The following is a 57,671-nucleotide window of genomic DNA, read 5'->3' as shown; positions in this document are numbered from 1 at the left end:
AATGTCGACCGCAAATCCCATTTCGATCAGCACCGGCTCGGCGAGCTTGACCAGCCGCCACGTCTTGGACGTCTCGCCGGGGCAGGTATGCTCGCTGCGCGCCGAGCCGTTGATGATGAGGATGCGCGGCTGCCCGGCGGCATCGTCGTGGCGCCGCTGCGCTTCGAGAATGGCCTCGCGTGCGGCGAGCCAGTCCACCGCGATTTCGTACTCGGGATCGGCGAAGCCCGCGCCTGCCTTGCGGGTCAGCGGGGCCTTGCGCGAATGGCTATAGGCGTCCCATGCCGCCGCGACGATGGCGTCGAGCTCGCGCTGAAGCGGCTGGAAGACCGGATCGACGAAGCGGCCGCGATAGCGCCTCTCGAATTCCTCGCGCGGCAATTTGACGGGCGGCATTTCCTTGCGAATGTCCGGCGCCGCCATGGATCGATCCTTTCGCGCGATGATTGCTGCCGTCTCAACGTTGTAGCGGGAGCGCCGGTTCCGGGGCCCGCCGGCGCATCTATTCCGGACGCCACATGTCGAATAGTTCCGCGGCGCTGACCAACTCGATCTGCTCGTTGAACCGCGTCCGATACATAGTCATCAGCGCATCATGGCCAATGTCCGAGGAACTGCACAGCGCATCTTGTACGATGACGACGCGGAAGCCGAGATCGACCGCGCCGAGCACCGTGGAGAGTACGCAGACGTCCGTCTCGGCGCCTGACACCACTACGGTACCGACATGCCGCTCGACGAGCAGATGACCGAGCCGCGATCCGAAGAACGCCGAATAGGCCGGCTTGTCGACGACCAGAGCCGGCGGAGAATATCGTGCTAGTGCCGGCACGATATCGAGTGCGGCGGGTGCGAGGTCGCCGCGCGTCGCGCGCTTCCATTTGGTGAAATAGGCCTGCCACTGGCCGCGACGATCTTGCGGCCGCTCGGGCGTGATGAAGCGCGTGAATACCGTCCGCTCCGGATATCGCGCGGCAATCTCCGAGATCACCGGCAATACCTTCTCCATCCATGGCGTTTCCCACACGCCGCCCTTTGCGAAGATGTTTTGCATATCGATGCATAGATGCGCGGCGTCGCGAATTCCTTCCATGGGTGGCCTCTCGCCTCATTGAGAAGGCTAATTCGGAGAATGGGGACTGGTTTCAACAGCCGGACGGAGAACGTCCGGTCTTGCCGGGTGAAGCCGCGACCGAGAAGCGGCGATGCCGAGGGTGAACGGAACTCCCGCCTTTGCGCCACGTTGCATTGCTTATTGATGGCGCCTGGACGGAGAGGCCATGGCTTACTTTTCGAGAGGACAGGACGCGATCGAGCGGAGCGGCAAGATCCTGGCGGATGTCGTATCCGCCTTGCTCCTGTTGGCCTTTGCAATTGCGTTCTTCGGCTGGCTAGGCGGCGCGGTTGCGTTTCTCATCCTTGAAGGAGGGCTGCTGGCGGTCGAATACGTCTTGCCCGGCGACGACGGCGACGCGGCCGGCGTGGTGAGGTAAGCTACTCCTCCGCCTGAATCCATTCCGCGGCCCCGCGCCACAGCGTGTCGCGATGCTCGGGCCGGAAAAATCCCATATGCCCGATCTTGCTCACGCCGGTATCTGCAGGGCTCACTGTGATGATCTCGGGCGCGGTCGAGGTGAATCCCGAACACAACAATTCGACTGCCGGCCGTGTCGCCCAGGGATCGTCGGACATGCAGAGTGCGCGTAGCGCGCCCTTGTAGTTCGGGAAATTCTGCACGGCTTCGAGCCTGGCATCATCAAACAGATAGCGCGGGCTCATCACCCAGCGGACCCATTGCAGGAATGCATCCTTTGGCAGATCCATGCCGAGGCCGGCTTTGCCGGGCATGTAGCCGAGGGCGCGGGTTAAGGGGACGCCGATGAAATTCAGCAGGACATAGACGCGGTAGCGCTCCGGCGCCGTCATCAGTTTCCAGTAACCGGCTTGCGCGGCGATCAAGAGGGCGCGCGAAATTTCCGAATTGTTCGGCAACAGGCCGAGCGCCTGGCCGCCGAACGAATGCCCGACATAGGCGAAGGGCAGCGCCTTGTAACGCTCGCGCATCCAGGCGACCGCCGCGGTGATATCCTGGGCTGCCCAGTCCGACATCGAGACCTTGAAGCCGACCAGCGATTTCGGCCTGATCGAGCCGGTCAGCGCCTGCTGCCTCGAGTCGCCGGTGCCGCGATAATCGTAGGTCAGAACCGCGCAGCCGCGGTGAGCGAGGTAGCCGGCAAAACCCCGGTAGAGCTTGCGGGGAACGGCGGTTGCCGAATTGACCAGGACCGCATGGCGCTTGGCCCCGCGGGGCAGAAACAGCGTCGCGGCAAGGGGGTATCCATCTGTCGCGGGCACCGTAATATCGTCGCTAAATATGTCGTCCAGCCCCGGCTCGGCCACCGTGTTCTCCTGCCAGCTTTGCGAGCGGCCATAGCAAATGCGAATTCGGATTTCGCCGCAAGAGCTTGTCAGGACTACCGGAAATCTAACTGGCGGTCGGCCCGCGGCCTGTGTATAACCCGGCCTTCGTAACGTTCGATAAGTTGCGGTTTTTGCTCAGGAGTTAACGTCATGTCCGAGCGGTGGACGCCCGACAGCTGGCGCACCAGGCCGGTGCTGCAGGTCCCCGATTATCCCGATGCCAAGGCATTGGCCGACGTCGAGGCGCAGCTTGCTACGTTTCCGCCGCTGGTGTTCGCTGGCGAGGCCCGCAACCTGAAGAAGGCGCTGGCCCGCGTGGCGGCCGGCGAGGCCTTCCTGCTGCAGGGCGGCGATTGCGCCGAGAGCTTTGCCGAGCACGGCGCCAACAACATCCGCGACTTCTTCCGTGTGCTGCTGCAGATGGCCGTGGTTCTGACCTATGCCGGCGCGCTGCCGGTGGTGAAGGTCGGCCGCATCGCCGGGCAGTTCGCAAAGCCGCGCTCGTCGAACACCGAAAAAGTCAATGGCGTCGAGCTGCCGAGCTACCGCGGCGACATCATCAACGACATCGCCTTCACCCCGGAAGCGCGTATCCCCGATCCGCAGCGCCAGTTAATGGCGTACCGGCAGTCGGCGGCGACGCTGAACCTGCTCCGCGCATTCGCGACCGGCGGCTTTGCCAATCTCGGCAGCGTGCACCAGTGGATGCTGAGCTTCCTCAAGGATTCCCCGCAGTCACGCCGCTACAAGGAACTGGCGGATCGAATTTCCGACGCGCTGAATTTCATGCGCGCCTGTGGGCTCGACCTCGAAAGCCACCCCGAACTGCGCGCCACCGATTTCTACACCAGCCATGAGGCGCTGCTGCTCGGCTACGAGCAGGCGATGACGCGGGTCGATTCCACGACCGGCGACTGGTACGCGACGTCGGGCCACATGATCTGGATCGGCGACCGCACCCGCCAGCTCGACCACGGCCATGTCGAATATTTCCGCGGCATCAAGAACCCGATCGGCTTGAAATGCGGTCCCTCGCTGAAGCCGGATGAGTTGCTCAAGCTGATCGACATCCTCAATCCCGAGAACGAGCCGGGACGGCTGACGCTGATCAACCGCTTCGGCTCCGACAAAGTCGGCGATCATCTCGCGCCGCTGATCCGCGCCGTGCAGCGGGAAGGGCGGGTCGTGGTCTGGTCGTGCGATCCGATGCACGGCAACACCATTACCTCGACATCAGGCTACAAGACCCGTCCGTTCGACCGGGTGCTGTCGGAGGTGAAGTCGTTCTTCGCGATCCACGCCGCCGAAGGCACCCATGCCGGCGGCGTGCATCTGGAGATGACCGGGCAGGACGTCACCGAATGCATCGGCGGCGCGCGGGCCATCACCGACGAGGACCTCAACGACCGCTACCACACGGTCTGCGATCCCCGCCTCAACGCCGAACAATCAATCGATCTGGCTTTCCTGATTGCCGAACTGCTGAAGCAGGAACGCGCCGGTAAAGCTCAGCCGATGCCGGCCGCAGCGGGACTTTGATTTGCTGCGACTCTGGCGGGCCACCATCAACACGCGTAACGGGCTCGTCTTTGCGATCCGTTCGGAGCAGGCCGTCCGCGAGGAACTTTTCGCGCTGGTCCTGTCGGTGCCGCTGGCCTGGCTGATCGGCACGACCACCATGCGCCGCGTGGAACTGGTTGCGGCCGTCGCTTTTGTCCTGGTGGTCGAGTTGCTCAACACCGCGATCGAAAAGCTTGCCGACCGCCTGACCACCGATCACGATCTGAAGATCGGTCAGGTCAAGGATATGGGGTCGGCGGCGGTCGGCGTGGCGCTGTTGATGGCCGGCCTGTTCTGGCTGTTCGCCCTCGCCGAACGCATAGGCGCCATTTAGATATGCGGTTCTGATTGGCATCAGAACCGCATATCTAAGTTTTGTTTTGACGCGTCTTCACGCGAACCGGTGTCCACCCACGGATCAAGTCCGAGGGCATGCTTCGCTCGAAAACGCTATCAAGGCGGCAATTGCAGTTTGCTCTTGTGCAAGGCACCATCGCTCCCATGACCGACACTTTTACGATCACGCTGGCGCAGTTGAACCCGACGGTCGGCGACGTGCCAGCTAACGCCGCCAAGGCCCGCGCCGCGCGTGACAAGGCCGCGGCCGATGGCGCCGATCTCCTGCTGTTGCCCGAATTGTTCATCTGCGGCTATCCACCGGAAGATCTGGTGCTGAAGCCGGCCTTCCAGGCCGCCTGTCGCGCCGCGGTCGAAGAGTTGGCGCGCGAGACTGCTCGCGGTGGTCCGGCTGTTCTGATCGGCACGCCCTGGGTCGAGGACGGCAAGCTTTATAACGCCTGCGCGCTGCTCGATCAGGGCCGCATCGCCGCGTTGCGCTTCAAGGCGAACCTGCCGAACTACGGCGTGTTCGACGAAAAGCGCCTGTTCGCGCGCGGTCCGGCCGCGGGTCCGGTGACCGTGCGCGGCATCCGGGTCGGTGTTCCCATCTGCGAGGATATCTGGCTCGAAGAGTCCGAGGAATACGAGAACGTCGTCGAATGCCTCGCCGAGACCGGCGCGGAAATCCTTCTCGTGCCGAACGGTTCGCCCTACGCACGCGACAAGAACGACCTCCGGCTGTCGATCGCAGTTGCCCGCGTCACCGAGAGCGGGCTGCCGCTGGTCTATCTCAATCAGATCGGCGGGCAAGACGAACTGGTGTTCGACGGGGCGTCGTTTGCGCTGAACGCTGATCTGTCGGTGGCGGCGCAACTGCCCGCTTTCGAGGAAAACATCACCACGCTGCGCTGGACCAAGAGCGCCGACGGCTGGCGCTGCTCGGGCCCCGTAGTGCCCCTGCTCGAGGGCGACAAGGGCGATTACGCCGCCTGCGTGCTGGGCCTGCGCGACTACGTCCGCAAGAACGGCTTTCCGGGCGTCTTGCTCGGCATCTCCGGCGGCATCGATTCCGCGCTGTGCGCGGCCATTGCCGTTGATGCGCTCGGCGCCGATCAGGTCCGCGGCGTAATGCTGCCGTTCCGCTTCACCGCGCAGGTGTCGCTGGACGACGCTGCAAAACTCGCGAAGGCGCTCGGCATCCGTTACGAGGTGCTGCCGATTGCGGACGCTGTGAACGGCTTCGAGAAAATCCTCTCCGGCCCGTTCGCGGGGCTGCCGCGCGATATCACCGAAGAGAATTTGCAGGCGCGCACCCGCGGCACGCTCTTGATGGCGATTTCCAACAAGACTGGCGCGATGGTAGTGACCACAGGCAACAAGTCGGAAATGTCGGTTGGTTACGCCACGATCTATGGCGACATGAATGGCGGCTTCAATCCGATCAAGGACATCTACAAGACCGAAGTGTTCCGGCTATCGAGTCTGCGCAACGAGTGGAAGCCGGATGGCGTGCTCGGGCCGTCAGGCGAGGTGATCCCGGTCAACATCATTACCCGGCCGCCGACGGCGGAGCTGCGCGAGAACCAGACCGACCAGGATTCGCTGCCGCCGTACGAGATGCTGGACGGGATTCTGGAACGTCTGGTCGAGCGCGAGGAGCCGTTGGCCACGATTATCGCGGCCGGTTTCCCGGCTGAAATGGTGACGCGGATCGATCGCCTGCTCAACGTCGCCGAATACAAGCGGCGGCAGGCCGCGCCGGGCGTCAAGGTGACGGAAAAGAACTTTGGCCGCGATCGCCGCTATCCCATCACCAACCGCTTCCGCGACAATGGCAAGGCGCTGCCCGCACCCGACGAAAAACTGGTTGCCCGCGCCGGCCGCGCCTCGGCGGATGCGTTCGAGGGGTAGGGCGTTTTCTCTACTGCTTCGGCGGGATGAAGGTCGGACCGACGGTGCGGATCGGCTTGTCCTTGTCGTTGGTCGTAGCGGTCGCATCAGCCGGAGCCGTCGCCGGTGCAGGCGCGGCGGCGGTGGTGCCTGCGGGCGCGGCGCCCTTCTTGGGCGGCGGCGCGCCTTTCGACTGCCCGCGCTGCTGCATCCGCTTCGCACTTTCCTCGGTGACGATGATGTCGCCCTGCTGTTCGACCGCCGCCTTGTCGTCGACGGATTTCAGCGCTTCGGACCAGGTCTGGCCCGCGGGCTTGCAGGAGCAGGATGCGTTGAACTCGGTGCGGAATTTGAATGCGTTCGGCAGCGAAGAATAAGGCTGGCCGTTGATCGAGACCGCCTGGTTGATGTCTTCGCCGGGATTGCGATAGGCGAACAGGGTCGCCTCCGCCGCCGGGCACAGTGCCTTGCAGGTCCTCTCATCGTCCTGGAAGCGAGCCTGCACGGTCGCGAATGAGACCGGGAAATAGGCGCCATCGCAGCTGCGGACGCAGACGGTGCGGAAGGTGCCGGATGGCGCGGCGAGATCGGCGCTCGGCGGCGGCAGCGTCTGGTTGTTGCCGAACAGGCTGTCGATGAAGTTGCCTGGGCCGCGCGCGGCCGCGGCATATTGCGGACCGCAATTGTTCTGCGCGAGCGCCACCAGCACCGAGCGGCGCTGGTTTTCGCGCTCGGCGCCGCCAATGCCGCCGCTGCGCAGCCGCTCTAGGCTGGTGGTGATCTGGTCGAGATTGGCGCGCATCTGCTGGATCTGGTTGTTCACCGGGCCGCACTGGGCGGAACGGCCGTTGAACAGCGAGAAGAAGCCCGAGCTTTCGCAGTCCATGCGCCTGGCCTGCAGCGTGATCCGGTCGAGCTCGGCCTGCTGCTTGGCCTGGGCTTCCTGGTAACGGCGGATCTGTTCATCTTTGGCCGGGTCGCCGGTGCCGGCGCCACGGTCGATCGTCGCCAATTGTCCTTCGAGCCGGATGCAGATCGGATTGGCCTGCGCGCCCTGTTGTGGCGGGGCGTCCTGGTTCATCTGCGCCATGGCGTCTTCGTTCGTCTGCGCCAAAGCGGGTGCCCTCGGGGCGGAGATGCCGAGCAGGATGGCGCAGGTCAAAATTCGAAGGGAGAGGGGAGCGTTGCGAATTTCCAGCATATCCGGCCATTGAGAGCTGATCCGCGCGGCTCAAAAAGCCTGATGGCGCGGCCAAGGCGGCGTTCTGCGGCCAAGGCCGCATCCAATAGCTGCTTCTCGGGGCAGCGTCACGTCGTTTCCGGGGCGCGGGTGTGGCAAACCGGCCCTTGAAATTACGGAATTAATGGCTCTAGCGCTCGCAGGTAATGGCGACGTATTCGCGGCACGCCGGGCCTGAACACTTGTCGCCGCCGCCGATCGGAACCGCGCTGGTGATTTCGTCGGGCTCGACGCGACGATAGGCGGTCGCCTGCGCAAATTCCCGTGACTGACAATAGGCGCGGGCGGCGTGGGCGCCACATTTGTCGCCCCTGGCGAGGCACTCGTCCACGCCGTAACCGTCGGCCTGGTTGGCCACGATGAAGACGCGGCTGTCAGCGGATGCGGCCGAGGCGGCGAGCAGGAAGGCACAGGCAATGAGTGCGGAGGAAAGTCGCATGGGTAGCACCGGCAGCGGGAAGGGACCGCCCTCAGAAATAGGCCCAAAGCGTTAATAATGATTAACCATGAGGGCCGAGGGCGGCAGCGAATGGCGGGGGTTCGGCGGCCTGATCGGCCGCAAATCGGGCACAAGCAAGGCCTTGACGGCGTGCTTGCGATACCGCAATGGTGGAACCATGAACGGTCTCCTCGCCATCTGCGCCATTTGCCGCGAGATTATTAGCTAGCGATTCGCTGGCTGAGGCCGTCTTTTCTCAAAAATGAGATCACTGGACGCCCGGCCGCAAGGGATGGGTCCATGGAACTGCGTCTGTACGATACCTTGACGAAGGAAAAGCGGCCGTTCGTGCCGCTCGATGCCGACAACGTCCGCATGTATGCCTGCGGACCGACGGTCTACGACTTTGCCCACATCGGCAATGGTCGCGCGGCAATCGTGTTCGACGTGCTGTTTCGCGTGCTGCGCCACCGCTATGGCGCCGATCACGTGACCTATGTCCGCAACATCACCGACGTCGACGACAAGATCAACGTCCGCGCCGCGCGCGACTATCCCGGCGTGCCGCTGAACGAGGCGATCCGCAAGGTCACAGAAGAGACGTATCAGCAGTATCAGGACGACGTCACCGCGCTCGGCTGCTTGGCCCCGACGGTGCAGCCGCGCGCGACTGAACACATCCCGGAGATGCGGGCGATCATCGAAAAGCTGGTCGCCGGCGGCTTTGCCTATGTCGCCGAAGATCATGTGCTGTTCTCGCCCCAGGCGATGAACGAAGCCAACTCCGTGATGCCGCGCTACGGCGCGCTGTCGAAACGCTCGCTTGACGAAATGATCGCCGGCGCCCGCGTCGATGTTGCTCCCTATAAGCGCGACAACACCGACTTCGTGCTGTGGAAGCCGTCGAAGCCGGGCGAGCCGTCCTGGCCGTCGCCATCGGGCATCAAGGTCGAGGGACGCCCCGGCTGGCATATCGAATGCTCGGCGATGGCCTGGAAGCACCTCGGCGAGAAGTTCGACATCCATGGCGGCGGCATCGACCTGGTGTTTCCGCACCATGAGAATGAGCTCGCGCAGACCTGCTGCGCGTTCCATTCCGACCGCATGGCGAATGTCTGGATGCACAATGGCTTCCTGCAGCTCGAGAGCGAGAAGATGTCGAAGTCGCTCGGCAATTTCTTCACGATCCGCGAATTGCTGGCCGATTGGCCGGGCGAGGTGCTGCGTCTGAGCATGCTCAAGACGCATTACCGCTCGCCACTCGACTGGACCGCGAAGGGTGTGGAAGAGAGCGCTAAGACGCTCGACGACTGGTACGCGATCGCAGCCGACGCCGTGGCCACCGAGCCGTCGCCGGCCATGATCGAGGCGCTCTATGACGACCTCAACACGGCGCTGGCGATGGCTGTCCTGCACAGCCTGCGCAACGCGGCGGCGTCCGGCGGCGCGCGGGAACGCGGCGAGTTTGCGGCGTCGCTTCGCTTGCTCGGCTTCCTCTCGATGAGCGCTGCGGAGTGGAAGGGGCGGAAGCAGCAGGCGAGCGGCATCGATCCGCAACAGGTCGACCGCCTGATTGCGGATCGCGCGGCGGCGCGCGCACGAAAAGACTTCAAGGAATCCGATCGCATTCGCGATGAGCTCGCCACGATGGGCGTTGCCATCAAGGACGGCAAGGACAAGGACGGAAAACCTGTAACCACTTGGGAGATCGCGTGATGGACGAACCTGATACCCCGTTTCCCAAACACTGGCGCTATTACATCTTCATCAAGTGGGCGCTGATCGTTGCCGCGGTCATACTGGCTCTGCGACTGTTCGGAGTGATTTGACGCGATGGGACAGGCATTGCCCAAACCCGGCTTGCGGCCGTTTTTGCCGGCGGACGTTCCGATGCTGGCGGCGATCTTCGTTGCCGCCATCGAGGGGCTGACCGGCGACGACTACAACGAAGCGCAACAGGAAGCCTGGGCTCAGGCGGCCGAGGACGAAGCGGCGTTCGGCAACAAGCTCGCCGGGCAATTGACGCTGATCGCGACCATCCAGAACGCGCCGGTCGGCTTCGCCTCGCTGAAGGGTGCCGACCATATCGACATGCTGTACGTCCATCCGAGTGTGGCAGGGCAGGGCGTTGCGTCGATGCTGGTCGACGCGCTGGAGAAACTGGCGGGCGCCCGGGGCGCGAAAACCCTGACGGTCGATGCCAGCGATACTGCGGAGCCGTTGTTCAGGAAGCGCGGCTACACCGCCAAGCAGCGCAACACCGTCTCGCTCAACGGCGAATGGCTGGCCAATACCACGATGCAGAAGACGCTGGCCGATAGTGCCGTGCCGGGAGCGCCAACATGAGCCGCGAACGCCTCTATCTGTTCGATACCACGCTGCGTGATGGCGCGCAGACCAACGGCGTCGATTTCACTCTGCACGACAAGCAGATCATCGCGCAGATGCTGGACGAGCTCGGTATCGACTACGTCGAGGGCGGCTATCCCGGCGCCAATCCAACCGACACCGAGTTCTTCGCCGAAAAGCCAAAACTCGAACACGCAAAATTCACCGCGTTCGGCATGACGCGCCGTCCGGGCCGTTCGGCCTCGAACGATCCGGGACTGGTGACGCTCATCGAAGCCAAGGCCGATGCGATCTGCTTCGTCGCAAAATCCAGCGCTTATCAGGTGCGGGTGGCGCTCGAGACCACCAACGAGGAAAACCTCGCCTCGATCTGCGACAGCGTCGCCGCCGCCAAGGCCGCGGGGCGCGAGGTGATGGTCGACTGCGAGCACTTCTTCGACGGTTACAAGGAGAATGCCGATTTCGCGCTCGCCTGCGCCAAGGCGGCCTATGATTCCGGGGCTCGCTGGGTGGTGCTGTGTGATACCAATGGCGGCACCATGCCACACGAGATCGAGACCATCGTGGGCGCTGTCACCAAGCACATCCCGGGCAGCCATGTCGGCATCCACGCCCATAACGACACCGAGCAGGCGGTGGCCAATTCGTTGGCTGCGGTGCGCGCCGGCGCCCGCCAGATACAGGGCACGCTGAACGGGCTCGGCGAACGCTGCGGCAATGCCAATCTCTGTTCATTGATCCCGACGCTGCGGCTGAAGAACGAGTTTTCCGACGCGTTCGAGATCGGCGTCACCGCGGAGAAAATGGCGACGCTGATGAAGGTGTCGCGGACGCTAGACGACATGCTCAACCGCGCGCCAAACCGCCATGCGCCTTACGTCGGCGAAAGCGCGTTTGTGACCAAGACCGGCATTCATGCCTCCGCCGTCCTGAAGGATCCGCAGACCTACGAACACGTCTCGCCTGAATCCGTCGGCAATCACCGCAAGGTGCTGGTGTCGGACCAGGCCGGCCGCTCCAACGTCATGGCCGAACTCGACCGCGCCGGTATCCCGTACGAGAAAGGCGATCCAAAACTGGCGCGTCTGGTCGAGGAATTGAAGGAGCGGGAAGCGGCAGGCTTTGCCTATGAGTCCGCCAACGCCTCCTTCGACCTCCTGGCACGGCGTACGCTCGGTCGGGTGCCGGAATATTTCAAGGTCGAGCAGTTCGACGTCAATGTCGAGCAGCGCTACAATGCCAACGGCCAGCGCATCACGGTAGCGCTTGCGGTGGTGAAGGTCGATGTCGCCGGCGAGCGGCTGATCTCGGCAGCCGAAGGCAACGGCCCGGTGAATGCGCTCGACGTGGCGCTGCGCAAGGACCTCGGCAAATACCAGAAATACATCGAAGGCCTGAAGCTGATCGATTACCGCGTGCGTATCCTCAATGGCGGCACGGAAGCGGTGACGCGGGTCCTGATCGAGAGCGAGGACGAGAACGGCGAAAGCTGGACCACGATCGGCGTCTCGCCCAATATCATCGATGCTTCGTTCCAGGCGCTGATGGATTCGGTGGTCTACAAGCTGGTGAAATCAGGCGCACCGGTGTGAGGGATGTAAGGCGGTGCCGCACACGCCGTCATTGCGAGGAGCGAAGCGACGAAGCAATCCATAGTGCAGCGGTGGTGCGATGGATTGCTTCGCTTCGCTCGCAATGACGAGAAGAGAGCAGGGGCCATTCCATGATCGATCACGTCTCCGTCGGCGTCGCCGACGTCGAACGCTCCGCGCGCTTCTATGAAGCCACCCTCGCAGCCCTCGGCCTCTCGCGCCTCGTCACCCGTCCCGCCACGATCGGCTTCGGCAAAACCTACCCCGAATTCTGGATCAATCTGCGCGTCGGCATGACGCCGGTGCCGCCCGAGAGTGGCACGCATATCTGTCTTCGCGCGAAAACAACTGATGACGTCGACGCGTTTCACGCCGCCGCGCTCAGCGCCGGCGGCCGCTCCGACGGCGCACCGGGCATTCGCTCCCACGATCGCGTAAAATATTACGCGGCCTTCGTCATCGATCCCGATGGCAACCGCATCGAGGCCGTGACGTTTCCGAGTGAGTGAAGCCGTGGTGGCCTAAAGCCTCCGCGCCACCTCCGGCGCCATCTGCTTGGCGCCTTCGGGCGCCCGCGCGGCGGCGGCGCGCAGGCGCGGCACGACGTCCTCGACCCGTTCGGCCTTGAGGATATCGACGTCAAGCGACGGACGGATGAACTCGGTGGCGCGCATATGCGCCAGCAGGGCGATCAGCGGCTCCCAGAATCCATCGATGTTGGCGAGCAGCACCGGTTTGGAATGGCGGCCAAGCTGCTGCCATGTCATCTGCTCGACCAGTTCCTCCAGCGTTCCGATGCCGCCGGGCAGCGCCACGAAGGCGTCCGAGCGTTCGAACATCAGCCGCTTGCGTTCGTGCATGTCGGGCGTGACGATCATTTCTTGAACGCGTGACAGCGCGTGCTCGCGGGACTTCAGAAAATCCGGGATGATGCCGGTGACCAGGCCCCCGTGATCCAGCGTGGATTTGGCGACCGCGCCCATCAGGCCAACGGAGCCGCCGCCATAGACGAGCCGGATTTTGTTCTCGGCAAAACTCTTTCCCAAAGCGTGGGCGGCTTCGACAAAACGGGGGCTGGAGCCGGCGCCGGAGCCGCAATAGACACAGACAGTTTTGATTTGATCCATAGAGACCATGTGGCACTGCACCCAGGAAAGCTCAAGTCTGGTTGACTTCGCTGATGCAGCAGAAATAGGCCCGAAATCAAACCAAACGGGGGAAAGATTTATCTTTCAAGGCTGTACGGGAGAGTTAAACGCTTTATATGACGGACAGATGCAGATCATCAGAGACCATTTGACGGCCGGTGCGCCATCTCGCGTTGGGCGCGACAGTGATGGCTGATCCTGATTCGCGCACCGAGACCGCCCAACTGCCGGCCGACAACACGCCCGAAACGGCGACCCTGATCGGGACGCTGGTTCACCTGTGGCCCTATATCTGGCCCGGCGACCGCGCCGACCTGAAAATGCGCGTGGTCTGGTCGATGGTGCTGTTGCTCGCCGCGAAGCTCGCGACGCTGACGGTGCCGTTCACCTTCAAATGGGCGATCGATGCGCTCAACGGCATGGGCACGGCTCCGGTCGAAGCGTCGAACTGGATGCTGTGGCTGATTGCCTCGCCTCTGCTGATGACGGCGAGCTACGGCGCGGTGCGCGTGCTGATGGCGGTGCTGACGCAGTTTCGCGACGGCATCTTCGCCCGCGTCGCCATGCATGCAGTGCGCAAGCTCGCCTACATCACCTTCGTTCACATGCACGAATTGTCGCTGCGCTTTCATCTGGAGCGCAAGACCGGCGGCCTGACGCGGGTCCTGGAGCGCGGCCGCACCGGCATCGAGGTGATCGTGCGGATGGTGATCCTGCAGCTCATCCCGACGATCGTCGAAGTGTCGCTCCTGATGGCAGTGCTGCTGTGGCAGTTCGACTGGCGCTATGTGCTGGTCACCGCGATCACGGTCGTGATCTACATGTACTACACCTATATCGCGACCGAATGGCGGATCGAAATCCGCCGCAAGATGAACGATTCCGACACCGAAGCGAACACCAAGGCGATCGACTCGCTGCTCAACTACGAGACAGTGAAATATTTCAGCGCCGAGCAGCGCGAGGCCGAGCGCTACGATCGTTCGATGGAGCGCTACGAGCACAACAGCGTCAAGACCTACACCTCTCTGGCGGTGCTCAATACCGGGCAGGCGGTCATCTTCACCATCGGCCTCACTGCGACCATGCTGATGTGCGCGATCGGCGTGCGCAACGGCACCAACACGGTCGGCGATTTCGTCATGGTCAACGCCATGATGATCCAGCTCTACCAGCCGCTGAACTTCATGGGCATGGTCTATCGCGAGATCAAGCAGGCGATCATCGACATCGAGAAGATGTTCAACGTGCTGTCGCGCAATCCGGAGATCAAGGATATCGAGGGCGCCGCGCCGCTCGTGGTCAGCGCCGGGAATGTGCGTTTCGAGGACGTGCGCTTTGCCTATGATCCGGAGCGGCCGATCCTCAAAGGCCTCAGCTTCGAGGTCCCTGCCGGCAAGACGGTTGCGATCGTCGGTCCCTCCGGCGCCGGCAAGTCGACGATTTCGCGGTTGCTGTTCCGCCTCTACGACATCTCCAGCGGCAAAATCCTAATCGACGGCCAGGATATCAGGAACGTCACGCAGGCGAGCTTGCGCGCCTCGATCGGCATGGTGCCGCAGGATACCGTGCTGTTCAACGACACCATCCGCTACAATATCCGCTACGGCCGCTGGGACGCCGGCGATGGCGAGGTGGAAGAGGCGGCGCAACTGGCGCAGATCGACAGCTTCATCCGCAACTCGCCCAAGGGCTACGAAACCCAGGTCGGCGAACGCGGCCTGAAATTGTCGGGCGGCGAGAAGCAGCGCGTGGCGATCGCACGCACGGTCTTGAAGGCGCCACCGATCCTGGTGCTCGACGAGGCGACGTCGGCGCTCGACAGCCACACCGAGCACGAAATCCAGGAAGCGCTGGAGCGCGTCTCACGCGGCCGCACCTCGCTGGTGATTGCCCACCGGCTCTCCACCATCGTCGGCGCCGATGAAATTATCGTGCTGGATCAAGGGCGCATCGCCGAGCGCGGCACCCACGTCAGCCTTTTGGCTGCCGGCGGGCTTTATGCCAGCATGTGGAACAGGCAGCGCGAAGCCGAGGCGGCGCGCGAAAAACTCGCGCAGATCGACGATGGCAACGAAGCGCCGAACCGCGCCCCGCCGCCGGTCGACGACCCGCTCAATGAGCCGGCCGGCGATCAGCCCAAATCCAAAGATCCCTTGGCAACCGCCGCGGAATAATCCAAATACGGCGCTACTTCCAAAGGCAGCGAAGTCGGCCAGATAACAGCGAGCCCTAATGTCGATTGCGAATTCCATCCGCGCGCAGATCCCGCCTGTTCATCCCGAGGGCTATCCCTTCATCGGCGGCTTTGCGCTGGTCAGCCTGATCCTGTTCTGGATCTGGACCCCGCTCGGCTGGATCGGCACCGTCCTGACCGTCTGGTGCGCACTGTTCTTCCGCGATCCCGTCCGCGTGACGCCGGTGCGCGATGGCATCGTAGTGTCGCCAGCCGATGGCCGCGTTTCGATGGTTGCCCAGGTGCTGCCGCCGGCCGAACTCGGCCTCGGCGACCGGCCCCTGCCGCGCATTTCGATCTTCATGAGCGTGTTCAATTGCCACGTGAACCGCAGCCCGGTGGCGGGCCGCATCGACCGTATCGCCTACCGGCCCGGCACCTTCATCAATGCCGAGCTCGACAAGGCCAGCGAAGACAACGAGCGCAACTCGCTGGTGATCTCGACCACGAACGGCCGGATCGGCGTGGTCCAGATCGCCGGGCTAGTGGCGCGGCGGATTGTCTCATTCGTGCGGGAAGGCCAGTCGATCGGCGCCGGCGAGCGGTTCGGCCTGATTCGTTTCGGCTCGCGTCTGGACGTCTATCTGCCCGAAGGCACGAGATCGCTGGTTTCAGAGGGCCAAACGGCAATTGCCGGCGAGACGATCTTGGCCGATTTCGGCTCGACCGAGCAGGGCCGGACTTTTCGCGCCGATTAACCAGCTTCGGCCGCCTAAATGGCCAGGCGGCCGCCAATGGCAAACCGGGCCAGCGCTTGCTATAATCGCTGGCATGCTGATCCCGGACCCCAAAAACCCTGAATTGCGCCGCCGCCGGTTTCGCCCGATCCCGGTGCGGATGCTGGTGCCCAACGTCATCACCTTGCTCGCGATCTGCGCCGGGCTGACGGCGATCCGCCTGTCGATCGAAGGGCGGATGGAGCTCGCCGTCGCCGCGATCGTATTCGCGGCGGTGCTCGACGGGGTCGACGGCCGCATCGCGCGCATGATCAAGGGCCAGTCGAAATTCGGCGCCGAGCTCGACAGCCTGGCGGATTTCGTCAATTTCGGCGTCGCGCCCGGGCTGATGCTGTATTTCTGGCAGCTTCAGGAGCTGAACAACGGCGGCTGGATCGCGGCGATGGTGTTTGCGATCGCGGGTGGCTTGCGGCTTGCGCGCTTCAACGCCAGTATCGACGATCCGAACAAGCCTGCTTTTGCGGCGAACTATTTCACCGGCGTGCCAGCGCCGGCCGGCGCGATCCTTGCGATGCTGCCGTTCTATCTGGCGTTTCTCGGCGTCCCCAAGCCGCCGGCAACGCTGACCGCCGCCTATACGCTGGTGATCGCGTTCCTGATGGTGTCGCGGCTGCCGGTATTTTCCGGCAAGACGGTGAAGATGCGCGTGCCGCCGGAAATGGTGCTGCCGGTCTTCGTCTCCGTCGTGTTCTTCGTCGCGCTTCTGATCGGCTATCCCTGGCACATCCTGTCGATCGGATCGGTGCTCTACCTCGTGAGCCTGCCCTGGGGCTGGAAATCCTATCGCGACCACGAGCGCAACGCCGCCCTTGCCGCACAGCCGGCTCCGACGGCTGAAGCTACGCAATCATCTCCGGCAACATTCTCGCCGACTCCTGGCGACACCGAGGACGAACGGCCGGCGCGGCTGAACTGAGCGGCCTCGCCACTCTCCGATATAGCTGCCATGAGCCGCCGCCGAGTTGGGTTCTCCTGCAATCTCGGCTATAGGGCTTAGCGTCATACGGCCTCAAAGAGCCGGGCCGAAAATCAGGAGAGAACGCCGTGAACAAAGCCGTTACCGCCCCGCTGCCTGCTTCCGTCCTCCAGGCGCTGGCGCGCTACGACACCCCGACGATCTGCAATGCGATGGAGATCGTGGCACCGGAGCGGCGCCTGATCGGCTACACCACCAAGCCGCTGGTCTGCCCGTTTCCCGACCTGCCGCCGATGGTCGGCTACGCCCGCACGGTGACGATCCGCTCGGTGCTCAAATCCACGCTTCCCGCCGACGAGCAGGCGAAGCGCCGCATCGCCTATTACGAATATGTCGGCACCGGCTTCGGCCCACGCATCACCGTGATCCAGGATATCGACGGCGCCGATGTCGGCTACGGCGCGTTCTGGGGCGAGGTGCAGAGCAACGTGCACAAGGCGCTCGGCTGCCTCGGCGTTATCACCGACGGCTCGATCCGTGACATCCCACAATGGGCGCCGGGCTTCCAGGCCTTGGCCGGTTCGATCGGACCGTCGCATGCCTGGGTCCATGCCGAACATTGGGGCGGCGAGGTGCGCGTCGCCGGCATGACGGTGCATTCCGACGATCTGATCCATGCCGACCAGCACGGCGCGATCGTGATCCCCATCGACATCGCGGCGAAGATTCCGGAGGCCGCCGAACTCTGCGGCCGGCGCGAAACGCCGATCCTGGAGATCGCGCGCAGCCCGGACTTCACGCTGGAAAAGCTGAAAGAGGCGCTGAAGCGCTCGGCGGAGATTCACTAACGAAAAGTCCGATCTAACAAACGGGGGGAGCGCTATGAGACGGTTCTGGGTGGCACTGTCATTATCGTTCCTTCTCGGCGTCGCAGCCGTGCAGGCACAAACCTATCCCTCGCGGCCGATCACGCTGGTTGTGCCGTTCCCGCCGGGCGGATCGACCGATACTGCCGCGCGGATCATGGGCGAGCGGATGCGGGCAACGCTCGGGCAGTCGGTCGTGATCGAAAACGTCGGCGGCGGCGGCAGCATTGGCGTCGGCCGTGTGGCCCGCGCGGCGCCTGACGGCTACACCTTCGACATCGGCCAGTGGGACACCCACGTCGGCAGCATCATCTACAAGCTCGACTACGATCTCGAAAAGGACTTTGAGCCGATCGCGCTGGTCTCGAACAATCCGCAGCTCATGGTCGCCAAGAAAGACCTGCCGGCGAATACTCTGGCCGAGCTCGTGGCGTGGATGAAGGAAAACCCCGGCAAGATCAATTTTCGTCAACCAGAATGCGGCGGCGAACGTCACCGGCGTTTTGTTCGAGAACCTTACCAAGCAGAAGGTGCAGTTCATTCCCTATCGCGGCGCCGGGCCTGCCATGACCGACCTCGTCTCGGGCACGGTCGATTTGCTGGTGGTGCAAGGCGCGGTGGCGCTGCCGCAAATCCGCGCCGGCAAGATCAAGGCGCTCGCCAACCTCTCGCCTACACGCTCGGCCTCGATGCCGGACATTCCGACCGCCGACGAGAGCGGCGTGCCTGGTCTCTATATGTCCGGCTGGTTCGGCTTTTGGGCGCCGAAGGGCACGCCGAAAGAGATCATCGGCAAGCTCAACGCGGCGACAACCGAGGCGCTGGCCGATCCTGCGATCCAGAAGCGCTTTGCTGAACTCGGCCTCGACGTCGCGCCGCGCGCGCAGCAGACGCCGGAAGGGCTGGCCGCCTTCCAGAAGGCCGAGATCGAAAAATGGTGGCCGATCATCAAGTCAGCCGGCATTGGCATCCAGGCGCAGTAAGCGCCAGTCGCCATGGTTAGCGAATCCTTGAGATCGCGCGGGCCGCGGACCCGCAATTTTACGATCCCTGTTCGAGTTTAACCTTTACGGCTCTTTAATTGCGCCGACGTAGGGTTCCTCTGCGTCAGCTCCGGATGGAGCGCGCGACCGGTCAGGATGGCCGGTAGTTCGCGTACGCGTTGGAGTTCAGAATGGATATCACCACGCTCGTTGGCCTGGTAGCCGGCATCATCGTACTGTCGACGCTAATCCTGATGGGTGGTGATTTCCGGATGTTCTACGACATCCACGCCGTCATCATCATCTTCGGCGGCTCGTTCGCCGCGACCATGATCCGCTTCCCGCTGAGCGCGATCCTGCACGGCATGCCGCTGGGTGCAAAATTCGCCTTCACCATGAGCCGGCTCGCGGCGCGCGACCTGGTCGACGAACTGGCGCGCATCGCCGAAATCGCCCGCAAGCAGGGCCCGGTCGGGCTGGAAAAGGTCGAGACCGACGAGCCGTTCCTCGCCAAGGGCATTCGCTACGTAGCCGACGGCTACGACCTCGAATTCATCCGCGACAACATGGAGCGCGACCGCGACAATTTTCTGATGCACCTGAACGAGGGCTCGAAGATATATCGGGCGATCGGCGACTGCGCGCCGGCGTTCGGCATGATCGGCACGCTGCTCGGTATGGTGCAGATGTTCTCGAACATGTCGGACCCCTCGAAGCTCGGTCCATTCATGGCCGTGGCCTTGCTGGCAACGCTTTATGGTGCCGTCGTCGCGAACCTGATCTGCCTGCCGATCGCCGACAAACTGCATGGCAAACTGATAGACGAGGAAACCAACCGCACGCTGATCATCGACGGCATCCTGATGATCCGCGACTCCAAAAGCCCGGCGCTGGTTCGTGAGATGCTGCTGGCGTACCTGCCTGAAAAGCATCGCCACGAGGAAGGCGAACTGGTCCCGGCCTGATCGGCTGATAGCATCCAGGCGCGGGCATAAAATATGGCCAAGAAAAAACGCGAAGAGGCGCATGGCGGTCACGGCTGGTTCGTGACGTTCGCCGATTTGATGGCGTTGTTGCTGTCGTTCTTCGTGATGCTGGTCGCGTTCTCCAGCCAGGACCAGCAGAAGCTCAAGATCGTCGCCGGCTCGATGCGCGAAGCGTTCGGGGTGCAGACCGAGTCGCGGCATTCGGGAATCGTTGAATCCGATGGCCTGCCGACGCGGCCGAAGCTGAAGAATGTCGCGCATATTTCGCCCGAGGAAGCCTCCAATACCCCGACGCCCGACGAGAAGGACCGTCAGCGCGAAATCGGCGCCCGCCTGAAAGTCGATCGCGAATTCGCGCTCGCCGCGGCCTCGTTGCGCCAGGCGCTGCAGGACATGCCGGAACTGACCGAAATCTCCAAGAACATCATGTTCGAGGAAACCAACGAGGGGCTCAATCTGGAAATCGTCGACCAGGATGGTCGCTCGATGTTCGCTGACGGCTCCAAGGTCCCGTACGACCGCACCCGCCGGCTGATCCAGAAACTGGCGGTGCCGCTGAAGGCGACACCGCTGCGGCTCAACATTGTCGGCCACACCTCTGCCGGCTTTCTGCCATCACGCGGCGAATATGGTGCCTTCGATCTGTCGGCGGACCGTGCCAACGCCGTGCGCCAGATCCTCGAACGCGAAGGGCTGCCCGCATCCCACATCTATGCCGTCGGCGGCAAGGCCGACAGCCAGCCGCTGTTTCCCGACGATCCGACACTGCCGGCAAACCGTCGCGTTACCATCACGTTGATGCGCGAAAATCCACCGCTTCCGCCTAACCTGAAGCCGTAATACGGTTCGACTACCATAATACCAGTCTAGCGCTGTGGCTACTTTGCGCCAGTCGCGGATCGCGCGTGGTGTTATGGTTGCGCGATGATTGACAGGCAACGCGGAAGCGCCGATAGCCGCCCGGATCAATTCAACGACGAGAACGTTCCTTCTCCATCATGACTGTCAGCGTCACATCTAATGGAGCCCATGAGGGGCAGGCCACCTCCGGCTTTTGGGCCCTGACGCTGGGCAGTATCGGTGTGGTGTTCGGCGATATCGGCACTTCGCCGCTGTATGCGTTCCGCGAGGCCGCGACCCACGCGGCCGAAGGCCAGCCGGTATCACGCATCATTGTACTCGGCGTGCTCTCGCTAATCCTGTGGTCGCTGTTGATCGTGGTGACAGCCAAATACGTGCTGCTGCTGTTGCGCGCCGACAACAATGGGGAGGGCGGTACGCTCTCGCTGATGGCGCTTGGGCAACGGGCGCTGGGCCGGCGAAGCTGGCCGCTATTGGCGCTCGGCGTGGTCGGAGCGTCGATGTTCATCGGCGATTCCATGATCACGCCGGCGATTTCGGTTTTGTCGGCGGTCGAAGGTCTCAAGCTGGTCACGCCTGCGCTCGAACATTATGTGGTGCCGCTGACGATCTTCATTCTGGTCGTGCTGTTCTCGGTGCAGAGCAGCGGTACCGCGCGCGTCGCCTCGCTTTTCGGGCCGGTCATGGTGGTCTGGTTTGCGACGCTGACGATTTTGGGCCTGATCCACATCAGCGACGATCCCACGGTGCTCTACGCGATCAATCCCTGGTACGCGATCCAGTTCATGCTGTCCCATGGCGTCATCGGCCTGGTGACGATGGGCCTGGTGTTTCTGGCGGTGACCGGCGGCGAGGCGCTTTACGCCGACCTCGGGCATTTCGGGCGCAAGCCGATTCAGACCGGCTGGTTTTATTTCGTGCTGCCGGCGCTCCTGATCAATTATTTCGGGCAGGGCGCGCTGGTGTTGTCAGATCCTTCGGCGGTCACGAGCTCGTTCTACCGGATGGTGCCTGAGATCCTGGTGTTGCCGCTCGTGGCGTTGGCGACCGCAGCAACCGTGATCGCGAGCCAGGCGGTGATAACAGGCGCGTTTTCCTTGATCCGCCAGGCGGTGCAACTCGGTCTCTTGCCGCGGTTCGAGGTGCGTTACACTTCGGAGACGCATGCCGGTCAGATTTATCTGCCGCGCGTCAACCGGCTGCTGCTGATCGGGGTCGTGCTGCTGGTGCTGTTGTTCCGCACCTCGAGTGGCCTCGCTTCCGCCTATGGCATTGCCGTATCAACGACCATGGTCGTCGACGGCATCATGGGCTTTGTCGTGATCTGGAAATTGTGGAACTGGCGCGCGGCGACGGCGGCGGCCGTGATTTTGCCGCTCGTCGTCGTCGACATGAGCTTCTTTGCCGCAAACCTCCTGAAGCTGCTCGATGGCGCCTGGGTGCCGCTGCTGTTCGGCGTTGCGGTGGCGGTGATGATCTGGACCTGGCGCCGCGGCGCCGCGATTCTGACCGCCAAGACGCGGCGCATCGAGGTGCCCTTGATGGACCTGATCAAGAGTCTGGAAAAGCGTCCGCCCCACATTGTCAAGGGCACGGCGGTGTTTCTGACCTCGGATCCGAGCTTCGTGCCGACCGCGCTGATGCACAATCTCAAGCACAACAAGGTGCTGCACGAACACAATGTGATCCTGACCATCGAAACCGCACAAACGCCGCGGGTCGATGTTTCAGAACGCGTCAAGATGGAAACCATCAGCGAGAAGTTTTCGACCGTCCGGCTGCGGTTCGGCTTCATGGAATCGCCGAACGTCCCCAAGGCGCTGGTGATCGCACGCAAGCTCGGCTGGCAGTTCGACATCATGGCGACGTCGTTCTTCGTGTCGCGGCGGTCGCTCAAGCCCTCGGCGCAGTCGGGCATGCCGCTCTGGCAGGATCATATGTTCATCGCGATGAGCCGGTCGGCGAATGACGCGACCGACTATTTCCAGATCCCGACGGGACGGGTGGTCGAGGTTGGTACGCAGGTAACCATCTGAATTTCCAGAAAGAATTGTTCGTGGAACCTGCCGCCATCCATGCGGGTGGCGCATACCGGAGGCCTGGATTCCGGCTAACCGGTCTGCTCGTCCCGGGAGTATAGGGCTGCGCTTCTGCATTTGTGCAGTGCGGTAGAGAACCGAGGCCCCGTCTTCATGTCAGTCCAGTTTGCGATCCCCGCGGCGGAAACGCCCGCGGCCAATGGTCATGGCGAAGCGCATTCCACTGCCACCTTCAAGGCGCTGATGCTCGGCAGTATCGGTGTCGTCTACGGCGACATCGGCACCAGCCCCCTATACGCGCTGCGCGAGGCGGTGGTTGCCGCCAGCGAGGCCTCGACCGCTGTTACGCCGCAGGCCGTCCTCGGCGTGCTCTCGCTGATCCTGTGGGCGCTTGTCGTGGTGGTGACGCTGAAATACGTCGTCATTCTCTTGCGCGCCGACAACAATGGCGAGGGCGGAACGCTGGCGCTGATGGCGCTGGCGCAGCGCGCGGTCGGCAAGGGCGGTGGCGCGATCGTGCTGCTCGGCATCATGTCGGGCGCGTTGTTCTACGGCGATGCGGTCCTGACGCCAGCATTGTCGGTGCTGTCGGCGATCGAGGGCATCAAGCTCGTCACGGTGACCTTCGAACACTATGTCGTGCCGCTGACGCTGGTCATCCTGGTGGTGCTGTTTGCCGTCCAGTCCCACGGCACCGCGCGCGTCGCCGCGTTCTTCGGACCGATCATGTGCGTCTGGTTCGCCGTGATCGCGATTGCCGCTGTGCCGCAGATCATGCGCCACCCCGAAGTGCTGCAGGCGTTCAACCCGCTCTACGCGGTGTCCTTCATGCTCCATCACGGCATGATCGGCTTCGTGACGCTGGGTGCGGTGTTCCTCGCCGTCACCGGTGCCGAAGCGCTCTATGCCGACCTCGGCCACTTCGGCAAGCGGCCGATCCAGACCGCATGGCTTTTCATCGTGCTGCCCTCGCTTGCGATCAACTATCTAGGGCAGGGTGCGCTGCTGATTGCCGATCCCAAAGCTATCGAGAATCCCTTCTTCCTGATGTTCCCGGACTGGGCGCTGATCCCGATGGTAGCGCTTGCGACAGCGGCGACCGTGATCGCGAGCCAGGCCGTGATCACCGGCGCCTATTCGTTGACGCGCACGGCGATCCAGCTCGGGCTGCTGCCGCGGTTCGAAATTCGTCATACTTCGGAAGCGCATTCCGGCCAGATCTATATTCCGCGCATCAACCTGCTGCTTTTCCTGGCGGTGATGCTGCTGGTAGTCCTGTTCCGCTCGTCGAGCGGGCTGGCATCGGCCTACGGAATTTCCGTGACCGGGACCATGGTGGTGACGGCCATGATGGGCTTTGTCGTGATCTGGCGGGTCTGGAGATGGTCGCCGATCGCGGCCGCAGCCCTGATCGCGCCATTCCTGTTTCTCGACATCACCTTCCTCGCCGCGAATTTGTTGAAGGTGTTCGAGGGCGGCTGGGTGCCGCTCGCGCTCGGCGGCATCGTGATGCTCCTGATGTACACGTGGCGTCGCGGCAGCCGGCTGTTGTTCGAAAAATCGCGCAAGCTGGAATTCCCCCTGGCCGAACTGGTCGCGATGCTGGAGAAGCGTCCGCCGCAGCGCGTCCCCGGCACGGCCGTGTTCCTGACCTCCGACCCCGAATGCGCGCCGACGGCGCTGATGCACAGCTTGAAGCACTACAAGGTGCTGCACGAGAAGAACGTCATCCTCACCATCCAGACCGCCCCGACGCCGCGGATCGACGATGCCGAGCGGGTGCGGATGGAGCAGCTCAGCGAGACTTTCTCCCGCGTGACGCTGCGGTTCGGCTTCATGGAAACGCCCAACGTGCCGAAGGCGCTGGCGATTGCCCGCAAGCTCGGCTGGCAGTTCGACATCATGTCGACGTCGTTCTTCCTGTCCCGCCGCGCGCTCAAACCCGCCGTCCATTCCGGCATGCCACGCTGGCAGGATTTGCTGTTCATCCGCCTCAGCCGCGCCGCCAACGATGCCACCGACTATTTCCAGATCCCGACGGGGCGGGTGGTCGAAGTGGGAACACAGGTCACGATCTAGGGCGAGGAAGACAACGCAATCCAACACGTACCGCAGGATCGAACTCGGCGTCAGAACTCGGGCGCTTCCTCACGCGCGGTTCGCGCCTGATGACGCGCGTGCTGCCAGACAGCCAGGGCGACCGAGAGCGTCGCACAGAGCAGCAACCCGCCGGAAATCGGCCGCGTGAAGAACAGCATCGGGTTATCGTCCGTCATAATTGCCCGAATGAGGTTGATCTCGATCTGATCGCCGAGGATGAGGCCGAGGATCAGCGGAGCCAGCGGAAATCCGGCCTTCACCAGCGCATAGCCGAACACACCGAAGATGAGCAGCACATACACGCTCTGCATCGTGTTGTTGAGCGCGTAAGCACCGATCACGCAAAGTACCAGCACGACAGGCGCAAGCACCGCGAGCCTCACACGGGTGATCTGAAGCATGAATAGCGCGCCTGCGGCCAGGATCAGGACCATCAGCGGGTGTGCCAAAATGTACGCGGCGTAGATGCCGTAGGCGAGGGCGGGTTGCTGGGAGACGAACAGCGGTCCCGACTGGATGCCATGGATCGTCATGGCGCCAAGCATGACGGCGGTGACGGCATCGCCCGGGATGCCGAACGCCATAATGGTCACCAGCGAGCCGCCGACATTGGCATTGTTGGAAGACTCGGAGGCGATGATACCTTCGGGGACGCCTGTGCCGAAACGCTCGGGGTGGCGCGAGAACTTCTTCGCCTGGTCGTAGGCCAGCATATTGGCGGCGCTGCCGCCGATCGCAGGCAGCACGCCGATCAGGATGCCGACGACCGCCGACCACAAGAGCAGGAACGGACGTCCGAGGATTTCGCCGATCAACTTGAGGTGGGAAACCCGCAGACTCGGCTGCGCCACCAGAACGGGCTCGGGCGTCTTTGGCGCTCCCACCTTCTCGATGTCGGACATGATCTGGGAGAATGCAAAAATCCCGATCAGCACCGGCAGGAACGCGAAGCCGCCGCTGATGAATTCGGACCCAAAGGTGAAACGCGGCACGCTGCCGATCGGGTCGGTGCCGATGACGGTGATCAGGAGGCCGATGGCGGTCGACAGCAGGCCCTTGATGAACGAGGACTCGGCCAGGCCCGCTACCATTGCCATTGCCAACACGAACAGCGAGAAATACTCCCACGGTCCGAACTCAAGTGCGATGGCCGCCAGCGGCCCGGTCACCAGGATCAGGAACAAGCCGCCGAGCAGCCCGCCGAAGAACGACGACCAAACGCCGAGCCAGATCGCCCGGCCCGGCGCACCACTCCGCGCCATTGGAAAGCCGTCGAAGGTCGTGGCGATTGCCGAGGGCGTGCCCGGAATTCCCAGTAGACAGGCGGTGACCAGGCCGCCAGCGGAGCCGCCGACATAGACGCCCGTCATCGCGGCCAGCCCCTGCAAGGGATCGAGACCATAGGTGAACGGCAGGATGACGATGATCGTCATCGTGATGGTGACGCCCGGCAGCGCGCCGCCGATAACGCCAACCAGCGTGCCGGCGAACAGCGGAACGAGATAATTCCACTGCAGTACCGTCAGCAGCCCATGTCCCAAAAGCTCGAACATGGCCTTACCAGTCTGTCCAACTGCCGCGAGGGAACAGCACCGAGAGATACCGCTCGAAGACCAGGTACGTCACCGCCGACGTGCCAATCGCGACGGCGGCGAGGACCGCCCATTGGCGCCAGGTCCTCGGTCTTTCGAGCGTCGCTTGCAGCGCGGCGACGAACAGGACGGTGGCGATGCGATAGCCGAGCAGCGGCAGAAGCACCAAATAGAGCGCGACAATGATGAAGGAGAGCGCGACCAGGCCATAGGCCCGTTGCGGCTGCGCCGGAGCAGGGACATCGGCCGGCTCAGAGCGCCGAGCGAGCAGGTCCTGCGCGACCAGCGCTGCGCTGGTGACGGCCATGAAGATCAGGACGATGCGCGGATAGAAGCCGGGACCGACCGGCACCAGCGGTAGCTGCGGCAGCCCAAACGATTGCACAAGCAGGACCAGACTGACCGCGAGGAAAATCAGTCCGGCAAAGCTATCGCGGCCAAGTCTCATTTCTTGGCGAGACCGAGGTCGGTCATGATCACCTTGCTCTCGCGGTCGAGCTTGTCGAGGAATGGACCGTAGTCGGCGGCGCTGAGATAGGAGACGCGCGTGCCCTGCTTCTTCATCGCGTCCGCGAACTCCGCCTCCTTGGCGGCTTTTCCGCAGGCCTCGTCCAGCTTGGCACGCACCGCGGCCGGCGTGCCCTTCGGCACCAGCAGGCCGCGCAAAACCGCGTAGACGATGTCCATGCCGAGCTCCTTCAGCGTCGGCACGTCAGGGGCTTCGGGATCGCGCTTCTCGGCAGCAATGGCAAGAAACTTCAACTGCCCTGCATCGACCTTGCCCTTCTGCGTCAGGTTCGAATCCGTCAAATCGACATGGCCGCCGAGAATGGCGTTCATGCGCGGCGCAAGGCCTTCATAGGAGACGTACTTGAACTTGACGCCGGCCGCCTTTTCGATGAGCGCCGGGAAGATGTGGCTGGTCGATCCGAGGGTAGCCCCGACGGTGATCTGGCCCGGACGCTTCTTGGCGTCCTCGGCAAGCTCGGCCCAGGTCTTCCAGGGCGTCTTGGGGCTCGCTGTCAGGACCGATGGCGTCGCAGAGAGCAGGCAGATCGGCTCAAAGTCGCTGTATTTGACGTCTGTGACGCCGGCATAGTGCACAAGGTGGATGTAGTCGTGCACCGCATAAAGCGTATAGCCGTCCGGCGGCGAGCCTTTGGCTTCGCGCGCCCCGACGGTGCCGGAGGCGCCGACGACGTTGGCGATTACGATTGGCTGACCGATGTGCTTTTGCAGCAGCGGCGCAAATGGACGGAAGATGTTGTCCGTATCGCCGCCTGCCGCCCACGGCACGATCATCTTGATCGGGCGCTCAGGATAGTTTTGAGCTGCGGCCGGCATGGCCATCGCGGCCAACGCTGCTGTCACCGCCAAAATACGGAGCACGGTCCTCATGACGCTTCTCCCTATCGCTGTTGATTTTTTTCAATCATAGCAAGGCGCCAGGACTTCGCAAACAATGATGCGAGAAGGATGGTCCGGCAGCGTGTGCGGGCGCCGCCAATCCAGGTTTGGGCTGAGTCCACTGTGCCCTTTGAGGCGCTTCGCGGCGGCTGTCTGGCCCGTTGCGATGGCAACGACCTGCGCGGGGGATGTCCGCCTGTAGGTCATTTCCATGTTTGGAAACGACTTCCGCTACCGGTTTGCGCGTTTGTCTGAGATCAATTCGTCAATCCCAGCACCATTCCGCAGGACAATGGACAACGCCGTCATGACATCACCTAGCCTAGGGTGCCCTTGACAGGTTAGCGGCACGATAGTCCGGCCTCTATTTCGGTCCAAAAACCGCAATGCATCGGAGAGCTTGCATGCGCCCCGTGGTGTGTCGCATGGAGCAGCAGCACAATCGTGACCGCCGCCAATGCAACGGAAGCGACGAAGACACGTAGCATTGTATGCGTAATTCCCGGAAGAGCGCCGAGACGAGGAAGCCCCCGGAGAGATTATCTCCGGGGGCTTTTGGACCGTTGGACTGGGTACATCCGCCAATCCCAACGATACTCGCTCTCGGAATCTCGCCACCTGATCATGTGCAGGATGTGGCAGCGATGCGTCATCAGCGTGACCTTATTCCGCCAGAAAACTGCGGGCGGACAGCTCGCGTTTGTGCCAATCAGCGGTCATCATGAGCGGAGGATAGCAATTTTCTCCAAGTTCGCACGCGGCCATGACTCTGGGATCAGTAAGGAAGAAAGCTGCGCTGGGAGCAATTCGATGCACCTGAGGAGCTGAGTCATGAACGGATCCGCGAAATCCTTTTTGGATGCCCTGCAAGCCGAAGGACCGGCCGCCGATCGAGCCGAAAAAATGACTCTCTACGGCCAGTTTGTCGGAGGCTGGGAGTCCGATATCGTCAGCTATGAGGAGGATAGCACCAAACACAGTGGACGGGGCGAGATTCACTTCGGCTGGGTGTTAGAGGGCCGCGCGATCCAGGACGTTTGGATGATCCCGCGCCGCGCCGAGCGCCGTCCTGAGATGCCGGCGATGCCGGTCGCGGGCAACTGGTACGGAACGACACTGCGAGTCTACGATCCGGGCGTCGATGCCTGGCATATTTTCTGGAGTGATCCGGCAACGCAGGTTTACACGCGCCAGATTGGACGGGCACGCGGCGCCGACATCGTTCAGGAGGGGAAACTGCCAACGGGCGCTATGCTTCGCTGGAGCTTCACCGAGATCACGGCCAATTCGTTTCATTGGCTCGGCGAACATTCGGCGGACGACGGCACGAACTGGCGACTCCAGGTCGAGGTCTTTGCGCGCCGCGTCAGCTCTGCTTGAGGCCGTCAAGGGGCTACGCCGCGCATAGAGAAAATACGAACCAGCAACCGAGACAAAAATCGAACTTTCCTACACTGTTGCGCTTAACAGGTGGGCGGCTATGGGAAAGGCCAGTTCATCATTGCTCGTGAATTTACCCAAGGCGTTCCTGACGTCAGTGATTAGAGCTGCGCGCGCCGCATCGTCTGCCTGTGATACCGGACCAGCTAACGGCGAGCCCGCAACGTAACTCAACACAAATCGCTCGACCGAAGGAAAGCGCACGGTCCCACTCCGCTGTTGAATTGCAACGTCGTGAAAATCTGCGGCACGAACGAGAGCTTCCAATTCGGCGGCATTGGACAACCCAAATGGCGCACGCATGATAGCTGCTGCCGCTTGACTAACGTGTCGCTGCAACGCGTCAGCCAGCACAGCAAATCCAGGACTTTCGTGTATGCCGCGCCACACCATCAGTGCGAGTCTTCCTTCGGTACCAAGAACTCTACGCATTTCTGCTAGGGCCGCGGGCCGGTCGGCGAAGAATTGCAGGCCCAGCTGGCAATAGACGACGTTGAATGAAGCATCTGGGAATGGCAGCTTGTCAGCACTCGCCTCTTGCCACTGGAGTTGTCCGCCGGACCGCGAGTCAGGCGATACCACTGATCTAGCGACGCTCAACATTCCAGGATTGAGATCGATCCCAACCACGGTACCACTTGGACCGACGCGCGTTGCGGCGATGCGCGCCACAACACCAGTGCCGCACGCGACATCGAGAACACGCTCGCTAGGCCGAGGTTGAGCTAGCTCAACAAGTATCGGAGCCCACACCCCAAACACAGCCGGCACCAGCTCACGCTCGTATACCTCAGGCGCGCTGCCCGCGATCTGCCACTGTCCTTGCTGGCTCATTTCATGCCTCCTACCTGCAAGACATGTTGACCGTAACCACACTTTCCAAGGTACGTTGGCGGTGAGGATACCATAACTCGATGCTATGAAGTCAGCTATGGGGACTCGGACCTGGCCACGTCTAAGTCAGGTCCGTTCATTCAACACTGCGGACATGAAGCAACTACTCCGGGCATGCCCGAAAAGTGCCACTCCGGACTCATGCACTGCAGGATGTTAGCGTCCTTTACTCGATCATCTCGTCGACGATGGGGAGCACCGTTTGGGGGCAGCAGTTGAATCCGGGTTGCGATTACTTCTTGCGCGGATCGTCTGCTGGATTGACGTAATCGATGCCCCCAGGCCCGACAAACTGAACTTGGAGAATACCCTCCTCATTTCCGGTCCAGGCGTAGTGAGGGTGCTTTGCCGGATATACCCACAAAGAGCCCGGTTTTAACAGCTCGCCTTTCTTCTCAAACGTTTCGCCGTGACTACTCCCGACGTTGCCGCTTATGACGGTCACGACCTCGGAATAAGGGTGAGTGTGCGGCGGCATCTGAAAATTAGGAGGAAATTTGATGCGCATCACAACGACGTCCCCCGCTTTCATTGGGTCGCCCACTAGCGTTGCGAGCTGGACACCTTTGGGAAAGGCGGGGTTCTCCTTCCACACAAGGGCATCAGTGGTGACCCGCGCTGGCCTATCTTGCGCCATCGCCGGGAGAGAGAACGCGATCAAGCTCGCTGTCATCAAGAACTTTCTCATGTGAGCCTCCTCCACTGTGATGTAATTTTCGCTCGTTGCGATAGCTCTAATACCTTGCCGCGGCGGGTCTCTCGGCGCTCGGAGTCAGACCGGCCGGGTCACCGCGGGCGGTCGGGCCGGCCCGACGATCTTGCATCACGTCAACGGACTGGCGCTCGCGCTAGAACCTTTTCGGCGACGGCTCGACCGAGCGCTTGCCCGGCGTCGATATCAGACCGGTAGTGAATGCCTGCATACATGCGCGCGTCTGCTGCCTCTTTGCCGATGGCCAAAAGCGTGTCGGCGTCACCTGGAAACAAACGAGCGAGCACGACAGCCGCTGCGGACGAAATGCAGCCATGCGCCGCCGGGTAGCTCGGATGGTTCGGCGGCGGGAATAGCGTCTTGAGCTCCGGGTCGAGCTGCGATGGCCTGATACGCCAGTAGGCGTACTTTGCATCCCAGCAAGCGATGCAAGCATCATGCATCGCGATGTTCATCGCCGCGAGGGCGTATGTGGCGGCCGCGGGATCCTGACCGAGGCCGTATTCGAGCACCTTGCGGCTGGCGTGCTCGTCCAGAGCTGGAACGAGCGCACTCCGCCGAAGGTCTCCCAATAGACGGAAATCGAATTTGTTCGCGGCGTCCGCGCGAACGATTTCAACTCTGCGAGTTCGGCCAACACCGCGGCCGAATCGTGATCCGGGGGCGGGGGAGGCCGAAACTCATCCGGAGTTTTCAGCGACCAAGACTTCCATGTGGCCGCCGCGGGATTGATCGGGTTTGTTCCCACCCACTTGCCGGCCCCGGAGGGTACGGTCCCGGTCCACTTCAGGTCGGAGCCATCCTGCTTTGCGTGTTCGATCGCGCGCGCCGCCACCTGCCGTCCCAAATCGAGCCCTGCCTTGGGGTCGCTCGGATATTCGACGCCGGCGATGACCCGGGATTGGGCAGCCTGCATGGCAAGCTTCCTGATGCGATCCGCGTCAGCAGGAAACAGATAAGCGAGTACGTCGGAGGCAGCACCGGCGGCTGCACCGAAATCAGATGGATATGATCCGCTGCCAGCGACTGGCAGTGCCGCGGCGATCTGCGTATCGACGGCGAACGGACGCTCGCGAGCGTAGCTTTTCTTGCTCGCAAGAACGCTCACCAGGCATCGTGGATGGCGGCGTGAACAAGGGCGAGATTTCGCAGCGCGAGCGGCACAGTAACGGAGTGTGTCAGCATCTCGCTCACCGCGATCTCATTCCAGCGATACGCCGGTCCGCCGACGTCCCACCAGCGCGCCTGTGAGACTTCGGAGACGCTTCGACTGGCGACCATCGCCTTGAGAGCGGTTAGTTCGGTTGCCGCGGCCTTGCCGGCCGGCGGTGGCGCAGTCTTGAGGTCACCAACAGTTGACAGGATCCAGGTGGGTTGTTCGCCCGCGGCTTCAACTCGAGCGGTGCCCGCGGCTACAACCAGCCACGCGGCAGCCACGCTGCTTGCCAAGGAACGGCTGAAGGGAGTCATCGGCGATCCCCTATGAAGGACCGGCGCCAGACCGAAGGCCTTGAATGTTTTTGCGCTGGAGGTGGTTGAACGCCGTTCTGCCCGCCCCGGCCAGACGCCAGTGGGACACCTCCTGAATTGGGCACGCGTACGAACGCGCTGCCTTCGCGGACAGTGGTCCTGGGTGGCCCCGAAAGTCAATATGAACCTCGTCGTCACCCGTCGAGCTCGGCTGCCTACGCTGCTACTAAATCTCTTTGGTGCGAGGCTCGCGGGCCACGCTTGGCCAGGAGGGAGGCTTCGTTAGCGGCACAGGCTGTGCCAAGTCCACCCCACACGGCGCTAAATGCGACGGGCAGGGCAGCCACTAGGCGGGAGCGCATCGATTCGATCGAGAGGTGCCATACTTTCTCCTGGTGGGTAAGACGCGATTGACGATGCTTTGCATAGGTTCCTCAACAGTCTCAACACTGTCGTCTTGGTGGAGCTCAGCGCGCCGCCAGCGCCGATCGCGGTAGCCGTGGCTGCGATCGATATCCCCTCGCATGCTCATCATTCGTAGATTTGCAGTTATTCGTCGCAGCAGCCTTCGAAGCCGCTATAATGGGGACGTTGCGACATGAACTGGCGAGTGGGCCATGGTGGCAACGAACGGTCAGACCGTCACCGTGTTCGGCGGAACCGGCTTTCTGGGCCGCCGCATCGTTCAACATCTGCGCTCAAGCGGATTTCCCGTTCGGATCGCGTCAAGGCATCCGGATCACGGTTACACCTTGCCTGGTGCTGATGATCCGCAACTTCAATCCCTAGAGGCCAACATTCACGACGAGCGGTCGGTCGCGGATGCGCTTGCCGGCGCCTACGGCGCTGTAAATGCGGTCAGTCTTTACGTGGAGCGCGGAGCGGAGACTTTTCATTCCGTTCATGTCGAGGCCGCCCGGCGGGTAGCAATTCAAGCGCACAGGGCCGGAGTCAAAAGACTCGTCCACATTTCAGGAATCGGCTCCGATGCCACCTCCCAATCGCGCTACATCCGAAAGCGTGGCGAGGGCGAACTCGCGGTCCGGGCCGCGTTCGCCGAGGCAACTTTGATCCGTCCGGCGGTGATGTTCGGACCGGACGACGCGTTTCTCGTCGTCATCCTCAAGCTGCTCCGCCAGCTTCCCATCTATCCGGTGTTCGGCCGCGGCGAGACCAGATTGCAGCCCGCCTATGTGGATGATGTTGCGGACGCGATTGGCCGGATCATGCAGCGCGCCGAGACGCCGGGGATGTTCGAGTTCGGCGGCCCTCGCGTCTACTCTTACAAGGAGTTGCTTAGAGCCGTGGCGCAGCAAGCCGGACTTGCGCCTCGGCTGCTTCCGATCCCGTTTGCCGCCTGGCATGCATTGGCATGGGCCTCCGAAATGCTCCGGATACCATTCCTGACGCGCAATCAAGTGGAGCTGATGCAAATCGACACCGTGACATCGCCGGATATGCCTGGATTTGCCGAGCTTGGGATATCGCCGCACTCGGTCGAGGCAATACTCCAGAAGATGCTGTCGAATTCCGGAGGATGAGCTGCTCGATTAAGCCGCGTCAGCAGACGCCGGGCTTGTCGATGTTGCGCTCAAGGAGGAACCAACCTTTAGAGACCCCGTTATTGAGTTCACTTAATGCTAAGGTGGCGACCACGGGTTGGAACCGCGTCATAAATGAAGGCGGACATCATGGCTACATGTGAAACCTGCGGCAATGACTATGACAAGGCCTTTCAGGTCACAATGGACGGCAAGGCGCATACCTTCGACAGTTTCGAATGTGCCATTCACGCGCTCGCGCCGACCTGCGATCATTGCGGCATCCGCATCGTCGGGCACGGATTGGAGAAGTCCGGCACGTTCTTTTGTTGCGAGCACTGCGCCGAAAGTGAAGGCGTCAAAGGGCTAAGTGATCGAGTCTAGGCCAGGGCAATTGATGCGTGCCGGGGCCCTCCATCTGTCCGCGAAGGACGATGCTTCGTTTGCAACAAGCGCCTCGTAAGGCCGACAGGCCCTTTGCGGTCGCTCGGGCAACCTGCCACTCGCAACGGGCGCTTTGGGACAGCATGACTGCCGCATAACTTTGCTTGCGCCATTGGAAATTTGAGCATTGAATTCGGCGAAGATGCGCCACTACCGTAAGTAGTTTTCAAGTGTGTCTGTACCCTCACAGAATGATGTGCTGAGACCCGCCTGGGCGTGAGGCGAGTGTGATTGCCTTATGCGTGGCTGAACGGGAGGTACGCCTATTTCGTCCACCTGACTGATCGGGAGTGGCCAAACGCGCAGGCCTGACGCGCGCACCGACCAGCGCCGTCGTGGCCCAACCAAACAGGGAGGAGAAAATGAGCACCTGGCTTAGCGAGCGAGAGCAGCGTCTTGTCGCGGGCGCGGAGGCCGCGTCGGCGGCAACGCCGATTCCCACGCAGATTGTTTCCAACGGCGAGTATCTGCCGCCCCCGCAGAGCGCCGTGCAAAAGAAGGTCGAGGCGCGGATCAACGAGCTCGCCGACGTCAACGGCAAGCACCTCGGCTTGAGCCGCAGGCAGTTCCTGCACACGAGCTGCGGCATGGCGGCGGCATTCCTCGCCATGAACGACGTCTACGGCAATGTTTTCCAGGTCGCGCCTGCGGAGGCGCGGGAGCCCGAATTGATGCAGGCGCGCGCGCAAGGCCTCGCCGGCCAGTTCATCTTCGATGTTCAGACCCATTTCGTGCGCGACGACTTCGATCACAAGGAGCTGTTGGGGCTGGCGGACTTTGCGAGCCAGCACTGGAATCCGAAGATGAAGGAGGAGGGCGTGTCCTCGCTCGCCCGCTACAAGTTCCAAAACTATGTGAAAGAGATCTACTACGACAGCGACACCAACATGGCGCTGTTGAGCGGCGCGCCATTCGACGATCCGAGCTGGTGGCTTCTTTCCAATGAGCAGATCGTCAAGGCACGCGAACTCATCAACGACTTCGCCGGCTCGCGCCGCCTGCTGGCGCATAGCGTCATCACCCCAAAGCAGCCCGGCTGGATGGAGGAGGTCGACAAGGCCATCGAGGTCTACAAGCCGGATTCCTGGAAGTCCTACACGATCGGCGATCCGCTGGCGCCCTCCAAATTCCCATGGCGGCTCGACGACGAGCAGGTGATGTATCCGTTTTACGAGAAAGCGGTAAAGGCCGGCATCAACACGCTGTGTATCCACAAGGGGCTGCTGCCGCCCGATTACGAGAAGTCGTTCGCCGGCGTGTGGGAATACGCAACCGCATGGGACATCGGAAAGGCTGCCAAGGACTGGCCGCAGATGAATTTCGTGATCTATCACTCGGCGCTGCGGGCGTTCCTCGAGCTGCCGGACAAGGCGTGGGCGGAGTTCGAGCAGACCGGCCGCATCCAGTGGGCCACGGATCTCGCGGAAATCCCGCAGAAGTACGGCGTCAACAATGTGTATGCCGAGCTCGGCACGTCCTTTGCCAACTCAGCAGTCGCGCATCCCAAGTTCTGTGCCGCGCTGGTCGGCACATTGATCAAGGGCATGGGAGTCGACCACGTGATGTGGGGCACTGACTCGGTCTGGTACGGCTCACCGCAGTGGCAGATCGAGGCGATGCGCCGGCTTGAAATCCCGGAGGACATGCAGAAGAAATACGGCTTTGCGCCGCTCGGCGACGCTAACAGCGCCGTCAAGCAACTGATCTTCGCGGGCAACGCAACCAGGTTCTACAAGATCAAGCTGAGGGCGGCTGATACCAGGATGCCGGCCTATTCCGAGGACCGTCTCGCTTCGCTCAAGAACGAGTATACGCAGGCCGCCAAGGCGCCCTCGAACCTGCGCTACGGCTACGTTCGCGCCGCGTAATGTCGAGCGGCCGCGCCGGCGGAGTGGACAAGCTCCGCGGGCGCGGTCGACGCGCGGCTGCAGTGAAGGGTGTAGATCGACAGAGGCAATTTTGGTTTCGGACGAAAACCAAACGCTTCGTGATATCTGCTTTTGGCTCCAATGGCCCTCATCCCGGGACATCCGTTTGTGCCCCCACAACCGGCATAGGATGTGCGTCGCAACATGCGCCAACACAATTGGCCGCATCCGGGACTGCCAAACCGGGCTTGTAGGACTTTCGATCAATTGTATTCTCAAGGGAAGCATGCGGAACTCGCATGGCTGCCGCCTGAAGGGCGCAGATCACCATAAGCAGGCGCGAACCAACGTGCCGGTTTTTGGGTGGAGACGGACATGGCCGGTGGCGGACCGTTTGATACGTTCCCCAAGTTGCTACTGCGAAACGCCGCGAAGTTTGGCAACCGTCCGGCGTTTCGGCATAAGGATCTTGGCATCTGGCAGACGTGGAATTGGACCGAGGTCGCCGGGATCGTACGTGCCTATGCCGCGGGTTTGCAGCGGATAGGTTTGCAGCCAGGCGACACGATCGCCATCGTCGGCTCCAACCGGCCGAAGCTCTATTGGACCATAATGGCAGCGCAGGCGCTGCGTGCGATTCCGGTTCCGGTCTATTCGGATGCGGTGGCTGACGAGCTTGCCTATGTCCTTGCCCACGCGGACGTGAACTTTGTTGCAGCGCAGGATCAGGAGCAGGTCGACAAGATTTTGTCCGTATCCGACCGGGTGCCGCATCTTCGGAAGATTGTTTACGATGAACCGCGTGGACTCCGCGACTACGATCACAGCCGGCTGATCGCAATCCATGATGTCATCGAAGACGGCCGGGCCGCGCTTGCGGGCAATGCTGCGCTTGGCGAGCAGATCGATGAAATCATCCGTCAGGGTGAAGGTTCTGACGTCTCGATCATCCTCTATACCTCGGGAACAACCGGCGCGTCGAAGGGCGTCATGCTGTCGGCGCGAGGGTGCATCGACGCTGCAACGGATACTGTCAGGTTCGACAGGTTGACCGAGAACGACGTGGCACTTGCTTATCTGCCGCTCGCCTGGGTGGGAGATCATTACCTCAACTATGCACAGGGCCTTGCCGCCGGTTTCTGCATGGCGTGTCCCGAGAGCGGTGAGACGGTCGAGCAGGATTTGCGCGAGATCGGACCAACCTTCTATTTCGCTCCGCCGCGGGTTTTCGAAAACATGCTGACGCGGGTGATGATCCGCATGGAGGATGCTGCGCCAATCAAGCGGCGTATGTTCGACTACTTCCTCCGCATTGCGCGACGGCATGGCGAATCGATTTTGACCGGAAAGCCGGTGCCGGTGTCAGGCCGGCTACTCTATGCGCTCGGACGCTTGATACTCTACGAGCCCCTTAAAAACGTTCTCGGCCTGTCTCGCGTGCGCGTTGCCTATACTGCAGGTGAGGCCATTGGTCCGGATCTTTTCGCGTTTTACCGCTCGATCGGATTGAACCTGAAGCAGCTCTACGGTCAGACTGAAGCGTTCCTCTACGTCACGTGTCAGCCTGACGGGGAGATCTACTCCGATACTGTTGGGCCGGCGGCGCCGAACGTCGACCTTCGCATTGCGGAATCAGGCGAGGTGCAATTCCGTTCACCCGGCATGTTTGTCCGATATTTCAAGGATCAGGCGAAAACTGCGGAGACCCTGACGCCTGACGGTTACGTCAAGACCGGTGATGCCGGCTTCTTCGACGAGAAGACGGGACATCTGAAGATCATCGATCGCGCAAAGGATGTGGGCCGGCTGGCCGACGGAACGATATTTGCGCCGAAGTATCTCGAGAACAAGTTGAAGTTCTTTCCAAGCATCAAGGAAGCGGTCGCCTTCGGCGATTCCAGGGAGTTCGTTTGCGCCATTCTCAATATCGACCTGACTGCGGTGGGGAGCTGGGCCGAACGCAACAACATTGCCTACGGCTCCTATCAGGAACTGGCGGGGCATCCGCTGGTCTACGACCTGGTGGCGAATAGCGTTGAAGAAGTGAACCGCTCCCTCGCGGAGGAAAAGGTGATGGCTGGCGCACAGATTCGCCGCTTTCTGATTCTGCATAAGGAGCTAGACGCAGACGATGGCGAATTGACACGCACGCAGAAAGTTCGCCGCGGATTTATCGCCGAGCGCTATGCGCCATTGGTCGCAGCGCTTTACGACGGTTCGCACGAAGCCGAAATTTCCACCGAAGTCACTTTTGAGGATGGCCGCAAAGGCGTGATCGCGGCGCGGGTAAAGATCCGCGACGTGCCGGCAATTGGCGCGACGGAACCCTTGGGGAGGGCCGCATGAGGATGCCGGACACGAGCGAAATCCTGCTTCAGGTCGAGGGGGTATCGCTGGCGTTTGGCGGCGTGAAAGCGCTGAGGGATGTTTCGCTTGACATCAGGAGAGGTGAAATTCGTGCCATCATCGGACCGAATGGCGCCGGAAAGACTTCGATGCTTAACGTCATCAACGGCTTCTATCATCCCAATTGCGGTGCCATCACCTTCAAGGGACGAACCCGCGCCCAGATGCAGCCGTTCGAGGCGTCCCGTGGCGGCATTGCGCGCACCTTTCAAAACGTCGCCCTGTTCAAGGGAATGAGCGCGCTCGACAATATCATGGCTGGCCGCACATTGAAGATGCGGCGGGGCCTGCTGTGGCAGATGCTGCGCTACGGCCCTGCGCTGGCGGAGGAGATCGAGCATCGGCACCGGGTCGAAGAGATCATCGATTTTCTGGAGATCGAACCGATCCGCAAGGTGCCGGTCGCGCGCTTGCCATACGGCCTGCAGAAACGCGTCGAACTCGGCCGCGCGCTTGCGATGGAGCCCGATCTCCTTCTGCTTGACGAGCCGATGGCAGGCATGAACCTCGAAGAGAAGAAGGACATGTCGCGGTTCATCATCGACGTGAACGATTATTACGGCACGACCATCGCGCTGATCGAGCACGACATGGCTGTGGTGATGGATCTCTCCCATCGCGTGGTGGTGCTCGATCATGGCGTGAAGATCGCCGACGGAACGCCGGATGAGGTCAAAAAGGATCAGGGCGTCATCGACGCCTATCTCGGCATCGCGCACTAGGGAGCATAGTGTGATCGCATTGGGTCAATTTCTCGAGGTGCTGATCGGCGGATTGATGTCTGGCGTCCTGTATTCGCTGGTCGCGCTCGGCTTCGTGTTGATCTTCAAGGCATCCGGCGTCTTTAATTTTGCGCAAGGCGCAATGGTGTTGCTCGCCGGGCTGGCGCTGGTTCGTTCGCTCGATCTCCTCGTGGCGAACGGCTTCCCGCTTTGGGTTGCGATCGTCCTCGGCATCGGCTTTGCCGCGGTGATCATGGCGATAACGGCCTGGCTGATCGAGCGGTTCGTGATCGGACCTCTCGTCAATCAGGATGGCCTCACATTGTTCATGTCCACCATTGGCGTGACATTCGTCCTTGAGGGTGCGGCGCAGATGATCTTCGGTTCCGATGTTTACCCGTTGCGGCTGTTCCCGACGGACGTCTGGCTCCTGTTCGAAGGTCACTTTCCGGGTGGGATTCTGGTCAACCAGCTGGATGTCTGGGGCGGGTTTATCGCCGGCATTCTGGTCGCGGGTCTCGCGATCTTCTTCCAGCGTACCAAAACCGGTCGCGCGCTCAGGGCGGTTGCCGATGACCACATGGCGGCGCAGTCGGTCGGGATTCCAATCGGCTGGATCTGGTTTGTCGTCTGGCTTGTTGCCGGTCTCGTTGCGCTGGTTGCTGCGACCGTGTGGGGTACTAAGCTGGGTGTACAGTTCTCGATCACGTTTCTCGCGCTGAAGGCCTTGCCGGTTCTGATCATTGGGGGCCTTACCTCGGTTCCAGGAGCGATCGTCGGCGGGCTTATCGTAGGTGCGGGCGAGAAGCTCGCCGAGGTGTTCTTGGGCTCACATATTGGTGGCGGTATCGAATATTGGTTCGCCTATGTGCTGGCGTTGGCGGTGCTGCTCGTGCGTCCGCAGGGGCTGTTCGGCGAGCGCATCATCGAGCGCATCTGAGACGAGGAGCTAGTTGTGCTTTATCGCGAGGCAGGCCAATTCAAGACGACCTACGCGGAGGATATGGCGGTCTTCCCGATCCGCCAGGACCGCATAGCGCTCGTCATCTTGCTCGGTATCGCCTTCGTAGGCGTGCCGCTGCTGGCCGACTTCGACATTTGGCCGTTCGGCACCGACTATCTGCTTCGCGCCATTCTGCTGCCCTTCCTGATCCTCGCGCTCGCTGCAATCGGCGTGAACATCCTTGTCGGCTATTGCGGCCAGATCACGCTCGGCAGCGGTGCATTCATGGCCATCGGCGCCTACTCTGCTTACAAGCTGGCGACCGGCGTTCATATTCCGATCGCCTGGTTTGACTTCGCGATTTCGATCCCGCCGCTGCCTGTGCTGCCATCCATTTTGCTCGGCGGACTCACGACGGCGGTTGTCGGCATCCTCTTTGGCATTCCCAGTTTGCGGATCAAGGGCCTCTATCTGGCGGTTGCAACACTCGCAGCGCAGTTCTTCTTCGACTGGGTGTTCCTGCGGGTGGCGTGGTTCACCAATTATGCGCCGTCAGGATCCGTCAATGCACCGACACTGGATTTCTTCGGTCTGAACGTGGGCACGCCGATTGAGCGATATCTGCTGTGCCTGATCTTCGTAACTGTATTCGCGATTCTGGCGAAGAACCTCGTTCGCGGCAATCTCGGCAGACAATGGATGGCAATCCGCGACATGGACATAGCTGCGGAGCTCATCGGCATCCGGCCACTCTACGCGAAGCTTACAGCTTTCGGGGTCTCTTCATTTATCATCGGCGTAGCGGGCGCACTTTGGGCGTTCGTCTATCTGGGCTCGTGGGAGCCGCTCGCCTTCTCGATCGAGCGTTCGCTGCAGCTTCTGTTCATGGTGATCATCGGCGGGTTGGGTTCGATCATGGGGTCATTCATCGGTGCGGCCTTTATCCTGATCCTGCCCATCATGCTGAACCTGCTTCCAACCCAGCTCGGTGTGCCGCTGTCGACAGAGACGATTACTCATCTGGAATTCATCATCTTTGGATCGTTGATCTGCTATCTTCTCATTAAGGAGCCACATGGGTTTGCCCGGCTCATATCGATCGGCAAGGAGAAGCTCAGATTGTGGCCGTTTCCCTACTGAAGGGGGCGGGAAGTGCGAAGCAAGCCGAAGATCGCAATGCGGAGCGGCGGTCGTTGGCAATAGGAGGCAAGGAAGCCCGCGAAAACAAGACCCGGTACGAAAAAAACGGGCTGAACGAGGAGGAGAGCCATATGGTACGCAACAAACTATTACTTGCTGCAGCCATACTTTCAGGCGGGGCGTTTGCCTCTCCTGCTGCAGCGCAGAGCGAGCAGTTCATCCCGATACTATCCTACCGAACGGGCGCGTACGCCGTGAATGGCGTGCCGTACGCAAATGGCGTGGCCGACTACTACAACCTTGTCAACGAGCGCGACGGCGGCATCAACGGCGTCAAGATCTTGTTCGAGGAATGCGAAACGGGCTACGCCACCGACAAGGGCGTCGAATGTTACGAGCGTCTCAAAGGCAAGGGGCCGACCGGCGCGGCCTTCGTCAATCCGCTCTCGACCGGGATTACCTTCGCCCTGACCGAAAAGACCACGACTGACAAGATCCCGATCATTACGATGGGTTACGGTCGCGCCGATTCCAAGAACGGCGCCGTGTTCGCCTACAATTTCCCGCTGCTCGGCACGTACTGGTCCGCGGCCGATATCGCGATCCAGCACATCGCCAAGGAGGTGGGCGGCTTCGACAAGCTGAAAGGCAAGAAGATCTCGCTGCTCTATCACGACAGCCCCTACGGCAAGGAACCGATTCCGATGCTGCAGTTGCTGGCAAAGAAGCACGGCTTTGAGTTCGCGCCGATCCCGGTCACGCACCCCGGCGTCGAACAGAAGTCGCAATGGCTGTCGATCCGCCAGAACCGGCCGGATTATGTCTTGGTCTGGGGCTGGGGCGTCATGAATGGGACGGCAGTCAAGGAAGCTGCGGCCGTTGCCTATCCGCGCGACAAGATGATCGGTGTTTGGTGGTCGGGCGCAGAGCCGGATGTGCAGCCCGCAGGCGATCAAGCCGTCGGCTACAAGGCGCTGATGCTTCAGCATGGTGCGGGCAAATTCCCCGTGCATGCTGACATCGAGAAGTACGTCTATGCAAAGGGCAAGGGCGCGTCGGAGCCTGGCAAGATCGGCGAGGTTCTCTACAACCGCGGCATGGTGAACGCCATGCTCGGGGTGGAAGCGATCCGCAAGGCGCAGGAAAAGTTCGGCAAGAAGCCGCTGACGGGCGAGCAGGTCCGTTGGGGTCTTGAGAACCTCAACCTCTCGGAAGCGCGCCTCAAGGAGCTCGGTTTCGAGGGCATGTTGAAGCCGATCAAGATTTCCTGCTCCGATCACGAGGGTGCGCGGGACGGGCGCGTGCAACAGTGGGACGGCAAGGGCTGGAAGGTCATATCCGACTGGTACACGGCCAACCAATCCGAGACCGAACCGCTCGTTGAAGAGGTTTCCGCGAAGTATGCCGCGGACAAGAAGATTCAGCCTCGCGACTGCTCGAAAGAGAGCTGAAAACATCTCGGAGATCCGGAAGGCGTGTTCGCTTCCTTCCGGGTATCCCGGAAGCTGTAACAGTTTGGAGGGAGCAGGTGTCAATTCCCAAGGCCGCCACGACGACAGAAGCGGCGGCGCCGTTCCTGTCGGTCAACAATATCGAGGTCGTGTACGATCACGTCATCCTGGTATTGAAGGGCGTATCGCTGGATGTGCCGCGGGGCGGAATCGTCGCACTTCTCGGCGCTAATGGTGCGGGCAAGACAACGACTCTGAAGGCGATTTCCAATCTGCTACATTCAGAGCGGGGCGAGGTCACCAAGGGCTCAATCCTGTTTGACGGTGTCGAAGTGCAGTCGCTGTCGCCAAACGATCTAGTGCGGCGCGGCTGCATTCAGGTGATGGAGGGGCGGCGCTGCTTCGCCCACCTCACTATCGAAGAAAATCTCCTGACCGGCGCATTCACGCGCGTGGACGGCAAGTCCGCGATCGCGGAGGATCTCGAGCGGGTCTATGCCTATTTTCCCCGTCTCAGGGAGCGACGCGGTTCCACCGCGGGCTATACGTCGGGTGGCGAACAGCAGATGTGCGCAATCGGCCGTGCGCTGATGTCGCGCCCGAAGATGATCCTGCTCGACGAGCCATCGATGGGCCTCGCTCCGCAGATCGTCGAAGAGATCTTCGAGATCGTCAAGGATCTCAATGTCCGGGAAAATGTTACTTTCCTGCTCGCCGAGCAGAACACCAATATGGCGCTCAAATACGCCAGACACGGATACATCCTCGAAAATGGGCGCGTAGTGATGGACGGCGAGCCGCGGGCGCTCGCCGCAAATGAGGATGTCAAGGAATTCTATCTTGGCATCGCCGGGGACAAGCGCAAATCATTCCGCGATGTGAAGCACTACAAGCGACGCAAGCGCTGGCTCGCTTAGGTGACCTCTGTCGAAATCATCCCGCGCAGGTATGTCGTCCTAATACAGCGCGACGCCGCGCTCACTGCGGAAGCCGCAGCTCAATGCCGTAGCGGGCATAGATCCGCGCGCTGAACCGGCCGCCCATTGGGGCATGCCGCAATGGCAGGATTTGCTGTTCATCCGGCTCAGCCTCTCCGCGAACGATCCCGCCGACTATTTCTAGATTCCGACCGGGCAGGTGGTAAAAGTGGGAACGCAGGTCACGATCTTGGGGCGAGTTTTAGATGCTCCGATCGTCGGCCGATGTCCGCCTTGAAGCGTATTCCGGACTCAAGCCGGACCTGGTGTAATATCTGAAAGCGAAGAGGACATTGCATCGGATTTGGAGCTTTCGCCTCGCCAAGCTGCGCGTTCGTTGTTTACGATCGCGTGGGTCGCGATCCGATGAAACTGGGCTTGGGAAAATCGCCATGGGAATAAAAAGCCATACTGCTGCGCCCACGGCAGCTCTTGCTCTCGGACTCTTCTTCACAGCGCCGGCTTCCATTGCCAGCAATGCGACCGTCAGCACGGTGGCGTCGCTCGTCGCGGCCACCATCGGCAATCTCAGCTTCATGTCGCCTGCAATGGGTGAGCCGGCCGCACTCACGAAAAGCCAATCGGATGCGCTCAATACATACAATAACGCACGAAGCAACTTTGAGGCGATCCTGAGTCAGCGGCGCGCGCAGATCAATTCGAACCAGCGACTACCGAACTTGCCGGGACAAGCACTCTACCTTGCACGCAACAACATGATGAGCGCGTACAAGGATCTCACCGACGCTCTTCCGTCCAGGATAGGCGGGCCCAACAAATACGGAATCCCTCCGGCGTACTTTGACGCCGACAATGAGCCGCTGCTCGACGAGTACCGGAGACTTTTCGATCTGATGCAAGCGCCGCCCGCCAACGCGCAAAACTCGGATACGGCATTCAAGGACGTTGTCGAGCTGGGCACTGCCATTGCGCGAGCCAAGGGCCTTGATGCGGCCAATGCCGAAGCAGCAGGCCGTATCAGCCTGGGCCTGTTCTTTGCCGAGACAAACGGCAATCAGAACATCGGGAATGCGCGCTCGAACAAATACAAGGGCAGCTTGCAAACAGGCGTACCCGAAGACCAAAATGGGCGAACGAAATGGGCGGCGATAAAGAAATCGATAGCAGCCTTTGATCCCGCGCTGAGCCTTCGCGACGACAAGGAAGAGGCTCGCGTTGGCAATCTGGATCGTCGGTTCAACCACTGGACCGCCGTGCGGGATGCCCTGATGAACGCGCATGCCGATATTTTCCCGCAGGTCCCGGCGATCGTGAAAACACTGCCGGATCCGATCGATCAAATGAAGCTCTTTGAACTCATCCAGATTATTCCCAGCCCGACCAAGTCCGCGCTCGGGTCAGGCAACCTGGTCGACTATAGAATTTCCGACCCGAAGATCATGGCATACCTGCGAAACAACAGCATTTTCACGTTTGGACGAGCCGACAGAGCCAAAACATCTGCAACCTTCCGCGAAATTCTTGATGCGATGTGGCTCTTCAACGACAAGTTTGAACGAGCGCTTTCCAAATTCGAAGAGATCAAGATGCGATCAAAGGGTTGAAGTCGGCAGGGTCGGAAACCGGATGCGAGGGGCCGTCACCCCGCCATCAGAGCGGACCGAGGATGCCCCATCGAGGCTCACAGAATTCCTTCACAGCAGCCGTGACACTGCTGCTGATGATGTCCCGGCGTTCAGGCGAACTCATCATGAGTTCTTCGTCCCGGTTGATGATCGAGCCCGCCTCCAGCAGGGCGGCGGCCATCCGGGTCTTTCTCAGCACAATGAGCTTATCGTAGCTATAGACGCCGGTTTCCTTGTTCAGCAGCGGACGCTGGTGCCGACCCATGATCGCCTGGGTATATTGCTTGGCATAATCAAGGCCGTGGGCCTTCATTTCCTTTCCGATCAGTTCGGCGAACGAAAGGCTCGTCTTGAATTCCGGATTGTAGCGGGAGACGAAAACGGAATAACCGCTGAAGCGGTCGCTGAAATGGCTTTTCTTTCCCTCGAACTCCCAGTCCTCGAGGAATTTGTTGGGCACGGAGTCATGGTGGATCGACAGGAACAGATCCGCCCGCAGATTGTTGGCAGCGGCCACGCGTTTGAGCAGGCTGTGCTTAGCCTTGCCCTCAGTCAGCAGCAACTTTGTCTCGGCAAAGCCATCGGCCTTCAACTTCTCCTCGATCCGCTTCGCAAGGTGCAGGTTGAAGACGAACTCGGGAACGTTGCGGGCGCTGATCGCGCCTTCTGATTCGACGGTGTGTCCCACATCCAGAACGATCCGGAACGTGGAGGGATCGCACAGGCGTGCGGCCGGCTTGAAAGCGGCAGAGGGCAAGGCGATCGGCCCCAGGGCGGCAAGCCTTACGGTGCGGCGCTTTGACGAGGCGGCTCGCTTCGCCAAAGTGACTGGCTTCCGCGAAGCGACGTGCTTTGACGGCTTGCCTTGTTTTGGTGCTTTGGCTTGCTTTGACGAGCCTTTGAAGACGTCCGACAGCCAGCCCGCATCGCTGACCTCGATCGGCAGAAGAACCATTGCGGCCATCGCGGCAATGATGATGCGGCCGCGGCGCCAAAATCGCGAAGCGATACCGCCGAGAACAGAAATGAACTCGCGGCGCTTCATGCTCGCCCAGAGACCGAACCCGAAGGCGCGCTAACGCGAATGAGGCTTGCTTTGATGTCGACGAACGAAGTCCTGGCACAGCCGATGGAAAACATATCGTACCCCACCTACCGAATTCGACACGCAAGGGTCGCAATCCGATGAGGGCGGATACAAGTCGGATGAGAGCGATTACTGCATCCAATCGCGCGATTTCACGTCAGTGTTGTCATTGAGCCACATAGCTATGCACTGAAACAGGCTTTCGGCCGTTTCCTGGAAACCGTCAAAAACGATTGTTGGTCTCACTTAGCGGCGTTGCTTTTTCGGCTTTAGCGATGCCGCCGGCGCCCGTGCGTTGGCATCGAGCGATGTTGATGCCACTGGCGTCTCACCCTTGGCCCCTTCGATTTCACGTCGTGGCCAGGCAAAATCGTCGGCGCGACCGGCTGGCGCCGACAAAGGCTCCCCTGTGATCAAGACCCGCGCCGCCTGCGCATCCATCGTCACCGCCCCCGCCCCCGGACCGCCGAGCAATTGATTCGTGCCGACAGAGGAGGCCGTCAATGGAACGATCGGCCCGGCCAGCGGACGCGGCGACGGCTGATCCGGCTGCGCACTGGCATCGGGCGTTGCCGGTTCGGTCGGCAGCACAATCGGCGCGGAACGCGCAGCCAACAGCCGGTTGATTTCGCGCTCGGCATAATGCGCAAGCTTGAGCGCGCCGGCCTTGGTGAAGTACACTCCATCGGAGGAGCGCAGCCGGCGGATCTGCCCCTCGAAATCGGGGCCTTGCTGCAGAAAGCGGCCGGCCTCATCGACAAATCCGTCCCAGACATCGACATAGGTGATGCCGGCCTTGCCGGCCGCATCGCGATAAAGCGTATTCAGAAACGCCGTGTCGGCGGTCGATTTGGGGCCACGTACCACTGGCAGACCGACCCACAGCACAGGCACACCCTTGGACTTGAGTACGCCGATCATCTCCTCGATCTTTTCCATGTAGAGTTCGACCCAGCGTTTCTCGCGAAACTCATGGATGCCGTTCGGCGAGCGCGCGCTCTTCTCCGGTTCAATGACCGCCCGCGCGCCACTGCTTTCGGCGGCATCGTCCGGCGGCAATTCGGGATCCGGCACTGCGCCATCGGGCTTCGCCCCGGGTTTTGCGCTCGAAGCCTTGCCATCAGGTTTGGCCTTGGCATCCTTCTTGTCCCCGGTTTTACTGTCGGATTTGTCGACCGCCGGCTCGCGGATTGCGACGCGATCATCGAGCCCGAGCATGACGACGATGGCGTCCGCTTTTTCGGTGGCGAGAATGCCTTTGGCGGCGGCGGCCCAGTCGGCTGGATCGCCCTTGGGCTGGTACTTGATCAGGCCGGAGACTGTCTTGTGTTTGCGGATCACACCCATCTCAGGCTGATCGGCATAGATGTTCTCAAGCCCAAAGGCGAGCCAGTCCGCCATGGCGTCACCGAGCACAAGAATGTGGCGCTCCGGTACACCATTGCGTTTTTCAGGCGGCGGCGCCTTTGAAAAATCCTCGCGCACCGGCGGAGGCGCTTGCCGCCCACTCCAACGGGGCTGCGGCGCGTGCTCCTGGTAGGGCGCAAACGTATCGTTACCATACCAGCCGCCACCGCGTTCGTTACCAAGCCAGCCGCCGCCGCGTTGCGGTTGTGGCCGCTGCTGATATCCGCCGAAATTAAAGAACTGCGCAGAGGTGGGGCCGGCCAGGCCGAGCAACGTTCCCACCACGACGGCCAGCGCAATCAGCCAACCACGCTCGGTAAAGGTGCATTGCCTTTTTGGTTCCCTTGGCATGCTTCTGGACCGCACACACGCAGAACCTGCGTTCGCCAGACTAGCACAAAGGCCCTGTGGCGGGTCTCAGCTTACCGTGAACTGGGTATTTCGGAGCGGAACAAGCAAGCAACAGTCCATGTGCGTGGTGCGCACGCTGAAAGTCCCATAACAATACACCAATCCGATACCGCGCCTCACTGCGGAGGTTTCAGCTCAATGCCGTAGCGGGCATAGATCCGCGCGATGGTGCCATCGGCCAGCAGGGCCTCGATCGCCGCATCGACACGCTGTTGCAGCTTGTCGTCGGGGCGGAGCAGCCCAGCCGCAATGTTCCAGTTCAAATCCTGATCGTTGTCGAACGCCGGAATCAGGCGCAACGGCTTGTCGGCATGCTGCAGGTTGAACCAGCCGACCGTCATCGGTGTGACGGCGGCCGCCTCGATCTCGCGATTGGCCAACGCCGCAACAATATCGTCCTCGTACACGAACGGGGAGGTGGCGGTGCCGCCCTTGGCAAGCGTCATGGAGACCAGCGAGCCGACCGGTACGCCGACCCGCTGATCGGAACCGAGACTTGCCAGCGACGACGCCTTCGAATCGCTGCGCACCGCGAGCACAACGCCGCTGCGATGGTAAGGACGCGAAACCCGGACGCCGCCCGGGGTCTGCGCATCTTTGCGGGCGATGACATCGAGCACGAGGTCGCAATCGGCGCGGCGATACTGGATCGCACTGACCACCCACTCCCGCGTCAGCTTGACGCCGAGTTGCTGGGCAATTTTCTCGCCGAGTTCGATCTGAAACCCCGGGACCGGTCCGGACTTGCTTGCAAACGGCAGCGCGTTGGGGCTGGCGCAGAGCGTCAACGTGCCACGCTCGATGACGGTTTCCAGCGAGCGGGCATCCGCCGACATATTCCCGAGCATCAACAGCGCGAGGCTGGCCGCGTATCGGGCGAGGCGATATCGCGGTTTCCACGCCGCGGAAGACGCCCTAGTCATCCAGCTCTCGAATATAGGCCAGCAGCGCGCCGATCTGGGCGTCATTGAACACTTCACCATACGCGGGCATGGCGCCCGTCTTGCCCTTCTTGATCCGCTCGATGATATATTCGTCGCTGCGCTCGGACTTCGACAGCTTCGGGCCCCGACCCGCATGGCGACCGCCGTCCTGGTGACAAAAGCCGCAATTGCTTGTGAACATTTTCCGGCCATCGAGGTCGTTCGGTGAAGCTTCGGCTTGACTGGCGGTGTCCGCTGGGTTGGACTGTTGGGCAAACGCGGCGGTCGACAGCCATGGCCAGACAATGGCCAAGGAAGTAACAACTACAAACGGTATTCGCATTCCAGCATCCGTATTCACCGCAAGGGCAGGGCGGCAAGGAGAGATCGATCCCTGCCGCCCACGCCATACTCATTGCCTGAGCGCGAACACAACCAGGGCGCCGGTGTTCTTCGACATGCTCTTGAAGGGCTCTCCATAGAGCGCGACAAATTCGTCGCCCACCAGGCTGCCCCAGCCTGCCGGTACGGCGATGTACTGCTTGCCGCCGGCCATGTAGCTGATGATGCCGCCATTATGCCCGATGCCGTTGTTGCGCGACCAGAGCTCTTCGCCGGTGTCCGCATTGTAGGCGTGCACGACGCCTTCGGCGTCCGGCACGAATACCAGATTGCCCGCAGTTGCGAGAACGCTGGCGAGCGGCGGGTACTTGTAGTTGACCTCCCACTTCTTCTCGCCGGTGACCGGATCGCGGGCGCTCAGATGACCACGGGCCGGTCCGTCCGGCGGCGGCACAAACTTGAACGTGGCGCCCAGGTTGAGCTGGGCCATCGGTTCCAGCACCGGCGTGGTCTTCTCGACGGTCAGCTCCATGCACCACTCCTGCCCGATCCGGTAGAAGAGCCCGTTCTTGGGGCTGTAGGCGCCGGAATTCCAGCTAATGCCGCCGGCGATGGCCGGGCACAATGGCGGGTCCACCTTGCCTTCCGAGAGGTCGCGGCGACCGATCAGTGCGCCGGTCTTCGGGTCAATGCTCTTGACGAAATTGATGTTCTTTACCAGCGGCCAGACGTTCTCGACCTTGGCGTTGGAACGATCATAGACGAAGACGTATCCGCTCTTGTTGGCGTGCACCACGAGCTTCTTGCCGCCGCGCTCGATCATGACGAACTCGCCCACGGAAGAGTCGAAATCCCAGGCATCGTGCGGCAACTCCTGATGGTAGAATTTGAGCTTGCCGGTATCGGGATCGAGCGCGATCACCGATGTCGTATAAAGATTGTCGCCCGGCCGCGGTCCGCTCTTCTTCCAGTCTGCGCCCGCCCAGTCGTAGAGCGGCGCCGGGTTGGCGGTGCCCCACCACACCGTATTGGTTTCCGGATCGTAGGTTCCGGGCATCCAGCCTCCGCCGCCGCCGGTCCGCCAGGAGTCGCCACCCCATGTCGCCCTGGCCTCTTCGGTACCGGCGACCGTGAAGAACTCCCATTTCTTTTGCCCGCTCTTGCCGTCCACGGCAAAGATCGGTCCGCGACCGGGCCATTCACCGCCCTGGGCGCCAATGATCACCATGTCCTTCACCACCAGCGGCGCACCGGTGAAGCCGACTGTCACCTTCTTGGAATCCAGCAGCTTCGTGTCCCACACCGGCTTACCGTCCTTCAGACTGAGCGCGATCAGGCGCCCGTCGACCGTGCCGACATAGAGATTGCCGTGTCCGATAGCGATGCCGCGGTTGTAGGGCGAGTGCGTCTGCTTGGAGACTAGGTCCTCGTCGAGCTCCGGCGCATAGGCCCAGATTGTCTTGCCGGTCGCGCCGTCCAGCGCGTAAACACGGCTGTAGGAGCCCGAATAGTACAGCACGCCGTCGATCGCGAGCGGCGTCGACTGAACGCCACGGGTGGCGCGCTCGGGGAAATGCATCCACGCGACTTCGAGGTTCTTGACGTTGCCGGTATTGATCTGGTCGAGGCCGCTGTAATGGTAGGACTTGTAGGTGCCGTGATACGTTAACCAGTTGTTCTGGGCCGCCTCGGCATTCAGGGCCGCCTCTTGCGGCTGCGTCGGCGCTTGGGCGTGCGTCGGCGAGACAGTGACCAGGGCGGCCACCGCCAGCGCGGCGCAGCCGACCGCATATCGTCCATGGAAAGTCATCTGTGTCCTCCCTCTGTACTTTATTTGTTGGGCCGAATTTTCTCGCGACCCTTGCAAGGGAAATTCTGGTGTCAGAGCCTCACAGGGTCAGGAGTTCGAGATAGATGGCATGGGCCGGCGGAACTGCCGTCGAGAGGCGACGGCAGCATTTCTCGTCGCCTGCGTGAGAAGCTATTTTCGAGAAGGGCACCATTCAGTGCAGGGCGGCATAGACCGTCATCGTCAGGATTTGCCTGCTCCGTATTGCGCCCGGCGATGTCGGTGCGGTGCACCATGACATGTTCCTCAATGCACGCCCATTAGTTGACCGGATTGTTGTTTTTTTGTGGAGGGCCCGTCGGCAGTGGCAAGCTTGAGCTGATGTCCCAGTTCACGCGGTCACTACGTGCGGGATCGCCGGCGGCTCCGCTATCCGCGGATTGTCGCATTGGCCTTCTCGGCGGCATTCGTCATCGCAATCTTTGCCGGTCGTGCACCCGTGACCACTTCATTCACGCCGATCATGAAGGCGTCCAGTATCGGTCGGGATTGCGGATGGAAAAGGATCGCCTTGGCGCGATCGACATCGGCATTTTGCAAGTTGGTCAACGCCGCCTCCGCGGCTTGGACGCCGAACGCCTTCTTGAAAGCCTCGCTAGACCAGGCCGATGTACGGGTTGTTGCCAGCCCCGCTGCGGCTGTCCGCAGCGAGGTCGGCTTGCTTGTCGCCCATAACAGAAACAAAAAAGCCGCCCGCTTGTTTCGCGACCTGGAATTGATGCACGCCTGCCAGTGCGACATGAAGGGTACGGACATGCGACCGGCGACGTGTGGAAAGGCGGCAAACACGGCCTGGCCGGCGACGTGGCTTCTTGCCGGATTGGAGATGTCGGTCGCGAAATTGCTGCTGTCGATCGCCATCGCCGTTCTGCGCTGAAGGAAGTCGTCCAGCACATGGTACCATTCGTAGCCGCTCACGCCGCCAGGGCCGGCTTGACTGAGCAACTGACCGTAAATCTCGATGGCCGCGATTGCCTCGGGACTCCCGAAAGCGGCCTTGTTGTTCTCGACCATCACCCCTCCATAGGAGAACACGAAGCTCATGGCCGGCGGGGACGAATTGCCGCCGGCCTGGGCCCGCATGGCGATCCCGGACATCTCATCGGTCTTCACCGCGTTCGCGGTCAGAAGCAGCTCGTCGAAAGTTCGGGGAACCGGCAGGTTCTTGGCTGCCAGCACATCGCCATTGATGAACAGGGTCACCGCCTCGGAAGTGATTGGCACGGCGTAGCGTTCACCGCCCCGCCACAACGGAAAGGCGCGGGCGGTCTTGAGAAGATCGTTCTCATCATACCAGCCGAGATCGGTCAGCGACCTATCGGAATAATAGGCGTTCAGCGGCTCGAGCCATCCTGCCGAGATGCCCTGGCCATAGGTCGTGAACATGAATACGTCCGGTGTGCTGTCGCCACGGTTGAGCTGGACCGGCAGTGCGCCCAGGTAGGTGGTCTCCAGCCGGAAATCAGGAACGACGTTGATACCGGTGAGCTTGGTGAAGTCGGGCAACAGCGGAGTGATCGCGTTTGACCAGGGGTGGATCGCACCCGCGAGTGTGATCGTTTGCCCCGCAAATTGTTTCCAACCAATCGCAGCGTTGGCATAGGCTGCGGTGGCATCCTCCGCGAAACACCACCTCGGCACGGCGAGGGCCGGCAGGGCGGCGCCCAATCCCTTGACGAAGCTGCGTCGGCTGGCAGATCTGGAATAGCACGGCAGCTTTTCGCGCAACTTTTCACTTGGAGCCATGCCGTCATGCTCCTGCGGTTGCCCGGCCGAGGGATCGGATTTCACAGCACGTACAAAACCTTCCCGTGACGTTGTGCCCCTTGCGAGGGGGCTGACGGGCTTCTAATCCGGTATAATCTGCGCGGTTGAGCGTGCCGGTTCCCGCTCACCTGCGCGGACCATCGCTGTATTAATCATTATACTAGCAATACTCCGCGTCGGCATCAGAAAACAGCCGCTTACGCGAGCATCGAAGGCCCGGGCCCAATGTCAGTGCCTCTAAGCCAGTCCTCTCGGTGGTTTGTTCGTCCGTTGACGCTCGTGGTCGCGGCGCTTCTGACTGTGGTCGTCGCGAGCGGATTTCTCGGCTTCCGATATTGGCAGGAACGAAAGGCGGTCGATCTCTTGCTCGAGCGCGGCCGTCAGGTGCTTGAGACGCTGGATCGGCTGCGGGCGATCATCGGCGACGTGGAGGCCCAAAGGCGCGGCTATCTGCTGACTCTCGATCCGCAATATCTCAAGGCCTACGGCGTCTCCGACGACAGCGTCCGGCGGGACGCGCAGGCGCTCCAGGCGCTGGTTGCCGGCGATCCATTGCAGAGCCACCGTGCCGAACACCTGGCGCTGACCGTTGCAGCAAAGCTGCGCGAGATCGATGAAATCGTCAAAACGGTCCGCACCTACTCCGGGCCGGCCGCGCTGGCGATGATCCGCAGCCTGGACGAGATAAGGGCGCAGATCGACCAGATGGTGGACCACGAGCGCTTCCTGCGCGTGGATCAGGAGAAGCGCGCCGAGGCACTCGAACGACGCAAAGCCTGGCTGATCACAACCGCCGTCGTCATTGTCGCAGTCCTGGCAGGCGTGGCGCTGGCGCTTGCACGGCTCGAAGCGATCCGGCGGCGTAAGGCGATCGCAGAGAACATCGTGCTCCACGGCGATCTCCTGGCGCGTGACAAAAAGATCCGGCGACTGTTCGACGCCAACATCGTCGGCATCATCATTTGGGAGCTCGACGGTCGCATTATCGAGGCCAATGATGCATTTCTCCACATGTTGGGTTACGACCGCGATGATCTTGCCTCGGGACGGGTGAACCGGACGGACCTGACACCGCCGGAATGGCGCAATCGCGACGCACGCACCGTGGAAGAGCTGAAGCGGATAGGGACCGTCCAACCATTCGAGAAAGAGTATTTTCGGAAAGACGGCAGCCGCGTGCCTGTGTTACTAGGCGGGACCATGCTCGAACAAAATCCAAATCAAGGTGTCAGCTTTGTTCTCGATCTGAGAGAGCGCAAGCGGGCGGAAGAGGCGCTGCGGCAGAGCGAGGAGCGCTTTCGCACACTCGTGCAGTTCTCCTTCGACGTGTACTGGGAAACCGATGCGCAGCATCGCTTTATTCACCAGGAGTTCGCGCAGAACCTTTCCGAAGCGCCGGCGCCCGGCTCCGAAATCGGCAAGACACGTTGGGAAGTGCCTTATCTGGAGCCGGATGAAGAGGGCTGGCGCAAGCACCGGGAGACGCTCGATGCTCACCTGCCATTTCGTGATTTTGAGCTCGCGCGGCCTGGCCCCGACGGCAGCAAGCGTTACGTGTCTGTCTCCGGGCTGCCCGTGTTCGACGAGACGGGACGCTTCGTCGGCTACCGCGGCGTCGGGCGGCATATCACCGAACGCAGGCGGGCCGAAGAAGCCTTGCGCACCATGCAGGCGGAGCTGGCGCACGCCAATCGCGTCACCACGATGGGACAACTGACAGCCTCGATCGCCCACGAGGTCAACCAGCCGATTGCTGCGACGGTGACTAACGCCCAGGCAGCCTTGCGCTGGCTCAGCGCTCAACCGCCCGATCTCGGCGAGGTTCGCGATTCCCTTCGCCGAATCGTTGAGGACGGCATGCGCGCCGGAAACGTCATCAACGGCATCCGGGCCCTCATCAACAAGGTGCCGCCGCGAAAGGATCGGTTCGACCTCAATGAAGCCATTCTCGAAATGGTCGCGCTGACTCGGAGCGAAATGCTCAAACATGATATCTTGCTGCAGACTGAGTTCGCGCCGGGCTTGCAATTGGTGAAAGGCGATCGCACTCAGCTGCAGCAGGTAGTTCTGAACCTGATCCTCAATGCCATTGAAGCCATGGACGGCACCGACGAGGGGACGCGCGAGCTCCGGATCAACACCGAGACGGATGCCGCTGGCGGCGTGCTCGTCACGGTTCGCGATTCCGGTCCGGGCCTGGACCTGGAAGATGTGGAGCGCGTCTTCAAGGCGTTTTACACCACCAAGGACAAGGGCATGGGCATGGGCCTCGCTATCTGCCGGTCGATGGTCGAGGCTCACGGCGGACGGATGTGGGCGAGCGCGAACGAACCTCAGGGCGCCGTGTTTCAATTTTCCCTGCCGCTGGAACAAGACGAGAGCGTTCAAGCCCGGCAGATCCGGTCCAATCCAGCCGCATGAGACGGCAGATGGTGAGAAGCAACTGAGATCCGTTCGCGGCTGGAGGAGATGTTCCTAGGCGACGTCCGAGACATTGCTTCCGATCTCAAGTAGCTGCAGAATGGCACGTCAGAACAGGTCAGCGGGAGGGATATCATGATCTCACGTCGTCTTGTCATCCGACTGCTTGGGGCCGCAGTAATAGCTTTCGCGCTCAGCCCCATCCCTGTGGCCCTGGCTTTTTCGCCCGAGGCGCGCAACGCCAAGCTCGATGAAGTCCTTCGGGGATTGGTGGAAGGCCGCAGCACTCCGGGTATCGTGGTGCTGATCCTCCAAGACGGCCGCCCGATCTACAGCCGCAGCGTTGGTGTTCGCGAGGTCGGGAGTACGGCGCCGATCGGCGCAAGCGACATGTTCCGGGTTGCCTCAATGACGAAGGCTGTCACCTCAGTGGGGGCGATGATCCTTGTCGAGCAGGGCAAGATTGGCCTGGATGATCCGGTCAGCCGCTTCCTTCCCGAGTTCAGCAAGCTGAGGGTGCGGGAACCCGACGGCGCCGAGGGGCCGGCGAACAGGCCCCCGACAATCCGCGAACTACTGACCCATACGGCCGGGCTCTCTTATAACTTCATCAATAATGCTCGGCTCGTGGATGCATATCGCGACGCGCGCGTGACGGACGGGCTAGATCAGCCCGAAGTAACCACGGCTGAAGCAATGCAGCGTCTCGCCTCCGTTCCGCTTGGCTATCAGCCTGGTACGGGCTGGGAATACTCGCTTGCGACGGACGTGCTCGGGGCCGTCATCGAGAAGGTGACGGGAAACAGCCTGGAATCTTTTGTCAACGAGCGCATTGCAAAGCCGTTGCGCATCGAGAGCTTTGTGTTCAACGCACCTGAGGCTGTTCGCTCACGCTTCGTGCAGGTGACTCGACCCGCACAGGTCACGGGCGCACTCGGCACAGGCTACGTTCCCGTGATGGGACCTGAGGCAGTGCCGTTCCCACCCACCAAGGGCACTGCCAGCCTCGATCCGAACCGTGCCTTCTCTCCGACTGCCTACAATTCCGGCGGCGCGGGCATGAGTGCCACTATCGGTGACTACGCGCGCTTCTTGCAGATGCTGCTGAACGAGGGCGAGCTTGACGGCGTGCGGTTGCTCCGCGCTGAGACGGTCCGGCAGATGACGCAGAACGCGACCGGCAACATGCCGACCATTCGTGGGCCGGGTTGGGGCTTCACGCTGGGCTTTGGGATCCTGACTGATCCCGCCGCAGCTAAGAGCCGTCTTCCGGCCGGTAGCTATGGATGGGGCGGCATCTATGGCACGCAGTTTTGGATCGATCCGACAAACCGCGTCATCGGCGTAGTCATGACCCAGACGGCGATTATTGGCTCCGGTCCAATTTCGAATCCCGTGCGGGAGGCGTTCTATGCGGCCGATTGAGTGTTCGATACCAAGTTAGGGTTAAGTCTGTTCCCGCGAACTGGTGGCCGCCAGCGGCACCACTACCAAAATTTCTTGGGGTGCGGTGGCAGGGGCACGGCGCTGATGCCGATCGAGTTCCGCTGACGTCGTGGTGGGCCCTGCGGCAAGCGTGGACTTCTATTTCACAATCACGACCGGAACCAAGGCGGCCGTGATGACGCGCGATATCATAGAAGATACAAGCGGCAAGCCCATGGCGCGTACCCAGCGCCGCACGTATTGCGGCTGCGGATCTGCCAGTACGATAACGTCGCATTTGTCTTCGGCCGCACACCGGAGAATTATCGGCAGCGGATCGCCAATTTTGACCTTCGACAGGCAAACGACGCCCATCTTGCCTAATCGCTTGCTCACAGCATTGACGATAGGCAATCCGACATCGTTGATCAGACGGTCCTCGATTTCGTCCTTCTTGAAACTCTGATAGCCGCGCAGGCGAGCCTCATAATGCCGATCCTGCACGTTCAGAATGATGGCCTCCACATTGTCCTTGCCTTGGGCTATGGCGGTCACGAAATCGACAACGCGATTGGTGCGTTCGCTGCCATCGACGACGGCGAGAAAGCGCATGCCTCTTGTTGCCGAACTGGCGACATCATGCCCGATGCCGCCGGGTGCAGTTGTTGTCGCCTGGTTTGTCATGCACATCTCCGTCTGGATTCACGGGAGCAACTGAAATGCCGCAGCGGCGACGAGGGTTGG

General features: G+C 61.6%; 53 protein-coding genes and 1 pseudogene (2 of these 54 only partly in view). 32 read left to right on the top strand and 22 right to left on the bottom strand.

Annotated features, from left to right (window positions below; translation table 11 throughout):
* Both RX328_RS30195 and RX328_RS30190 read right to left on the bottom strand, forming a co-directional pair.
* On the bottom strand, positions 1–423 hold the 5' portion of the coding sequence (locus tag RX328_RS30195) for a flavodoxin family protein (RefSeq protein ID WP_213252973.1). 654 nt of this gene lie to the left of the window's left edge; 423 of the gene's 1,077 nt are visible here — the first part of the coding sequence; it begins with the start codon at positions 421–423; the stop codon falls past the left edge of the window.
* Between the two features lie 79 nt (positions 424–502).
* A complete protein-coding gene (locus RX328_RS30190; protein ID WP_213252972.1) occupies positions 503–1,093 on the bottom strand; it encodes a cysteine hydrolase family protein in 591 nt (196 codons plus the stop codon).
* Positions 1,094–1,280: 187 nt separating this feature from the next.
* Between RX328_RS30190 and RX328_RS30185 the strand changes: the two genes are divergently transcribed.
* Positions 1,281–1,493, top strand: a complete 213-nt coding sequence (locus RX328_RS30185; RefSeq protein WP_213252971.1) for a hypothetical protein — start codon at positions 1,281–1,283, stop codon at positions 1,491–1,493.
* Between the two features lies 1 nt (position 1,494).
* Here the strand turns inward: RX328_RS30185 and RX328_RS30180 are convergent, their stop codons facing one another.
* Positions 1,495–2,400: an alpha/beta fold hydrolase gene (locus RX328_RS30180; RefSeq protein ID WP_213252970.1), complete on the bottom strand. Its 906-nt coding sequence runs from the start codon at positions 2,398–2,400 to the stop codon at positions 1,495–1,497.
* 171 nt (positions 2,401–2,571) lie between these two features.
* On the opposite strand from RX328_RS30180, the gene RX328_RS30175 reads away from it, so the two are divergent.
* The 3 genes from RX328_RS30175 (at position 2,572) to RX328_RS30165 (ending at position 6,231) form a co-directional block, all read left to right on the top strand.
* Entirely contained in the window at positions 2,572–3,960 is a 1,389-nt protein-coding gene (locus RX328_RS30175) for a class II 3-deoxy-7-phosphoheptulonate synthase (RefSeq protein ID WP_213252969.1), read from the top strand.
* 1 nt (position 3,961) lies between these two features.
* A complete protein-coding gene (locus RX328_RS30170; protein WP_213252968.1) occupies positions 3,962–4,315 on the top strand; it encodes a diacylglycerol kinase in 354 nt (117 codons plus the stop codon).
* 167 nt (positions 4,316–4,482) lie between these two features.
* Positions 4,483–6,231, top strand: a complete 1,749-nt coding sequence (locus tag RX328_RS30165; protein WP_213252967.1) for an NAD+ synthase — start codon at positions 4,483–4,485, stop codon at positions 6,229–6,231.
* 10 nt (positions 6,232–6,241) lie between these two features.
* Here RX328_RS30165 and RX328_RS30160 read toward each other — a convergent pair whose 3' ends face one another.
* Positions 6,242–7,411, bottom strand: a complete 1,170-nt coding sequence (locus tag RX328_RS30160) for a DUF2865 domain-containing protein (RefSeq protein ID WP_213252966.1) — start codon at positions 7,409–7,411, stop codon at positions 6,242–6,244.
* A gap of 169 nt (positions 7,412–7,580) precedes the next feature.
* Positions 7,581–7,889, bottom strand: a complete 309-nt coding sequence (locus RX328_RS30155) for a hypothetical protein (protein WP_213252965.1) — start codon at positions 7,887–7,889, stop codon at positions 7,581–7,583.
* 300 nt (positions 7,890–8,189) lie between these two features.
* On the opposite strand from RX328_RS30155, the gene cysS reads away from it, so the two are divergent.
* The 4 genes from cysS (at position 8,190) to RX328_RS30135 (ending at position 12,339) form a co-directional block, all read left to right on the top strand.
* Positions 8,190–9,605, top strand: coding sequence for a cysteine--tRNA ligase (gene cysS, locus RX328_RS30150; RefSeq protein ID WP_213252964.1), 1,416 nt, complete (start codon positions 8,190–8,192; stop codon positions 9,603–9,605).
* A gap of 117 nt (positions 9,606–9,722) precedes the next feature.
* The gene (locus RX328_RS30145) at positions 9,723–10,235 is read left to right on the top strand and encodes a GNAT family N-acetyltransferase (RefSeq protein WP_213252963.1); all 513 of its coding nucleotides are present in this window, start codon (positions 9,723–9,725) and stop codon (positions 10,233–10,235) included.
* The gene (gene cimA, locus RX328_RS30140; RefSeq protein WP_213252962.1) at positions 10,232–11,830 is read left to right on the top strand and encodes a citramalate synthase; all 1,599 of its coding nucleotides are present in this window, start codon (positions 10,232–10,234) and stop codon (positions 11,828–11,830) included. The genes RX328_RS30145 and cimA overlap by 4 nt, the downstream gene beginning before the upstream one ends.
* A 131-nt stretch (positions 11,831–11,961) precedes the next feature.
* Positions 11,962–12,339: a VOC family protein gene (locus RX328_RS30135; RefSeq protein ID WP_213252961.1), complete on the top strand. Its 378-nt coding sequence runs from the start codon at positions 11,962–11,964 to the stop codon at positions 12,337–12,339.
* 12 nt (positions 12,340–12,351) lie between these two features.
* On the opposite strand, the gene RX328_RS30130 is transcribed toward RX328_RS30135, so the two are convergent.
* Positions 12,352–12,957 carry a TIGR00730 family Rossman fold protein gene (locus tag RX328_RS30130; protein ID WP_213252960.1) on the bottom strand — a complete coding sequence of 202 codons (606 nt, stop codon included), beginning with the start codon at positions 12,955–12,957 and terminating at the stop codon, positions 12,352–12,354.
* A 209-nt stretch (positions 12,958–13,166) separates the two neighbouring features.
* On the opposite strand from RX328_RS30130, the gene RX328_RS30125 reads away from it, so the two are divergent.
* The 10 genes and pseudogenes from RX328_RS30125 (at position 13,167) to RX328_RS30080 (ending at position 24,681) form a co-directional block, all read left to right on the top strand.
* Positions 13,167–15,155 carry an ABCB family ABC transporter ATP-binding protein/permease gene (locus tag RX328_RS30125; RefSeq protein ID WP_213252959.1) on the top strand — a complete coding sequence of 663 codons (1,989 nt, stop codon included), beginning with the start codon at positions 13,167–13,169 and terminating at the stop codon, positions 15,153–15,155.
* Positions 15,156–15,213: 58 nt separating this feature from the next.
* Positions 15,214–15,912, top strand: coding sequence for a phosphatidylserine decarboxylase (locus RX328_RS30120; RefSeq protein ID WP_213252958.1), 699 nt, complete (start codon positions 15,214–15,216; stop codon positions 15,910–15,912).
* A 73-nt stretch (positions 15,913–15,985) separates the two neighbouring features.
* Positions 15,986–16,867: a CDP-alcohol phosphatidyltransferase family protein gene (locus RX328_RS30115; protein ID WP_213252957.1), complete on the top strand. Its 882-nt coding sequence runs from the start codon at positions 15,986–15,988 to the stop codon at positions 16,865–16,867.
* A 212-nt stretch (positions 16,868–17,079) separates the two neighbouring features.
* Positions 17,080–17,715 carry an RraA family protein gene (locus tag RX328_RS30110; protein WP_245319874.1) on the top strand — a complete coding sequence of 212 codons (636 nt, stop codon included), beginning with the start codon at positions 17,080–17,082 and terminating at the stop codon, positions 17,713–17,715.
* A gap of 34 nt (positions 17,716–17,749) precedes the next feature.
* Positions 17,750–18,151, top strand: a pseudogene (locus RX328_RS30105) (Bug family tripartite tricarboxylate transporter substrate binding protein); the annotation flags it as partial.
* A gap of 85 nt (positions 18,152–18,236) precedes the next feature.
* Positions 18,237–18,716, top strand: coding sequence for a Bug family tripartite tricarboxylate transporter substrate binding protein (locus RX328_RS30100; RefSeq protein WP_283772386.1), 480 nt, complete (start codon positions 18,237–18,239; stop codon positions 18,714–18,716).
* Positions 18,717–18,907: 191 nt separating this feature from the next.
* A complete protein-coding gene (locus RX328_RS30095; protein WP_213252955.1) occupies positions 18,908–19,681 on the top strand; it encodes a motility protein A in 774 nt (257 codons plus the stop codon).
* A gap of 33 nt (positions 19,682–19,714) precedes the next feature.
* Entirely contained in the window at positions 19,715–20,542 is an 828-nt protein-coding gene (locus RX328_RS30090; protein ID WP_213252954.1) for a flagellar motor protein MotB, read from the top strand.
* 158 nt (positions 20,543–20,700) lie between these two features.
* Entirely contained in the window at positions 20,701–22,599 is a 1,899-nt protein-coding gene (locus tag RX328_RS30085; RefSeq protein ID WP_213252953.1) for a potassium transporter Kup, read from the top strand.
* 156 nt (positions 22,600–22,755) lie between these two features.
* The gene (locus RX328_RS30080) at positions 22,756–24,681 is read left to right on the top strand and encodes a potassium transporter Kup (RefSeq protein WP_213252952.1); all 1,926 of its coding nucleotides are present in this window, start codon (positions 22,756–22,758) and stop codon (positions 24,679–24,681) included.
* Positions 24,682–24,731: 50 nt separating this feature from the next.
* On the opposite strand, the gene RX328_RS30075 is transcribed toward RX328_RS30080, so the two are convergent.
* Genes RX328_RS30075 through RX328_RS30065 form a run of 3 tightly spaced genes read right to left on the bottom strand, consistent with a single transcriptional unit; the run spans position 24,732 to position 27,692 of the window.
* Positions 24,732–26,255 (bottom strand): tripartite tricarboxylate transporter permease, encoded by a 1,524-nt coding sequence (locus RX328_RS30075; protein ID WP_213252951.1) that lies wholly within the window; start codon positions 26,253–26,255, stop codon positions 24,732–24,734.
* Positions 26,256–26,259: 4 nt separating this feature from the next.
* Positions 26,260–26,742 carry a tripartite tricarboxylate transporter TctB family protein gene (locus tag RX328_RS30070; protein WP_213252950.1) on the bottom strand — a complete coding sequence of 161 codons (483 nt, stop codon included), beginning with the start codon at positions 26,740–26,742 and terminating at the stop codon, positions 26,260–26,262.
* A complete protein-coding gene (locus RX328_RS30065; protein ID WP_213252949.1) occupies positions 26,739–27,692 on the bottom strand; it encodes a tripartite tricarboxylate transporter substrate binding protein in 954 nt (317 codons plus the stop codon). Before RX328_RS30065 ends, RX328_RS30070 begins: the two co-directional genes overlap by 4 nt.
* Positions 27,693–28,532: 840 nt before the next feature.
* Here RX328_RS30065 and RX328_RS30060 point away from each other — a divergent pair.
* Complete coding sequence (locus tag RX328_RS30060) at positions 28,533–29,081, top strand: hypothetical protein (protein WP_213252948.1); 549 nt, start codon at positions 28,533–28,535, stop codon at positions 29,079–29,081.
* A 69-nt stretch (positions 29,082–29,150) separates the two neighbouring features.
* Here RX328_RS30060 and RX328_RS30055 read toward each other — a convergent pair whose 3' ends face one another.
* From RX328_RS30055 to RX328_RS30035, 5 genes are all read right to left on the bottom strand, one after another.
* Positions 29,151–29,975 carry a methyltransferase domain-containing protein gene (locus RX328_RS30055; protein WP_213252947.1) on the bottom strand — a complete coding sequence of 275 codons (825 nt, stop codon included), beginning with the start codon at positions 29,973–29,975 and terminating at the stop codon, positions 29,151–29,153.
* Between the two features lie 292 nt (positions 29,976–30,267).
* Positions 30,268–30,723, bottom strand: coding sequence for a cupin domain-containing protein (locus tag RX328_RS30050; RefSeq protein WP_213252946.1), 456 nt, complete (start codon positions 30,721–30,723; stop codon positions 30,268–30,270).
* 140 nt (positions 30,724–30,863) lie between these two features.
* A complete protein-coding gene (locus RX328_RS30045) occupies positions 30,864–31,190 on the bottom strand; it encodes a phosphatase PAP2 family protein (RefSeq protein WP_213252945.1) in 327 nt (108 codons plus the stop codon).
* Between the two features lie 8 nt (positions 31,191–31,198).
* Positions 31,199–31,855, bottom strand: a complete 657-nt coding sequence (locus RX328_RS30040) for a hypothetical protein (RefSeq protein WP_213252944.1) — start codon at positions 31,853–31,855, stop codon at positions 31,199–31,201.
* Positions 31,852–32,217 carry a hypothetical protein gene (locus RX328_RS30035; RefSeq protein WP_213252943.1) on the bottom strand — a complete coding sequence of 122 codons (366 nt, stop codon included), beginning with the start codon at positions 32,215–32,217 and terminating at the stop codon, positions 31,852–31,854. The genes RX328_RS30040 and RX328_RS30035 overlap by 4 nt, the downstream gene beginning before the upstream one ends.
* Before the next feature lie 617 nt (positions 32,218–32,834).
* Between RX328_RS30035 and RX328_RS30030 the strand changes: the two genes are divergently transcribed.
* The 10 genes from RX328_RS30030 to RX328_RS29985 all read left to right on the top strand — a co-directional run bounded on the left by RX328_RS30030 (position 32,835) and on the right by RX328_RS29985 (position 45,274).
* Positions 32,835–33,758: a complex I NDUFA9 subunit family protein gene (locus RX328_RS30030; protein ID WP_213252942.1), complete on the top strand. Its 924-nt coding sequence runs from the start codon at positions 32,835–32,837 to the stop codon at positions 33,756–33,758.
* 135 nt (positions 33,759–33,893) lie between these two features.
* A complete protein-coding gene (locus RX328_RS30025) occupies positions 33,894–34,142 on the top strand; it encodes a hypothetical protein (protein WP_249726629.1) in 249 nt (82 codons plus the stop codon).
* A 422-nt stretch (positions 34,143–34,564) separates the two neighbouring features.
* The gene (locus RX328_RS30020; protein ID WP_213252941.1) at positions 34,565–36,070 is read left to right on the top strand and encodes an amidohydrolase family protein; all 1,506 of its coding nucleotides are present in this window, start codon (positions 34,565–34,567) and stop codon (positions 36,068–36,070) included.
* Positions 36,071–36,445: 375 nt separating this feature from the next.
* A complete protein-coding gene (locus tag RX328_RS30015; RefSeq protein ID WP_213252940.1) occupies positions 36,446–38,416 on the top strand; it encodes an AMP-binding protein in 1,971 nt (656 codons plus the stop codon).
* Complete coding sequence (locus RX328_RS30010; protein WP_213252939.1) at positions 38,413–39,198, top strand: ABC transporter ATP-binding protein; 786 nt, start codon at positions 38,413–38,415, stop codon at positions 39,196–39,198. The genes RX328_RS30015 and RX328_RS30010 overlap by 4 nt, the downstream gene beginning before the upstream one ends.
* A 55-nt stretch (positions 39,199–39,253) precedes the next feature.
* The gene (locus tag RX328_RS30005) at positions 39,254–40,138 is read left to right on the top strand and encodes a branched-chain amino acid ABC transporter permease (RefSeq protein WP_213252997.1); all 885 of its coding nucleotides are present in this window, start codon (positions 39,254–39,256) and stop codon (positions 40,136–40,138) included.
* Between the two features lie 15 nt (positions 40,139–40,153).
* On the top strand, positions 40,154–41,281 hold the full coding sequence (locus RX328_RS30000) for a branched-chain amino acid ABC transporter permease (protein ID WP_213252938.1): 1,128 nt from the start codon (positions 40,154–40,156) through the stop codon (positions 41,279–41,281).
* A 254-nt stretch (positions 41,282–41,535) separates the two neighbouring features.
* Entirely contained in the window at positions 41,536–42,732 is a 1,197-nt protein-coding gene (locus tag RX328_RS29995) for an ABC transporter substrate-binding protein (RefSeq protein WP_410734072.1), read from the top strand.
* Positions 42,733–42,809: 77 nt separating this feature from the next.
* Positions 42,810–43,649: an ABC transporter ATP-binding protein gene (locus RX328_RS29990; protein ID WP_213252936.1), complete on the top strand. Its 840-nt coding sequence runs from the start codon at positions 42,810–42,812 to the stop codon at positions 43,647–43,649.
* A 596-nt stretch (positions 43,650–44,245) separates the two neighbouring features.
* Positions 44,246–45,274: a hypothetical protein gene (locus RX328_RS29985; protein ID WP_409410846.1), complete on the top strand. Its 1,029-nt coding sequence runs from the start codon at positions 44,246–44,248 to the stop codon at positions 45,272–45,274.
* 46 nt (positions 45,275–45,320) lie between these two features.
* On the opposite strand, the gene RX328_RS29980 is transcribed toward RX328_RS29985, so the two are convergent.
* The gene (locus RX328_RS29980) at positions 45,321–45,983 is read right to left on the bottom strand and encodes an N-acetylmuramoyl-L-alanine amidase (RefSeq protein WP_312018048.1); all 663 of its coding nucleotides are present in this window, start codon (positions 45,981–45,983) and stop codon (positions 45,321–45,323) included.
* Here RX328_RS29980 and RX328_RS29975 point away from each other — a divergent pair.
* Positions 45,940–46,374, top strand: a complete 435-nt coding sequence (locus RX328_RS29975; protein WP_249726653.1) for a hypothetical protein — start codon at positions 45,940–45,942, stop codon at positions 46,372–46,374. The genes RX328_RS29980 and RX328_RS29975 overlap by 44 nt on opposite strands.
* Before the next feature lie 254 nt (positions 46,375–46,628).
* Here the strand turns inward: RX328_RS29975 and RX328_RS29970 are convergent, their stop codons facing one another.
* The 5 genes from RX328_RS29970 to RX328_RS29950 form a co-directional block, all read right to left on the bottom strand.
* A complete protein-coding gene (locus tag RX328_RS29970; protein ID WP_213252934.1) occupies positions 46,629–48,140 on the bottom strand; it encodes a DUF459 domain-containing protein in 1,512 nt (503 codons plus the stop codon).
* Positions 48,141–48,316: 176 nt separating this feature from the next.
* Entirely contained in the window at positions 48,317–49,123 is an 807-nt protein-coding gene (locus RX328_RS29965; protein ID WP_213252933.1) for a substrate-binding periplasmic protein, read from the bottom strand.
* Positions 49,116–49,436: a cytochrome c gene (locus RX328_RS29960; protein WP_317258536.1), complete on the bottom strand. Its 321-nt coding sequence runs from the start codon at positions 49,434–49,436 to the stop codon at positions 49,116–49,118. Before RX328_RS29960 ends, RX328_RS29965 begins: the two co-directional genes overlap by 8 nt.
* A 99-nt stretch (positions 49,437–49,535) precedes the next feature.
* Complete coding sequence (locus RX328_RS29955) at positions 49,536–51,275, bottom strand: pyrroloquinoline quinone-dependent dehydrogenase (RefSeq protein WP_213252931.1); 1,740 nt, start codon at positions 51,273–51,275, stop codon at positions 49,536–49,538.
* Positions 51,276–51,683: 408 nt separating this feature from the next.
* Positions 51,684–53,060: an ABC transporter substrate-binding protein gene (locus RX328_RS29950; protein ID WP_213252930.1), complete on the bottom strand. Its 1,377-nt coding sequence runs from the start codon at positions 53,058–53,060 to the stop codon at positions 51,684–51,686.
* Between the two features lie 246 nt (positions 53,061–53,306).
* Here RX328_RS29950 and RX328_RS29945 point away from each other — a divergent pair, with 246 nt between their 5' ends.
* Together RX328_RS29945 and RX328_RS29940 are read left to right on the top strand one after the other, a co-directional pair.
* Positions 53,307–55,502, top strand: a complete 2,196-nt coding sequence (locus tag RX328_RS29945; RefSeq protein ID WP_213252929.1) for an ATP-binding protein — start codon at positions 53,307–53,309, stop codon at positions 55,500–55,502.
* 135 nt (positions 55,503–55,637) lie between these two features.
* The gene (locus RX328_RS29940) at positions 55,638–56,927 is read left to right on the top strand and encodes a serine hydrolase domain-containing protein (protein WP_213252928.1); all 1,290 of its coding nucleotides are present in this window, start codon (positions 55,638–55,640) and stop codon (positions 56,925–56,927) included.
* 159 nt (positions 56,928–57,086) lie between these two features.
* Here RX328_RS29940 and RX328_RS29935 read toward each other — a convergent pair whose 3' ends face one another.
* Both RX328_RS29935 and RX328_RS29930 read right to left on the bottom strand, forming a co-directional pair.
* Positions 57,087–57,611 carry a universal stress protein gene (locus RX328_RS29935; protein WP_213252927.1) on the bottom strand — a complete coding sequence of 175 codons (525 nt, stop codon included), beginning with the start codon at positions 57,609–57,611 and terminating at the stop codon, positions 57,087–57,089.
* A gap of 18 nt (positions 57,612–57,629) precedes the next feature.
* A protein-coding gene (locus tag RX328_RS29930) for a putative Na+/H+ antiporter (RefSeq protein ID WP_213252926.1) crosses the window boundary here: on the bottom strand, positions 57,630–57,671 show its final stretch. It continues 1,221 nt past the right edge of the window; the window shows 42 of its 1,263 coding nt (coding positions 1,222–1,263); its start codon lies beyond the right edge, outside the window — the gene reads right to left on this strand; it ends in the stop codon at positions 57,630–57,632.

Origin of the sequence: Bradyrhizobium sp. sBnM-33 (assembly GCF_032917945.1) — a bacterium.
GTDB lineage: Bacteria > Pseudomonadota > Alphaproteobacteria > Rhizobiales > Xanthobacteraceae > Bradyrhizobium.
Note: the sequence above shows the minus strand (reverse complement) of the source record. Positions and strands in the feature narration are given on the sequence as shown.

Coding starts and splice junctions, on each gene's coding strand:
- RX328_RS29965 (WP_213252933.1), bottom strand. CDS start 49,123: ATGACTAGGGCGTCTTCCGCGGCGTGGAAACCGCGATATCGCCTCGCC.
- RX328_RS29955 (WP_213252931.1), bottom strand. CDS start 51,275: ATGACTTTCCATGGACGATATGCGGTCGGCTGCGCCGCGCTGGCGGTG.
- RX328_RS30095 (WP_213252955.1), top strand. CDS start 18,908: ATGGATATCACCACGCTCGTTGGCCTGGTAGCCGGCATCATCGTACTG.
- RX328_RS30035 (WP_213252943.1), bottom strand. CDS start 32,217: ATGACTCCCTTCAGCCGTTCCTTGGCAAGCAGCGTGGCTGCCGCGTGG.
- RX328_RS30025 (WP_249726629.1), top strand. CDS start 33,894: ATGAAGGCGGACATCATGGCTACATGTGAAACCTGCGGCAATGACTAT.
- RX328_RS30010 (WP_213252939.1), top strand. CDS start 38,413: ATGAGGATGCCGGACACGAGCGAAATCCTGCTTCAGGTCGAGGGGGTA.
- RX328_RS29935 (WP_213252927.1), bottom strand. CDS start 57,611: ATGACAAACCAGGCGACAACAACTGCACCCGGCGGCATCGGGCATGAT.
- RX328_RS30020 (WP_213252941.1), top strand. CDS start 34,565: ATGAGCACCTGGCTTAGCGAGCGAGAGCAGCGTCTTGTCGCGGGCGCG.
- RX328_RS30120 (WP_213252958.1), top strand. CDS start 15,214: ATGTCGATTGCGAATTCCATCCGCGCGCAGATCCCGCCTGTTCATCCC.
- RX328_RS30045 (WP_213252945.1), bottom strand. CDS start 31,190: ATGCATGATGCTTGCATCGCTTGCTGGGATGCAAAGTACGCCTACTGG.
- RX328_RS30050 (WP_213252946.1), bottom strand. CDS start 30,723: ATGAGAAAGTTCTTGATGACAGCGAGCTTGATCGCGTTCTCTCTCCCG.
- RX328_RS30125 (WP_213252959.1), top strand. CDS start 13,167: ATGGCTGATCCTGATTCGCGCACCGAGACCGCCCAACTGCCGGCCGAC.
- RX328_RS29945 (WP_213252929.1), top strand. CDS start 53,307: ATGTCAGTGCCTCTAAGCCAGTCCTCTCGGTGGTTTGTTCGTCCGTTG.
- RX328_RS30060 (WP_213252948.1), top strand. CDS start 28,533: ATGAACGGATCCGCGAAATCCTTTTTGGATGCCCTGCAAGCCGAAGGA.
- RX328_RS30135 (WP_213252961.1), top strand. CDS start 11,962: ATGATCGATCACGTCTCCGTCGGCGTCGCCGACGTCGAACGCTCCGCG.
- RX328_RS29985 (WP_409410846.1), top strand. CDS start 44,246: ATGTCGCCTGCAATGGGTGAGCCGGCCGCACTCACGAAAAGCCAATCG.
- RX328_RS30160 (WP_213252966.1), bottom strand. CDS start 7,411: ATGCTGGAAATTCGCAACGCTCCCCTCTCCCTTCGAATTTTGACCTGC.
- RX328_RS30185 (WP_213252971.1), top strand. CDS start 1,281: ATGGCTTACTTTTCGAGAGGACAGGACGCGATCGAGCGGAGCGGCAAG.
- RX328_RS30110 (WP_245319874.1), top strand. CDS start 17,080: ATGGAGATCGTGGCACCGGAGCGGCGCCTGATCGGCTACACCACCAAG.
- RX328_RS30115 (WP_213252957.1), top strand. CDS start 15,986: ATGCTGATCCCGGACCCCAAAAACCCTGAATTGCGCCGCCGCCGGTTT.
- cimA (WP_213252962.1), top strand. CDS start 10,232: ATGAGCCGCGAACGCCTCTATCTGTTCGATACCACGCTGCGTGATGGC.
- RX328_RS29970 (WP_213252934.1), bottom strand. CDS start 48,140: ATGCCAAGGGAACCAAAAAGGCAATGCACCTTTACCGAGCGTGGTTGG.
- RX328_RS30130 (WP_213252960.1), bottom strand. CDS start 12,957: ATGGATCAAATCAAAACTGTCTGTGTCTATTGCGGCTCCGGCGCCGGC.
- RX328_RS30055 (WP_213252947.1), bottom strand. CDS start 29,975: ATGAGCCAGCAAGGACAGTGGCAGATCGCGGGCAGCGCGCCTGAGGTA.
- RX328_RS30065 (WP_213252949.1), bottom strand. CDS start 27,692: ATGAGGACCGTGCTCCGTATTTTGGCGGTGACAGCAGCGTTGGCCGCG.
- RX328_RS30030 (WP_213252942.1), top strand. CDS start 32,835: ATGGTGGCAACGAACGGTCAGACCGTCACCGTGTTCGGCGGAACCGGC.
- RX328_RS30175 (WP_213252969.1), top strand. CDS start 2,572: ATGTCCGAGCGGTGGACGCCCGACAGCTGGCGCACCAGGCCGGTGCTG.
- RX328_RS30165 (WP_213252967.1), top strand. CDS start 4,483: ATGACCGACACTTTTACGATCACGCTGGCGCAGTTGAACCCGACGGTC.
- RX328_RS29950 (WP_213252930.1), bottom strand. CDS start 53,060: ATGGCTCCAAGTGAAAAGTTGCGCGAAAAGCTGCCGTGCTATTCCAGA.
- cysS (WP_213252964.1), top strand. CDS start 8,190: ATGGAACTGCGTCTGTACGATACCTTGACGAAGGAAAAGCGGCCGTTC.
- RX328_RS30155 (WP_213252965.1), bottom strand. CDS start 7,889: ATGCGACTTTCCTCCGCACTCATTGCCTGTGCCTTCCTGCTCGCCGCC.
- RX328_RS30085 (WP_213252953.1), top strand. CDS start 20,701: ATGACTGTCAGCGTCACATCTAATGGAGCCCATGAGGGGCAGGCCACC.
- RX328_RS30190 (WP_213252972.1), bottom strand. CDS start 1,093: ATGGAAGGAATTCGCGACGCCGCGCATCTATGCATCGATATGCAAAAC.
- RX328_RS29940 (WP_213252928.1), top strand. CDS start 55,638: ATGATCTCACGTCGTCTTGTCATCCGACTGCTTGGGGCCGCAGTAATA.
- RX328_RS30080 (WP_213252952.1), top strand. CDS start 22,756: ATGTCAGTCCAGTTTGCGATCCCCGCGGCGGAAACGCCCGCGGCCAAT.
- RX328_RS30145 (WP_213252963.1), top strand. CDS start 9,723: ATGGGACAGGCATTGCCCAAACCCGGCTTGCGGCCGTTTTTGCCGGCG.
- RX328_RS30015 (WP_213252940.1), top strand. CDS start 36,446: ATGGCCGGTGGCGGACCGTTTGATACGTTCCCCAAGTTGCTACTGCGA.
- RX328_RS30070 (WP_213252950.1), bottom strand. CDS start 26,742: ATGAGACTTGGCCGCGATAGCTTTGCCGGACTGATTTTCCTCGCGGTC.
- RX328_RS30090 (WP_213252954.1), top strand. CDS start 19,715: ATGGCCAAGAAAAAACGCGAAGAGGCGCATGGCGGTCACGGCTGGTTC.
- RX328_RS30075 (WP_213252951.1), bottom strand. CDS start 26,255: ATGTTCGAGCTTTTGGGACATGGGCTGCTGACGGTACTGCAGTGGAAT.
- RX328_RS30005 (WP_213252997.1), top strand. CDS start 39,254: ATGTCTGGCGTCCTGTATTCGCTGGTCGCGCTCGGCTTCGTGTTGATC.